The sequence below is a fragment of the Streptomyces sp. NPDC001351 genome (genome assembly GCF_042896045.1).
In the GTDB taxonomy this organism is placed as follows: Bacteria; Actinomycetota; Actinomycetes; order Streptomycetales; family Streptomycetaceae; genus Streptomyces.
Genome location: NZ_JBIAWS010000005.1, coordinates 285,380 through 341,260 on the forward strand (window position 1 = coordinate 285,380; position 55,881 = coordinate 341,260).

Consider the following 55,881-nt stretch of genomic DNA (forward strand, 5'->3'; position numbering starts at 1 on the left):
AGAATGCCGTGGAACAGATCCGGCCATGGCAGTCCAAGGACGGATCGATCGACCTCGAGGCCGAGGGCGCACCCGAGCGTGCGGACGCCGAGGCGGCCGTACGGCGTGTCGTGGCGGCGGTCGAGGAGCTCTCCCCGCTGCTCCCGCATGACGCCGACTACCACGAGGCGCTGGCCAAGGATCTGCTCCGGTGGGCCGAGGGCGGCTTCGACGTGCCCGACTTCCTCGACTCGCTGCTGGCCTTCCAGCCCGCCGCGAACCGCGTGGACGGCCTGCAGCACCTGGTCGTCTTCCCCATGTACACGCAGAACGGCAACCCGGACCGCAACCTCGAGGCGGTCGTGCTGCGCATGGTCTGGCCCGACTGGCTGGCCGAGCTGGAGCGCACCCGCTACGACAACCCGCTGTTCTGCGGCATCAAGTTCGAGGACTTCACGGCCGGCTACGACACCAACTCCGCCGTCCTCTTCCCGGAGACCATCGCCGTGCGCGAGGCGCCGGAACGTTTCTCCTGGGGTGGCATCTTCTGCGACCGCGAGGCCGCGCGCTTCCGCCGCGTGACCGACGCCGCCGTCGACATCCTGGGCCTCGAGCTGCCCGAGGACATCGCCGCGATGGTCCACGACCAGAAGCGCTGCGAGGAGGCCTTCGTGCTGTGGGACATGGTCCACGACCGCACCCACAGCCACGGCGACCTGCCCTTCGACCCGTTCATGATCAAGCAGCGGCAGCCTTTCTGGATGTACGGCCTCGAAGAGCTGCGCTGCGACCTCACCGCCTTCAAGGAGGCCGTGAAGCTGCAGGCCGATGGCGTTCCGCAGGCCCGTGACGTGCAGTACGCGGTGCTGTTCGACCGCATGTTCCGCTTCCCGGTCACCGGCGAGCGCGTGCGCAACTACGACGGCCTCGGCGGCCAGCTCCTCTTCGCCTACCTGCACAAGCACGACGTGATCCGCTGGACCGACAACAAGCTGCACATCGACTGGCAGCGCGCCCCGCAGGTCACCAACGAGCTGTGCGCCGAGATCGAGGACCTCTACCGGGCCGGCATCGACCGCCCGAAGCTGGTCCACTGGTTCGCCGCCTACGACCTGGTGTCGCAGTACCTCGCCCCGCACCCCGGCTCCCGCTGGGCCAAGGGCCCCGACGCCCTCGACCTGAGCCGCCCGCCGCGGAAGCTCGTCGATGACGTGCTTCCGGACGAGTTTCCCCTGAGCATGTTCTATGAGGCCCTCTCCAAGAAGCTGAAGAACGTGATCGCCTCCACCAAGGGCATCACGGCGGAGAGCCCCGAGCGGGTCGCCGCGTGAGCGACCGCAACACCACAACCACTGCTCAGGAGGCGAAGACCATGGCGGGGAACGGAGCTCTCAGCGGTGCGGTGATCGCGGTGGCCGGCGCGGGCGGACCCGCCGGGCGCGCGGCACTGATCCGGCTCGCGGAGGCGGGCGCGACCGTCGTCGCCGCGGACAATGATCCCGAGCGGCTCGCGGAGGCCGTGGACGCGGCCCGTTACGCGTCCGGCGGCGCCACCGTCACCGGCGAGCCCGTGGACCTGCTGGACCTGGAGTCCACCCGCGAGTGGGCCATGCACATCGACAAGGAGTTCGGCCGTGTCGACGGCCTGGTCCATCTCGTCGGCGGCTGGCGCGGCAGCGAGACCTTCATCAAGACCAGCCTCGACGACTGGGACTTCCTGGAACTGCTGCTCATCCGCACCGTGCAGCACACCTCCCTCGCCTTCTCCGAGGCGCTGCAGCGCAGCGAGCGCGGCCGCTATGTCCTGATCAGCGCCGCGGGCGCGACGAAGCCCACCGCGGGCAACGCCGCGTACGCCGCCGCCAAGGCCGCCGCCGAGGCATGGACCCTGGCCATGGCCGACTTCTTCCGCAAGGCGGGAGGCGCCGAGGGGCCGACATCGGCGGCTGCGATCCTGGTGGTGAAGGCGTTGGTGCACGACGCGATGCGCGCCGAGCGACCCAATGCGAAGTTCGCGGGCTTCACGGATGTCAAGGAGCTGGCCGAGGCCATCACCGACGTCTGGAGCAAGCCCGCCGCCGAAGTGAACGGAAAGCGTCTGTGGCTGACCGAGAAGCCGTGAACCCCCCGAGGACCGACGCACGTCGCCATCACGACCCGCAGGTCCGCGGCTTCGCCAGCGACAACTACGCCGGGGCCCACCCGGAGGTGCTCGCCGCCCTGGCCCTGGCCAACGGCGGGCACCAGGTCGCGTACGGCGAGGACGACTACACCGACAACCTCCAGAGCATCATCCGCAGCCACTTCGGGGCCACGGCCGAGGCGTTTCCCGTCTTCAACGGCACCGGCGCGAACGTCGTCGCGCTCCAGGCGGTCACCGACCGCTGGGGCGCGGTGATCTGCGCCGAGAGCGCGCACATCAACGTCGACGAGGGCGGGGCGCCGGAGCGCATGGGCGGCCTCAAGCTGCTGACGGTCCCGACACCGGACGGCAAGCTCACCCCCGAACTGATCGACCGGCAGGCGTACGGCTGGGACGACGAGCACCGCGCGATGCCGCAGGTCGTCTCGATCACCCAGAGCACGGAGCTCGGCACGCTCTACACGCCGGACGAGATCCGCGCGATCTGCGAGCACGCCCACGCGCACGGCATGAAGGTGCACCTGGACGGCTCCCGCATAGCCAACGCGGCCGCGTCCCTGGATGTCCCGATGCGGACGTTCACCAACGCGGTCGGCGTCGACATCCTCTCCCTGGGCGGGACGAAGAACGGCGCGCTGTTCGGCGAGGCGGTCGTCGTCATCAACCAGGACGCCGTCAGCCACATGAAGCACCTGCGCAAGCTGTCCATGCAGCTCGCCTCCAAGATGCGCTTCGTCTCGGTGCAGTTGGAGGCCCTCCTCGCCAAGGACCTCTGGCTGCGCAACGCCCGCCACGCCAACGAGATGGCCCAGCGCCTGGCCGAGGGCGTGCGCGCCGTGCACGGCGTGGAGATCCTCTACCCGGTGCAGGCCAACGGGGTGTTCGCCAAGCTCCCGCACGACGTGAGCGAGCGGCTGCAGAAGCGGTTCCGCTTCTACTTCTGGGACGAGGCCGCGGGCGTGGTGCGCTGGATGTGCGCCTTCGACACCACCGAGGAGGACGTGGACGCATTCGTGGCGGCGCTCAAGGAAGAGATGGCGCGCTAGGTCTGCGTCCGCCTCGTGCGCCGGGATCCTGATGCTCGGCGCAGTGGTCCCCGGCCTCGGCTGCGGATGTCCCCCGACGGCATCCGCAGCCGTGGACTGTGGCGGACCCGGTTCGTGGCGTGGGACTCCCTGATGATGGTCAATGCATGAATATGCATTGACCTGTAAATTCATTGACTGAATGTTGATCGTCTTTCTATGCTCTGCAGGCATGGAGCTGATCCAGAACACCCCCGACCTGTCCGCCTATTTGGCTGCTGGCGAGGTCGTCGACCATGGCCATCCGGTGGTACGGGAGACGGCTGCCCGCCTCACCCGGGACGTACCGGACTCGTATGCCTATGCGCGGGCTGCTTTCGAGTTCGTGCGCGACACCATTCCCCACTCCCAGGACTCGGGCGACCCGCGCGTCACCTGGCGGGCCTCCGACGTACTGCGGCAGGGCACCGGCATCTGCTACGCCAAGGCCCACGCCCTCGCCGCCCTGCTGCGGGCCGAGGACATCCCCACGGCGCTCTGCTACCAGAGGCTGGCGCACGACGACGGCGACGGCCATGCCGTGCACGGGCTGATCGCCGTCCGCTTCAACGGCGCCTGGCACCGGCAGGATCCCCGCGGCAACAAACCGGGCGTCGATGCCCAGTTCTCCCTCGACGGCGAGCGGCTGGCCTGGATCCCCGATCCGGAGTCCAATGAGGTGGACTATTCGGTCCTGTACGCTGAACCGCATCCGGCGGTCATCGAGGCCCTCAAGGCCGCCCCCGACCGGCCCCATCTCTGGAAGACGCTCCCCACCGCACTCTGAGGCAGACCATGACGCTCTCCCTGACCGTGTCCGACGAGGTACGCGCACTCGCCCCCGGATTCACCCACGTCGCCATCGAGGCGCACGACCTGGTCAACGGGCCCAGCACCGGGGAGAGTTCGACCCTCCTGGACGAGGCGGCCGCCCGCCTCGCCGCCCGCCTGGACGGGCGCGCTCCGCACGAGGATCCGCACATGGTGGCCTGGCGCGAGATCTACACGGCGTTCGGCTCCAAGCCCTCACGCACTCGCAACTCGGCCGAGGCGCTGGCGAAACGGGCTCTGTCGGACGCCGGACTGCCTCGTATCAATCTGCTCGTCGACCTCTACAACGCCATCAGCGTCGCCCACCTGATCCCCGTCGGAGGCGAGGACATCGACCGCATCCAGGGCGGCATGCGGCTCGTACGGGCCATCGGCGACGAGGACTTCGTGACCGTGGCCGGCGGCGCGGAGGTCGTCGAACACCCCGAGGCGGGCGAGGTCGTCTGGCGCGACGACGCCGGCGTGACCTGCCGCCGCTGGAACTGGCGCCAGGGCCCGCGCACCCGCCTCACCGAGGACACCGTCACGGGCATCTTCCTGCTGGAGAGCCTGGCTCCGATGCCGGTCGAGGAAGTCGAGAGGGCGGGAGCGGAACTCGCCGGACTTCTGGAGAAGTTCAGCCCCGGGGCACGCATCACCGTCCACGCCCCGGCGTGACGATTCAGCGGGCCTCGGCCGCCTTGACCTCTTCGGGAGTCGGCGCCGTGCCGCCGAGATGGGCGGGCATCCACCAGGTGTCGTCCGGACCCTTGGGCCGTACGGGATAGGCGCGCTGCGCCGCCTCCAGCAGCTCCTGGACACGCTCGCGCAGCCGCCGGGTGATGGCGCCCGCGTACTGGTCCTGGGGGGCCTCCACCGGCTCGCCCACCCGAATGGTGATCGGCGTGTGGCTGCGCCTGAAGTTGCGCGGGTGGCCCTTGGTCCACAGCCGCTGGGTGCCCCACAGTGCCATCGGGACGAGCGGCACGCCGGCCTCCTGGGCCATGCGCGCGGCACCCGACTTGAAGCTCTTCAGGGTGAAGGACTGCGAGATGGTCGCCTCCGGGAAGACGCCGACGATCTCGCCGGACCGCAGCGACTGCAGCGCGTGCTGGTACGCCGTCTCGCCCTGCTTGCGGTCCACCGGGATGTGCTTCATGCCGCGCATCAGCGGGCCGGAGATCCGGTGCCGGAACACCGACTCCTTCGCCATGAAGCGCACCAGACGCTTCTGCGGCAGGGCAGCCAGACCGTCGAAGATGAAGTCCAGATAGCTGATGTGATTGCTCACCAGGACGGCGCCGCCCGAGCGCGGAATGTTCTCCGATCCCTTCAAGTCGATCTTGAGGTCCCAGACCTTGAACAACGTTTGGGCGAGACCGACGACGGGACGGTAGACAAGCTCAGCCATGGACGGGGTGGACCCTTCTCTCTGCCTGGACGGGTTCTCCCGGCGGGAAGTTACGCAGCCGTAGGTTTACGGCATTGCGCAGATCGTGCCCCAAGAACGAACGGGGGGCCAGTCCTGGCGCCGCAGAACGGCGAGATCCTCGTCACGTCCGACAACTGATCCACCTCGGATTTTTAAGCCGCCTTTACTCCGTACGGACCGTCACCCGCCGTACGAGCAGGTACATCTCGCAGCCCAGGCAGTACCCGAACGCCGCATTGAGGAACGCGGCGGCGAGTGCGGCGGCGGTCGCCGCGAGCCCCAGCCAGGTCGGCCCGAGCCCGAAACCGACCAGCCCCACGCCGGCGAAGACCAGCCCCACCGCCTGCGCGAACCGCGGCGGCTCCGGCGACTCGAACTCGGTCGGCGGCCCGAGCCTGGGACGCACCACCTTGCGGAACAGCCAGCCGTACGGCGATCGGCCCACCCCGCCCGCCGCGCCCAGCGCGAACGCCAGCGTCTGCCAGGCCAGCAGCCAGGCGCTCCCGGTGATCAGCACGACCGCCAGGACGACGGTCGTCACGGCCGCCCCGAAGCGCGGCCCCCTCACATCAATGTCCATGAAGCAAGCATTCCGCATGGAAAAAGATCCTGGGAGTCGGGAATCTTTGCAGTCTCGTGAATGCTTGTGCAGGTGATGACCGGACTTGTGGTGTGCGCGGTGGTGCTCGTGGCAGCGAGCGCCTACGGAGTGATTCATCGACGGCGAAACGGGAGGGTGCGCGTGCGCGGGCGCGACGGCGGGAAGCGGCTCGGGGTGGCCGAGTTGGGCGAGGAACTCGGTGAGCGCGCCACGCTCGTGCAGTTCTCCAGCGCCTTCTGCGTGCCCTGCCGGGCCACCCGGCGCGTCCTCGGCGAGGTGGCCGGGATGGTCCCGGGCGTGACCCATGTCGAGATCGACGCCGAGGACCACCTGGACCTGGTGCGCGAACTCGACATCCTCAAGACCCCGACCGTGCTGGTGCTGGACGCCGACGGCCGGATCGTACGGCGTGCCACCGGTCAGCCGCGCAAGGCCGACGTCATCGCCGCACTGGGGGAGGCGGTTTGACGGCTGTGCTGTGGACGGTGAGGCATCTCCCATATGCCGGAACGTACTTGACTGTGCGCACCACCTATCGTCAGCCTGACTGTATGCCTACGGAACTCCTTCTCTACGGGCGGGTCCACGTCGACCTCGCCCGCACTGCGAGCGCGCGCTGTCCGAGCTGTTGAGCAGCCACGACGCCCGCCCCTCCGCGTAGAAGGACAACTCCATGACGGCCACGCCCGACCTCGGCACCCGTACCCCTCAGCTCGCCTCCCCCGACCTGCTGCGCTCCGTCTTCCGGCGGCATGCGGCGGGAGTCGCCGTGATCACCGCGCGAGGTGACGCCGGCCCGGTCGGCTTCACCGCCACCTCGCTCAGCTCCGTCTCCGCCGAACCGCCGCTGCTGTCCTTCGGCATCAGCACCGGAGCCTCCAGCTGGCCGGCGATATCGGCGACCGACCACATCGGCGTCCACATACTCGGCGAGCATCAGCAGGACCTGGCGGCCACCTTCGCCAAGAGCGGCGCCGACCGCTTCGGCGCGCCCACCGCCTGGCGTACCGGACCCGAAGGTGTTCCCGTCCTCGGCGGCGTCCTTGCCTGGCTGGTGTGCCGGATCGTCGGCCGTGTCCCCGCGGGGGACCACCGCATCGTGCTGGCCGAGGTCGTGCTCGGCGACCCCACGGGCCCCGGCCGCCCGCTTCTCTACCACCAGGGTCATTTCAACGGCCTGCGCGACTGACCGCCGGCCGGCTCCGCCTGCGAAGCGGTCGAGTTCCGATTACGCTGCGTTGCAAAGGTCACAGTTCAAAGCGCTTGCTTAGCGGGAACGAACTGGGTGTACTGACGAGTAATATTTCGCTCGGAGCGCGGGTCGCCCCGATCGGGATCGGCCGCTTGAGGCGCCTATGCTGCCTGAAAGTAGGCAGCACCGAAATGACGATGCAGTAGGAGAGCCGGCGTGAGCTTGAGGATCGTTGTCACTGTGAAGTACGTGCCCGACGCCACTGGCGACCGGCACTTCGCCGATGACCTGACCGTCGACCGGGACGACGTGGACGGTCTGCTCTCCGAGCTGGACGAGTACGCGGTCGAGCAGGCGCTGCAGATCTCCGAGAACTCCGACGACGACGTGGAGATCACTGTCCTGACGGTGGGTCCGGAGGACGCCAAGGACGCGCTGCGCAAGGCGCTGTCCATGGGCGCGGACAAGGCCATCCACGTCGAGGACGACGACCTGCACGGCACGGACGCGATCGGCACCTCGCTGGTGCTGGCCAAGGCCATCGAGAAGGCCGGCTTCGACCTGGTGGTCTCCGGCATGGCGTCCACCGACGGCACCGCCGGCATCGTCCCCGCGCTGGTGGCCGAGCGTCTTGGGGTGCCGCAGGTGACCCTGCTCTCCGAGGTGAGCGTCGAGGACGGCACGGTCAAGGGCCGCCGCGACGGGGACGCCGCGTCCGAGCAGCTGGAGGCGCAGCTTCCGGCGGTGGTGTCGGTCACCGACCAGTCGGGTGAGGCGCGCTACCCGTCCTTCAAGGGCATCATGGCGGCGAAGAAGAAGCCGGTCGAGTCGTGGGACCTGTCCGACCTGGAGATCGACGCCGAAGAGGTGGGTCTCGAGGGTGCCTGGACGAAGGTCGAGTCGGCGACCGAGCGTCCCGCGCGCACCGCGGGCACGATCGTCAAGGACGAGGGCGAGGGCGGCAAGCAGCTCGCCGAGTTCCTCGCGAGCCAGAAGTTCATCTAAGGGACCTGTAGTCCCTCGAAGGCTCAACTCCCTTACCGCCCCCCTCAGACTTCGCAATCCGCAGGAGAGCAATCCCATGGCTGAAGTTCTCGTCTACGTCGACCACGTGGACGGTGCCGTCCGCAAGCCCACCCTGGAGCTGCTGACCCTGGCCCGCCGCATCGGCGAGCCGGTCGCCGTCGCGCTGGGCAACGGCGCCGCAGGCACCGCCGCCGCCCTGGCCGAGCACGGCGCCGTCAAGGTCCTCACGCACGAGGCCGCCGAGTACGCCGACTACCTGGTCGTCCCGAAGGTCGACGCGCTGCAGGCCGCCGTCGCCGCCGTCTCCCCGGCCGCCGTGCTGGTCCCGTCCTCCGCCGAGGGCAAGGAGATCGCCGCGCGTCTGGCGCTGCGGATCGGCTCCGGCATCATCACCGACGCCGTCGACCTGGAAGCCTCGGACGAGGGCCCGGTGGCCACCCAGTCGGTGTTCGCCGCCTCCTTCACCACCAAGTCCCGTATCAGCAAGGGCACCCCGGTCATCACCGTCAAGCCCAACTCCGCCGCGGTGGAGGCCGCCCCGGCCGCAGGCAGCGTCGAGGCGCTCGCCGTCACCTTCTCCGCGGCGGCGACCGGCACCAAGGTCACCGCCCGCACCCCGCGCGAGTCGACCGGGCGTCCGGAGCTGACCGAGGCCGCGATCGTGGTCTCCGGCGGCCGCGGCGTCAACGGCGCCGAGAACTTCCCGCTCATCGAGGCCCTCGCCGACTCCCTGGGTGCGGCCGTCGGCGCCTCCCGGGCGGCGGTGGACGCCGGCTGGTACCCGCACACCAACCAGGTCGGCCAGACCGGCAAGTCCGTCTCGCCGCAGCTGTACATCGCCAACGGCATCTCCGGCGCCATCCAGCACCGGGCCGGCATGCAGACCTCGAAGACCATCGTCGCGGTCAACAAGGACCCCGAGGCCCCGATCTTCGACCTGGTCGACTACGGCGTGGTCGGCGACCTCTTCGACGTCGTCCCCCAGCTCACCGAGGAGATCAACGCCCGCAAGGGCTGATCACCCGAAGGCCGGTCGAGGCCCCCGCGACTGCACGAACAGTCGCGGGGGCCTCGGCTCATTCCAGACTGAGCGAGGCCTGCACGGGCAGATGGTCGCTCGGGAACCGGCCGCCGGCGGAGAAGGTGTCGACCGACGCCCGGTGCGTCGTCACCCATGGTGTGGTGAGGATCCAGTCGATGCGGTCGCCGTTCGGGGTGAGCCCCTTGTAGCCGTGGAAGGTCCCGTACGGGGCGCTGCGGTGCGCCGCCGCGTCCCAGGTGTCGAGGAGCCCCGAGCCCACCAACGTGTCGTAGACCGGGTTCCGGTGCGCGGCGGCGTTGAAGTCGCCGGTCACCACGGCCGGAAGCGAGCGGTCGAGCTGGGCGATCCGCTGGACCAGCAGGGAGGCGCTGCGCTCGCGCGCGTACTGGCTCGCGTGGTCGAAGTGGGTGTTGAGGACATAGAACTCCCGTCCGCCGTCGGCGAGATCGCGGAAGCGGACCCAGGTGACGATGCGGGGGAAGGCGGCCCCCCAGGTGTTCGAGCGGATGACCTCCGGGGTGTCGGAGAGCCAGAAGGTGTAGTGCTCGACGGGGGCCAGGCGCCGGTTGTCGTAGAAGACCGCCGTGGACTCGTCGCGACTGCCGCCCTCGCGGCCGGTGCCGATCCAGTCGTAGGACGGGCCGAGGTCGGACTCGATGTCGCGCAGCTGCTGGTAGAGGCCCTCCTGTGTGCCGATGACGTGGGGGTGCGCGCGACGCAGCAGCTCACCCATCACCGGTCTGCGGTCGCTCCAGCTGTTGGGCTCCTTCGTGCTCGCGAAACGTAAGTTGAAGGTCATGACCTCGAGACGGGGCGCGCGGCGCGCCTTCGTCGAGGAGGACGGCGCGGGCGAGGCGGACGAGACGGAGACGGCGGCGCTGGAGAGCGGCACGGTGACCGCCGCGGCCAAGGCGGCCTTCAGGCCCAGACGGCGGGTGACTCGGCGGTGGTTCGGCACGGAGGCTCCTTCGGTGGCGGCAGCCGGACGAGTCGTGCGAGAGCGAGTCGTGCGTAGAGAAGTGTCATACCCGGGTGTGAGATGGGCGTGAACATGCCGAGATCACGGCGTTGCTCCCCGTGGACATGGTGTTGACCACCGGAAGGTGCCCAGATAACTTCATTCTACGGATTGTTGATTCCGTACAGTGGAAAACAGGAGGGTATGGGATGGGTCAGGGCCAGCAGGAGAAGGTGGCGACGAGCCTCGCAGGCGCGATCAGCGAGGAGATCAGCGCCTCCCTCGCCCCGGTCGACGCCGAACTGGAGCGCCGCTACCCGGGGGACCCCGGCACCCGCCAGCCCGTCCACACCGTCTACGTCCCCGGTGACGTCTTCGCCGCCGACACCATCCGCTCCTGGGGCGACCAGGCCCTCGCGGCCCTCGACGAACACGCCCCGGACGCCGCCTCCTTCGCAGCCGTCCTCGGCCTGTCCGACGAACTCGCCGAGCCCGTCCACGCGCGCGTGCGCGCCAAGCTGGAGCGCGAGCCCATCGAGGACCTGCGCGTCGACTTCGAGGACGGCTACGGCCCCCGCCCGGACGCCGAGGAGGACGAGGCGGCGGCTCGCGCGGCCCGGCTGATCGCCGAGGCGTATGCGAAGGGGACGGCGGCCCCGTACATGGGCATCCGCATGAAGTGCATGGAGGCACCGGTACGCGACCGGGGCATCCGCACCCTCGACATCTTCCTCAGCGGCCTGATGGAGGCCGGCGGCCTGCCCGACGGACTGGTGCTCACGCTGCCCAAGGTGACGTACGCCGAGCAGGTCACCGCGATGGTGCGATTGCTGGAGGCCTTTGAGAAGGCGCGCGGTCTCGAGCCCGGCAGGATCGGCTTCGAGATCCAGATCGAGACCAGCCAGTCCATCCTCGCCACCGACGGCACCGCCACCGTGGCACGCATGATCCAGGCCGCCGAGGGCCGCGCCACCGGACTGCACTACGGCACCTTCGACTACAGCGCCTGCCTCGGCGTCTCCGCCGCCTATCAGGCCAGCGACCACCCGGCCGCCGACCACGCCAAGGCGGTCATGCAGGTCGCGGCGGCCGGGACGGGTGTCCGGGTGTCGGACGGTTCGACCAACGTGCTGCCCGTGGGCCCGACCGAGAAGGTCCACGACGCCTGGCGCCTGCACTACGGCCTCACCCGCCGCGCGCTCTCGCGCGCCTACTACCAGGGCTGGGACATGCACCCCGGCCACATCCCCACCCGGTACGCGGCCGTCTTCGCCTTCTACCGCGAGGGCTTCGAGCAGGCCGCCGCCCGCCTCGCGCGGTACGCCAACCGGGTCGGCGGCGACGTCATGGACGAACCGGCCACCGCCAAGGCCCTCAGCGGCTATCTGCTGCGCGGACTGGACTGCGGCGCGCTGGACATCGCCGAGGTCGCCCGCCTGACCGGGCTGACCCGGGCCGATCTGGAGGGCTTCGCGTCGCCCCGGCGCGGCGACCTGACCGCGTCCGCCAAGTAGCAGGCCCGTCACAGGAGTCACCACCGGCTGGCGTTGTCACCCCCGCCCCGTAGTCTGTACCGCACGCATTGACGTGTCACAGGAACGGGGCGTGCGGTGTCTTCGGGGGAGACCTCAGGCGGGAACAACCAGGCCGACGGGACGGGGCGGCTGCTGGCGGGGCGCTATCGCGTCGTGTCGCAGCTCGGCCGTGGCGGCATGGGCGTCGTCTGGAGAGCCGTCGACGAGGTGCTGGGCCGTGAGGTCGCCGTCAAGGAACTGCGTACCTACAGCGACGCCGACGGGCCCGAACTCGCCGACCTGCGGCTGCGGATGCAGCGCGAGGCGCGCGCGGCGGCCCGGGTACGTCACCCCGGAGTCGTCGCCGTTCACGACGTCACCGAGGTCGACGGCCGTCCGCTCATCGTCATGGAGCTGGTCGACGGGCCGTCCCTGGAACAGGTGTTGCGCGAGCGCGGCTCCCTCGACCCGGTCGAGGCCGCCGGCATCGGCGCCAAGGTGATGGACGCGCTGGCGGCCGCCCACCGGGCCGGCGTCCTGCACCGCGACGTAAAGCCCGGGAACATCCTCCTCGAAGGGTCCGGCCGGGTCGTCCTGACGGACTTCGGCATCGCGGCCATGGACGACCCGGGCGACGGCGCGACCGCCCACCTGACCCGCAGCGGTGCGCTCGTCGGCTCCCTGGACTACCTGGCGCCCGAGCGGGCCCAGGGCGCCGAGGCGAGCCCGGCCTCCGACGTCTGGGCCCTGGGAGCCACGCTGTACGCGGCCGTCGAGGGCTCCTCGCCCTTCCGCCGCACCTCGACGTACTCCACGCTCACCGCGATCGTCACCGAGCCCCTCCCGGAGCCGGAGCGTGCCGGTCCGCTCACCCCCGTCCTCCAGCAGCTGCTGGACAAGCGGCCCGAGACCCGTCCGGAGGCCGAGCAGGGGCGCGCTCTGCTGCAGGCGGTGGCGGACGCGGGCGGCACGGACACGCCGACGACGCCCCTGCGCGACCACGCGGCGCCGAGGGCGCAGACGGAGCCCGACGTCGCGCCGCTGCCTCCCGGGTTCCTCATGCCGGGTGCCGTACGGGGTTCCGCTCCCACCGAGCAGCGCGGGCCGGTGGCGCCCGGCTCCGAACCGGCCGCACGGCAGGACCAGGCGGCGCCCGGCTCCCACCCCGCGCCGTTCGCCGCACCCGCGACGCCGGGCTTCGGCCCGCCCGCGCCGCAGTACCCGGCTCCGGACCTGGCGACGGCCCCCACCGGACCCATATCCCCCTCGGCCTCCCCGCGCCGCAAGGGCCGCGCCCTGCTCGCCGCCGCGGCCGTCACCGTCGTCCTCGCGGCGGCCGGCGGCACCGTCGCCCTGCTGAACGCGCGGACCACGGAAGCGAACACGCGCCCCTCCGCGTCCTCATCGGATGCCGGGGCGTCCGCGTCCGTCTCCGACCGCACCGACGCCGACCACTCGGACGGCCCCAGGCCGACGGAACAGGGCGACAAGAAGACCCCCTCGCCCACGAAGACCGCCGGACAGAAAGGCGGGGCCGCGCCCACGAGCCGGGCCTCTTCCCCGTCAACGGCGAAGTCCCCGGGCGGCACCACCACCGGAGGCGGTACCACGGGCGGCACGACCTCAGGCGGCACCACCGGCGGCGGCAGCGGCGGTACGACGGGCGGAGGGGGCGCGACCACCCCGGCACCGGCCTGCACCTCCATAGGCGGCGGCAAGTACAACTGCACGGTCTGGCGCACCGCCAAGTCCTACACCGCCTCCGGCACCGAGGTCGGCGTCCTCGGAGCGGGCACCAACTACTTCTACTGCCAGCAGAACCTGGGCCGGCGCGAGACCTACGGCCAGTGGACCAACGTCTGGTGGGCGAAGACGGACGACGACAGCGGAAACACGAACGTCTACGTCAGCGACGTCTACATCAAGGGCGGCGACAACGACCAGCCGATCCCCGGACTCCCCGTCTGCTGACGCCCGTCACGCTCACCCGTCCGCCACGTACCGTTCCAGCCCCGACTCCGTCACCAGCTTCTCCTCGGCGAACACCCGGGTGCCCCGCTCGCACAGCCCGGCGTCGGCACGCGCTCGGGTGCAGAACTCCTCGGGTGTGACACCGAACAGCTCCCTCAACCGGGCCGAACCGACGAGGAGTTCGGTGAGCAGCGCCGACTGAGCGACCGGCCTGCGCGGCGTCCCCGAGCCGTTGCGCAGGACCCCGCGGCGGTTGACGTAGATGTACGCGCCGGGCAGCCGCGTCCCGTCCTCCAACTCGATCCGCACCTGCGGCTGTGGCAGCCAGGCGCGCCGGAAGTTGCCGTACCGCAGCGGCACGCCCTCGCTGGCGTCGATCATCGCGAGTTGTCCGGCGTCCAGCCAGGTCACGAACAACTCCCGTACGGTGCCGGGCGCCTCGACCGGTGACGCGGACACATAGCCCAGGCGGCTGATGTGCGCGGAGACGCCCACGTCGATGCCGGTGACCCGGGCGCGCACCATCGGGACCGGCGAGGTGATCCCGGACTCGACCATCTTGTGGCGCAGTTGGCCCGGGCAGGCGTTGGAGCCGACCGCCACCACGGGGACACGGTCCTCGTGCACCAGGCGGTCGAGTGGCAGGAACCGGTCGCCGTCGAGGAGCCCGGACCGCGCGGGCCAGGCCCCCGGGTAGAGGAGCGGGTGGTCGCGCGGGGCCGCCGCGAGGCCCAGCGTTTCGAGGCTGTGGTCCGCCGCACCGTCCACGGGCGGCTCAGTCCGCCGGCGGCAGTTCGCCCGAACCGCGGGTGATCAGCCGGGTCGGCAGCTCGATGCGCTCAGGGGTCAGCAGCGCACCGTCCAGCTGGCGGAAGAGGCGGTCGGCGGCCGTGCGGCCGAGGGCCGCCGCGTCCTGGGCGACGACGGTGACACCCGGCTGCAGCAGATCGGCGAGCTCGAAGTCGTCGAACCCGACCAGGGCGACCGGGCGGGGCTGCTCGGCGAGGACCCGGACCACGGTGACCGTCACGCGGTTGTTGCCCGCGAAGACTGCGGTGACCGGCGCGGACCCGGAGAGCATCTCCTCGGCGGCCCGGCGCACCCGCTGCGGGTCCGTGACACCCAGGGACATCCAGGAGTCCTCGACCGGGATGCCCGCGTCCTCCATGGCGGCCCGATAGCCCCGCAGCCGCTCGGCGGCCGTGTGGATGCGGGGCATGTCGCCGATGAAGCCGATCCGGCGGTGGCCGTGGGCGATCAGGTGGGCGACGCCGTCACGGGCGCCGCCGTAGCTGTCGGACAGGACGACGTCGGCGTCGATCTTCCCGGCGGGCCGGTCGACGAACACCGTGGCGACGCCCGCCCTGATCTCGGGCTCGAGATAGCGGTGGTCGTCACCGGCCGGAATGATCACCAGACCGTCCACCCGTCGCGCGCACAGGGCCAGCGCCAGCTCCTGCTCCCGATCGGGGTCCTCGGCGCTGGAGCCGTTGATCAGCAGGGCGCCGTGCGCGCGGGCCACCTCCTCGACCGCGCGGCTGAGGGGGCCGTAGAACGGGTCGGCGAGATCCTCCAGGACCAGGCCGATGCTGGCGGTGCGGCCCTTGCGCAGCACCCGCGCGCTGTCGTTGCGACGGAAGCCGAGCGCGTCGATGGCCTCCTGGACGCGGCGCTCGGTCTCCGGGGTGACGCCGGGCTCGCCGTTGACCACGCGGGAGACGGTCTTCAGGCCCACTCCGGCGCGCGCCGCCACGTCCTTCATGGTGGGACGGTTGCCGTAACGCGTTGCGGAGAGCGGGGCTGTTCGGCGAGCGGTCTCGGGCACGATGCGCTGTCCTGTCCTGTCTCGTCCACGGGTCTCGTCCACGGGGATGCGTCAGACCATGAGTTTGTATGAGGATGTGGCGTCGAGCATAGAGCCTGGACAACGTTGTCATATGCACGAGAGACTGTCCACCGCAATCTCCGGCCTGCGCCCCCACCGTCAGACCGGCCGCCCATCTCCGTAGGTGAAGGGGGAAGCTTCCCCTGACCGGCGGGGATCCGATGGTTTTCGGGGAGATCCGACACTGATGCACACCGACCTCGTGGCAGCGCTCGACATCGGCGGTACCAAGATCGCCGGGGCGCTGGTGGACGGCCACGGCCAGATCGTGGTGCGCGCTCAGCGTGCGACGCCCGCGCAGCAGGACGGCGAGACCGTGATGGGTGCCGTGCGGGAGGTCCTCGGCGAGCTGACCGCCGCACCCCTGTGGGGCCGCGCCACGGCGCTCGGTATCGGCAGCGCCGGCCCGGTGGACGCCTCCGCGGGCACGGTGAGTCCGGTGAACGTGCCGGGCTGGCGCGGCTTCCCGCTCGTAGGACGCGTCCAGGAAGCGGTCGGCGGCCTGCCGGTCGAACTGATCGGCGACGGCGTGGCGATCACGGCGGCCGAGCACTGGCAGGGCGCCGCCCGCGGCCACGACAACGCGCTGTGCATGGTGGTCTCCACCGGCGTCGGCGGCGGCCTGGTCCTGAACGGTCAGCTGCACCCCGGCCCGACCGGCAACGCGGGCCATATCGGCCACATCAGCGTCGATCTCGACGGCGACCCCTGCCCGTGCGGCTCGCGCGGCTGCGTCGAACGCATCGCGAGCGGCCCCAACATCGCCCGCCGCGCCCTGGAGAACGGCTGGCGGCCCGGCCTCGACGGCGACACCTCCGCGGCCGCGGTGGCCGCCGCCGCCCGCGCCGGGGACCCGGTCGCCCTCGCTTCCTTCGAGCGCGCCGCCCAGGCGCTGGCCGCCGGCATCGCGGCCACCGCCACGCTCGTCGAGATCGACATCGCGGTGATCGGCGGGGGAGTGGGCAAGGCGGGCGACGTGCTGTTCACCCCGCTGCGCAAGGCCCTCGGCGACTACGCGACCCTGTCCTTCGTGCAGCGCCTGGAGATCACACCGGCCCAGATGGGCACGGACGCCGGGCTGGTCGGGGCGGCCGCGGCCGCGCTCGCCAAGCGGGCGGACGCGGCCCCGGTCTGAGGGGCGTGCGCGGCAGGAACGTTCACCTGGGCTGCCGGGCCCACCGCTGCGGGCTCAGCAGGTCAGCTGCGCGTTCGCCCAGTCCGCATGGTCCGAGTCGATGCCGTCGCCGCCGTCGGTGACGACCAGGCGGACCACCTGGGCACCGGTCACATCGGCGGTGAGCGGCTGTGCGGGCATCGCATTGGTCAGGACGCCGGTCGAGGCGACCTTGGTGCCGTCGGCCCAGACCTCGAAGGCGACGGTGCCGTTCGCGCCCTTCTCGTCGTCGACGCCGACATCGGCGGTGACCGTACGGCACGCCTTGCCGGTGTAGTACTCGACGGCGCTCTCCGCGTGGACGCCGAGTCCCTTGCCGTACACCACCCCGCCGATGGTGAGGGGGTGGCCGTCTCCCGCGGCGCTCTCCCCGTTGCTGGTGTTGCGCTCGACCGGCCCATAGCCGTTCATGGCCGACAGCCACGGCAGATCGCCGAGTCCGGACGTCCCCGAGGGCGGTGGCACGACGACGGACGCGGTCAGCGGGACCGTGCTGTCGACGCGGTCGCCGCTCGCCGAGCGATAACTCGCCTTGAGCGTCAGGGCGTACGACCCTGTCGGCGTTCCCTCCGGGGCGGTGAGCGACCACTTGGTGCGCAGGGAGCGGCCCGTCGGCAGCGAGGCGGCCGTGGTCCGTGAGGCCGGCTCGACCGACCAGCCCTGGGGCCCGGTCAGCGAGACGGACACGCGCCGGGCGGGCGTACGGCCCAGGTCGGTGACGGTGGACGTCAGCCCGGCCGCCTTGCCCGCCTCGACCAACGGGCTCCCGTCCAGGCCGAGTTCGACGGCGGGTGGGTGTGCGGCCCACTTGGGGTCGGCGACGACCCGTACCAGGACCGTGCCGTGCGCCGGTACGGTCCCCGCGATGGTGCCGGCGGTGTTGTAGCTCTTGTGCTGCCACAGGTCGCGCAGGGTGTAGGCGTCGGCTGCGGGCAGCCCCACGGCCTTGGCCGTCGTGCTGATGTGCTGGGCGGTTCCGGACTCGTTGAAGAGGGCCACCGCGCGGCTGCCGTCCGTCATCTCCTTGGCGACGACCCAGCGTCCGCCCTGGGAGGAGACGACCGTGCCCTGCTTGCCCAGCGGGTCCTGGTCGACGGCGACGACCTCCTTGTTGTCGAGGATGTCGAAGGTCGTCTGGGAGGCCTTGCGCAGGTCGGAGCCGATGAGGAGCGGCGCGGCCATGATCGACCACATCGAGAAGTGCGAGCGGTACTCGGTGTCCGTCATGCCGCCGTTGCCGACCTCCAGCATGTCGGGGTCGTTCCAGTGCCCCGGGCCCGCGTACGGGGCGAGCGGCAGGTTCTGCTTCAGAATGGACAGCATCGAACCCCAGTTGTCGCTGATGTCGCCCGTCGTACGCCACAAGTGGCCCACGTCGGCCGCCCATTCCCAGGGCTTGTTCTCGCCCCATTCGCAGATGCTGTAGACGATCGGCCGGCCGGTCGCCTCGAGGGCGTCGCGCATGGTCGTGTAACGCACCTTGGCGTCCACACCTTGGTTATTGCAGTTGTCGTACTTGACGTAGTCCACGCCCCAGTCCGCGAACTGCCGGGCGTCGCTGTACTCGTGACCGAGCGCGCCCGGGAATCCGGCGCTGTCGCAGGTCTTCGTGCCCGCGCTGGTGTAGATGCCGAGCTTGAGCCCCTTGGCGTGAACGTAGTCGGCGACCGCCTTGATCCCGTTCGGGAAGCGGCCCGGATCAGGTACGAGTTTGCCGTCCGCGTCCCGGGCCGGCAGAGCCCAGCAGTCGTCGAGGTTGACGTACAGGTATCCGGCGTCCTTGAGGCCTTTCTCGACGAAGATGTCCGCGATTCCCTTGACCATGGACTCGTTGAACTCGGCACGGCAGTGCGTGGAGTTCCAGTTGTTGAAGCCCATGGGTGGGGTGAGGGCGAGGCCGCCGGCCAGGGCGGGGGCGGCGGGCGCGGTGGTGGGCGTCGCCATGGCGGGCACGGCGAGCCCCGCGGCACCCAGCAGCCCTGCGGTGAGCGCTCCGACCACTCTTCGACGGGTTGTGCGGTGGGGAAGGTGACGCATCGTTACGTTCCTCCGAGCACGCGAAAGGTGGGATGACGTCATGTCCGCGTCATCGCTGCGCGCTTACGGTAAGACCTGTCGGACCGTGTTGGAAGGGAGTAGGTAAGGCCTGTTCGATATCCCGTCAGAACCCTTGACCTCACGGCCACGCGGAGGTGGGATCCAAGCCACGTGTTCGGTTGTGTTGGGTGGCACTCATGGGAGGGGTGCGGGGCACAGTCCTCGTTCGATCCGTTGGTTCCAGCCCAAGGCTGGGGCAGGTCATTGGATGTCCCGGCGGAACGGCGCCCTCGGTCAGGCCTGGGAGGAGACCGGGCGGAGCCTGTGGCGGCGCAGGACGGGCATGGCCGTCCTGCGGAGAAGGGGCAGGGGGTAGTCGGTCAGATCTTTTGAACGTGTTCAAGTTTCTGGGTTAGGCTTCCGTCCAACGAAGGGGGAAGCCCGATGAAGATCGTCATTCCCGGGGGGACGGGGCAGGTCGGCACCATCCTGAGGCGTGCGTTGACGGCCGCCGGTCACGAGGTCGTGATCCTCACCCGGCGGCCGATGAGCGAGGGCGAGGTCCGCTGGGACGGCGAGCACCTCGGCCCCTGGGCCGAGGAGATCACCGGCAGCGACGTCGTGATCAACCTGGCGGGGCGCAGCGTCAGCTGCCGGTACACCCCGGCCAACCTCAAGGCCATGATGGACTCCCGGGTGGACTCGGCCCGGGTTGTCGGCGAGGCGATCGCGTCCGCCGCGCAGCCGCCCCGCGTCTGGCTCCAGATGAGTACGGCCACGGTGTACGCCCACCGCTTCGACGCGCCCAACGATGAGAGGGCCGGCGTGATCGGCGGCGGCGAGCCCGGCGTCCCCGGCTACTGGGCCTACAGCGTGGAGATCGCCAAGAACTGGGAAAAGGCGCAGGAGGACACCGACACACCCCGCACCCGCAAGGTCGCCCTGCGCTCCGCCATGGTGATGAGCCCCGACCGCGGCGGGGTCTTCGACGTCCTGCTGCGGCTGGCGCGGCTCGGCCTCGGCGGCCCGGTGGCGGGCGGCGCGCAGTACGTGTCCTGGATCCACGAGCGCGACTTCGTCCGCGCGGTGGAGTTCCTCGTCGACCGGGACGACCTCGCCGGACCGGTGAACCTCGCCGCTCCCGGGCCGCTGCCGCACCGCGCCTTCATGCGGGCCCTGCGCACCGCCTGGGGCATGCCGGTCGGGCTGCCCGCCATGCGCTGGATGGCGGAACTCGGCGCCTTCGCCCTGCGCTCGGACACCGAACTCCTGCTGAAGAGCCGCCGGGTCGTCCCCGGCCGTCTGCTCGAAGCGGGGTTCGCCTTCGAGTACTCCCGCTGGCCCGAGGCCGCCGCCGACCTGGTGCGCCAGGTACGCGGCGGACTAGGGCGTGACCCGCGGGCGGTTTCACAGTTGAACCGGGCATGAAGAAGCGCAGCATGCTCGCCATCGCCTCCCTCGCGACCGGGTTCGTCGTCGCGGCCGTCACCCCCTCGCAACACGCCGACCACCAGGTGGTCGGCGATCACCAGACGCTCGGTGACCTGGGCGTCGAGGACACCGTCGGCACGGTCACCCACACGACCGGGGCCGAGGGCCTCGCCGGACCCGGCAAGGCCCTCGGCCAGTAGCACCGACGCGGACAAGGGCCGGATCGCGGCGCCGGTACCCCTGCGGGCAGGGGCACCGGCGCCGCCTTTTGTGTGCCCTCAACTGGGGCTGGTTTCCGTGGCAGGGTGGAGCGGGCAAGCCTCAGGGGGCCAAGAGAAGAGGGGGACCTGTGACCGTCGTCTGGATCAACGGCGCGTTCGGTGCGGGGAAGACCACCACCGCACGGGAACTGATCGAGCTGATCCCGAACAGCACGCTCTTCGACCCCGAGGTGATCGGCGCAGCGCTCACGCACCTGCTGCCGCCCAAACACCTCGCCGAGGTCGGCGACTACCAGGACCTGCCGATCTGGCGACGTCTCGTGATCGACACGGCGGCCGCGATGCTCGCCGAACTGGGCGGGACCCTGGTGGTTCCGATGACCCTGCTGCGCCAGGAGTACCGCGACGAGATCTTCGGCGGCCTCGCAGCACGCCGTATCTCCGTCCGACATGTCCTCCTCGCCCCGGCGGAAACGATCCTGCGGGAGCGAATAGCCGGCCGGGAGGTGCCGCCCGACCTGCCGGACGGCGAGATACGAGTACGGCAGTGGTCGTACGATCACATCGAGCCGTACCGCGCCGCGCTCGCCTCCTGGCTCACCGCCGATGCCTATCCCGTCGACACGGGGGCCCTCACCCCGTATGAGAGCGCGCTCCGTATCGCCGAGGCCGTGAGCACGGGGGAGGCGGTGGTATGTGACATAGTGCAAACCCCCGAACCCACCGCCGAGACGCTCGCCGCCGGCGTCCTCCTCTTCGACGAGCAGGACCGCGTCCTTCTCGTGGACCCCACCTACAAGGCCGGCTGGGAGTTCCCCGGCGGTGTCGTCGAACCCGGCGAAGCCCCAGCCCGCGCCGGCATGCGTGAGGTCGTCGAGGAGACCGGCATCCACCTCGACAAGGTCCCCCGCCTTCTGGTCGTCGACTGGGAGGCCCCCGCACCGCCCGGCTACGGCGGACTGCGCCTCCTCTTCGACGGCGGCCGCCTCGACTCCACCGAGGCCGCACGGCTCCTGCTGCCCGGACCCGAGCTGCGTGACTGGCGGTTCGCCACCGAGGAAGAGGCCGCGGACCTGCTGCCGCCGGTGCGCTACGAGCGGTTGCGCTGGGCCTTGCGGGCGCGCGAGCGCGGGGCGGCGCTGTATCTGGAGGCGGGCGTTCCGGTCGGCTGATCTGCGCCGAACTCCCGGGATGCACAAGGGACTTCTGTGGTTCCTGAGTGCTGGTCAGGTGACTTTGCCCGGCGTGGGTGGTTCCTGGGGCAAAGCGAGACGCCTCACCCCGGTCACCGGCTCCCCGCCCTCCCCCTGAACCTGCCACCCGGCTGCCCCTTCGCCCCACGCTGCCCCCTGCGCCGGGAGGCCTGCGACGCCACAGAGCCCGCGCTGCGCAAGGCCGGGCACGAACTCCAAACCAGCGCCTGCCAGTTCGCCGACACGAGATCGCCTTCGACCAGTTCGACGAACGCCGAGGAGGACTCCGTTTGAGCGCCCCCGCCCAGGCCGCCGCGCCGCTGCCCCCACTGCCCGGGCACGGCGGCAGCGGCGAACCGGTCCTCCAGAACGACGCCGGCGGCAAGGACGAGGTGCGCCAACTGCTGCGCCTGGTCGGCCTGAACCCCGAGCACGGCAACCGCTACGCCCACGAGTTCTCCGGCGGCCGGCGCCAGCGCATCGGCATCGCGCGGGCGTTGGCCCTGCACCCCAAGGCGATCGTGCTGGACGAACCGGTCTCGGCGCTCGACGTGTCGATCCGGGCGGGCGTCCTCAACCTCCTGATGGACCTGTAGAGCGGGCTGGGCCTGTCCTTCCTGTTCGTCGCCCACGACCTGTCGGTGATGCGCCATGTGGCAGGCCGGGTGGCGGTCATGTACCTGGGCCGCATGGTCGAGATCGCCCCCGCCCGCCACCTGTTCACCGGACCCGCTGCCCCAAGTTCGCGAACCAGTTGACGGAGAGCGAGCGCGAGACCTGTGCCGAGGAGGTGCCGGCGCTGATCGACCGGGGCGGCGGGAACCCGGTCGCCTGCCACTACGCGGAGAGCGTGGAGCTGTTGTAGGCGAGCCGCAGTTCCTCGTACGGGTAGGGGGTCTGCCTGCTTTCCTGCCGCAACCGGCCGAGGAAGTGGTTCAGCACGGCGGTCAGGGGAGCGTCCCGCGAGATGATCGCCGCGGCGGTCCCGGGGACGCCGTCCGCGTGCGCGCCGATCGCGCAGGCGCGTACGAAGGCCTCGCGCTCCTGGCGGTCGTAGCCGTACAGGGCGCTGACGAGCCAGTTCACCAGGTGCGCGCGCGTGTAGACGAGGTCGTAGTCGCGATGCCGGTCGAAGTAGGCCTGTTCCTGCCGGGTGAGTCGGAAGCGCGGGCTGAGCGCGAGGCCGAAGTCGGCGAGGCAGAAGTCCTCGCCGTCGGTGAGCACGTTCTGGAAGTGGGCGTCGCAGTGCAGAAGCCGGCGCTCGCGGAGGAAGGAGGTCAGCGCGCCCAGCCACTCCGCCACCCGCGCGCAGGTCCGGTCCGGGTCTCCGGTACGGAGCTGGATGTCGAACCAGTCGTGCAGGGTGTGCGGAAAGTACTCCAGGAAAAGGGTGAGGCTCGCCGAGGCGGTGCGCAGGGCCTCGATACGCTCGCGCACCTGCGAGCCGCCGCCCCAGTACGCCACCACTGTCTCCACGTCGGCCAGTTCGTCGGGGAGCGGCTGCACGGCATCCGGCAGGATCCGCCAGTGATGCATCAGCGGGAAGCCCGGGAAGCGGTCGGCCAGCACCCAGTTCGTGGTCATCGTGTGCGCGGCCAGCTCGCGCCAGGCCCCGAAACCCGGGCCCCCGATGCCGTAGTGGCAGAACGACGGCAGCTCGAAGACGTTCGCCGTGGAGCCCGTGTTCTCGGGCAGCCGCTCGACGTCCGTGAGCGGTACCCGTTTCACGAAGACCTTGTGCCTGTCCACGTCGATCAGCATCGAGCGCCCCCCGATCCCGACCCCGGCAGGGGTTCCCTTCGCAAGGAGGCCCGCCAGCTCGTGGTCGCTGAGCAGGCCCAGCGAGATGGCGATGTCGGTGTGGGCGGCGCGGCGCGCGGCGGAAGACATGACCTCAATGGTCAGGGTGACGGCGGGGGGCTGTCCGCCGATCGGCGAACTGCCGTCCTCGCGTATGCGATCAGTGGGTCGTGACCGCCGCCCGGCGGACGGGCCTTGAGCGAGTGTCAGGTCCATCATGCCTGGTCGGAGACGCTTTCGGTAGGACGTAGCGCACGCCCGTTCGACCTTGTGCCGGATGGTGCCGCACCCGCAGACTCGTCGTCATCCACTCTCCGGCCCGCGTGCCGGCAACCGTCATCGGCTGCCGGTGCGTTCGCCGTGCTGTCTCGCCGTGTGACACGCACCGGTCGGGGAGGGACGGGACGAAGGGGATCGATGGACCGGGACATGGTTGTGCTGGCAAAAGTCCGGCTGCTCAGTGCCAACCGGCGGGTGGTACGGGGTGCCGAGGGACTGTGGATCTACCGACTGCTGACGCAGGTCGAGCCGGAGGTGTACGGATCGAAGCTGGCGTACGTCCTGGTGGAGGAGAGCGGCTCACCCCTGGTACGGGAGTTGCCCGAGCGACGGCTGGCCCTGCTGGACGAGGCTGTGGACGTGGCGAAGGCCCTCAGCACGGCGAACCCCTACCGGGCGAAGATGCTGGCGAGGGCACTGGCCGCCAGACAGCACGAACTCGATGCCGGTACGGCGAAGCCACGAGAACTCGAATGACCCGGTGGGCGACCGGCGCCGCCTTGAGCACGTAGCCCAAGTGGCGCTGACGGGCTTGCCTATCCTGGTGCCGGGCCAGGTGATCGGAGCGGACATGCCCGCCGACGCGGCTCTGGGACGAGGAGGAGTGCGAGATGGCGGTGCGCGTTCTGAGAGCCGACGAGCGCCCGGCCGTGCCATGGAAGAACGGAGGCGGACTGACCCGCGAGGTCGCCTCTTTCCCCAGCCAGGCAGGGATCGCGGACTTCGTGTGGCGGGTGAGTCTCGCCGACGTGGCCGAGCCGGGACCGTTCTCCCGCTTCGAAGGTGTCGACCGGATCATCACCCTGGTCGACGGCCCCGGCATGGTGCTGACCGTCGACGGCACCGCACACACAGTGGCCGAGCAGTACGTCCCCTTCCGCTTCCCCGGGGAGGCCGCCACGGACTGCCGGCTGATGGGCGGTCCGCTCGTCGATTTCAACGTGATGGTCCGACGCGGACGGGCCACCGCCCAGGTCGAGATCGTACGGGACAGGGTGGCGCTCTCCGCTCCCGCTGCGACGACGCTGCTCGCGGTCGTACTGGACGGCTCCGCGGTTTTCGAGAAGTCCGGCCTGGCCCTCGACCGCTTCGACGCGGCCCTGATCACCGACGCTCCCGACGAGGCCCTCAAGGTGACCGGCACGACAGCACTCGTCACCCTCACCGGTACAGGCGCAGAGGGGTAGTTCAGGGGGTGCGAGCCGACGGCCCGCGTCGCCCGCCCGGCAGGGCGGCGGACGCGGAAAGGGCCCCCGCCCGTGAGCGAGGGCCCTTTCCCTGTTTGTTTGCGGAGCCGTCAGTTAGCGGCGTAGTTCTGCAGGAACAGCGCCTCCGCCACCGACAGCCGTTCGAGTTCCTCGGGGGAGACGCTCTCGTTCACCGCGTGGATCTGGGCCTCCGGCTCGCTCAGGCCGATCAGGAGGATCTCTGCCTGCGGGTAGAGGGCGGCGAGGGTGTTGCACAGCGGGATCGAGCCGCCCTGGCCGGCGTACTGCATCTCCTGGCCGGGGTAGGCCACCGCCATCGCCTCGGCCATCGCCGTGTACGCCGGGCTGCTGGTGTCGGCGCTGAACGGCTGGCCCTGGCCGACCTGTTCGGTGCGCACCCGGGCGCCCCACGGGGTGTGCGCCTCCAGGTGGGCCTGCAGCAGCTTGGTGGCCTCGGCCGCGTCGACGCCCGGCGGCACCCGCAGGCTGACCAGGGCACGGGCGCCCGCCTGCACCGACGGGGTGGCGCCGACGACCGGCGGGCAGTCGATGCCGAGGACCGTGACCGCCGGGCGCGCCCAGATGCGGTCGGCGACCGAGCCGGAGCCGATCAGCTGCACGCCCTCCAGCACCTTGGCGTCCTGGCGGAACTGCTCCTCGTCGTACTGCAGGCCCTCCCAGCCGGTTTCGGGGGCGAGCCCGTCGACGGTGGTCGAACCGTCCTCCGCACGCAGCGAGTCCAGTACGCGGATCAGCGCGGCCAGGGCGTCGGGTGCGGCGCCGCCGAACTGGCCGGAGTGGAGGTTGCCGCGGAGGGTGTCGATCTGGATGCGGACCAGCGTCATGCCGCGCAGCGTGGAGGTGACCGTCGGCAGGCCCGCCCGGAAGTTGCCCGCGTCGCCGATGACGATGGTGTCGGCGGCCAGCAGATCGGGGTGTGCCTCGGCGTACCGCTCCAGACCGCCCGTGCCCATTTCCTCCGAGCCCTCGGCGATCACCTTGATGTGCACGGGCACGCCGCCGTTGGCCTTCAGGGCGCGCAGCGCGAGCAGGTGCATGATCACGCCGCCCTTGCAGTCGGCGGCGCCGCGCCCGTACCAGCGGCCGTCGCGCTCGGTCAGCTCGAAGGGCGGGGTGGTCCAGGCGGCCTCGTCCAGCGGCGGCTGGACGTCGTAGTGGGCGTAGAGCAGAACGGTCCTGGCGCCCTCCGGGCCGGGCAGGTAGCCGTACACGGACTGAGTGCCGTCGGGGGTGTCGAGGAGGGCGACGTCCTGGAACCCCTCGGCGGTCAGCGCGTCGGCGATCCAGTTCGCGGCGCCCTCGCTCTCGCTCCTGGGGAACTGGTCGAAGTCCGCCACCGACTTGAACGCCACCAGTTCGGCGAGCTCCGCCTGCGCCCTCGGTATCAGCGAGGCGACGGTCTCGGCGACCGGATTCGACGACATGGGCACGCTCCTTGTGGGTGCGACGTTGTACGTGTGGATACCGGGATCCTCCCACAGCGGCCTGCGGCGATGTCCGCCGTAGGATGCGGGGGACAGGTGCGGCAGCGGCTTGATCGGGAGCAGTAGACCATCGTGAGCAGCGAGAACTCTTCGGCGGACGACGTGCAGCGGGTGTGGGACGTCGTCGTGGTGGGCGCGGGACCCGCGGGGGCCTCGGCCGCCTACGCGGCGGCGGTCGCGGGACGCAGCGTCCTGCTGCTGGAGAAGGCGGAGCTGCCGCGCTACAAGACGTGCGGCGGCGGGATCATCGGCCCCTCGCGCGACGCCCTGCCGCCCGGCTTCGAGCTGCCCTTCCGGGACCGCGTGCACGCGGTGACCTTCTCCAACAACGGGCGCTTCACCCGCACCCGGCGCTCCAAGCAGATGCTGTTCGGGCTGATCAACCGTCCCGAGTTCGACCAGCAGCTCGTCGAGCACGCACAGAAGGCCGGCGCCGAGCTGCGCACCGGCGTCACCGTGCAGCGCGTCGAGCAGCACGGCTCGGCGGTGCCGGACCGGCGTACGGTCGCCGTGTTCCTGCAGGGTGGCGAGATCCTGCTCGCGCGGGCCGTGGTCGGCGCGGACGGCAGCGCCAGCCGGATAGGGGCGCACGTCGGGGTGAAGCTCGACCAGGTGGATCTCGGCCTGGAGGCGGAGATCCCGGTGCCGGAGACCGTCGCGGAGGACTGGAAGGGGCGGGTGCTCATCGACTGGGGCCCGATCCCCGGCAGTTACGGATGGGTGTTCCCCAAGGGGGACTCGCTCACCGTCGGGGTGATCTCGGCGCGCGGTGAAGGCGCGGCCACCAAGCGGTACTTGGAGGAGTTCGTCGGGCGGCTGGGTCTTGCCGGGTTCGAGCCGAGCGTCTCCTCCGGCCACTTGACCCGGTGCCGGGCCGACGACTCGCCGCTGTCCCGCGGGCGGGTGCTGGTGTGCGGGGACGCGGCGGGGCTGCTGGAGCCGTGGACCCGCGAGGGCATCTCGTTCGCATTGCGCTCGGGGCGGCTCGCGGGGGAGTGGGCGGTGCGGATCGCCGAGGCGCACGACGCGGTGGACACCCGGCGCCAGGCTCTGAACTACGCGTTCGCGATCAAGGCGGGACTCGGCGTCGAGATGAGCGTCGGCAAGCGTCTGATGACGGCGTTCGAGCGCAGGCCCGGCCTGTTCCACGCGGCGCTGACCGGGTTTCGGCCCGCGTGGAACGCGTTCCGGGACATCACGCGCGGCTCGACCTCCCTCGCGGAGATCGTGCGCACCCATCCGATGGCCCAGCGGGCGCTGACCGCGCTCGACCGGCGTCCGGTGGCCGGCGGCGAGGTCAGCTCCTGACCGTGATCAGGAAGACCGGGTGGTCCGGGGCGATACGGCGCAGATCGGCATCGGGGGAGTCGGGGCCCACGCCGTTGAAGAAGACCCCGACCTCGGCCTTCCAGCGCTTGAGGTAGGCGCGCAGCAGCGGGACCTTGTCGTCGTCGGCGACCTCGGTCGCGGTGAACACGTCCACGTTCTTGCCGAGGCGCAGCTCGCCGCCGCCCGCCGCCCGCATGTTGTGCGTCCACTGGACGTGACCGCGCGGGGCGAGCAGATACTGCTGCCCGTCCACCGTCAGCAGGTTGACGGGGGTGGTGCGCCACTCGCCGCTCTTGCGGCCACGGACCGCCAGGACCCGCGAGCCCCAGACGCTGATGCCGCGGCGGGTCATCCACGCCACGGCGCGGTTGAAGACGTTGACGGTGAACCAGCCGGGCTTCTTGACGTGCGTGGACATGAGGACCCCCATCGGTGTCGGAGAGATCGCCGCTCACTTTTGCGAGCACTGCTCTCGCTTGATGAACAGTCTGCACCGGATCAGTGATCGAAAGCAAGAGCAGTGCTCTCTTTTCTGTTCGCTGCTCTCGGTTGTGTGCACTGCTCTCGTTTCATGGGAGACTGCTTCCCATGAGCACCGCACATGGCGCCCGCGCCCGAGCCAGGATCGAGGTCACCGCGGCCATCAAGGAGGAGGCGCGCAGACAGCTCGCGGCCGAGGGCGCCGCCAAGCTCTCGCTGCGCGCCGTGGCGCGCGAGCTCGGCATGGCCTCCTCCGCGCTCTACCGCTACTTCCCGAGCCGCGACGACCTGCTGACCGCCCTCATCATCGACGCGTACGACTCCGTGGGCGGGGCGGCCGAGGCGGCGGACACCGCCGCGGCCGACGCCGGACCCGTGCAGCGCTGGACCACCGTGTGCGAGGCCGTACGCGAGTGGGCCCTCGCGCATCCCCACGAGTACGCGCTGATCTACGGCTCGCCGGTCCCCGGCTACACGGCCCCCGACACCACCATCCCGGCCGCCGCCCGTGTCGGTCTCGTCCTGATCGGCATCGTCCGCGACGCCCGGCTGGGCCCCGGCGTGGCCCTGCCCGCTCTTCCCGCCGAACTGCATCCCGAGGCCGAGCGGATGGCAGCCGACTTCGCCCCCGATCTGCCGCCCGCCGTCGCTCCGGCCCTCGTCGCGGCCTGGGCCCAGCTCTTCGGGTTGATCGGGTTCGAGCTGTTCGGCCAGTTCCACCGGGTCGTGGAGGACCGGGCGGCGTTCTTCCGGCATGCCGCGGGGCAGCTCGCCCTCGGGGTCGGACTGAGGTGAGCGCAGGCGCGGCGTCGTACTTCCCGGGGAGTACCGGTGATCACCACGCCCGGCGGACGCCCCGCGCGCCCGGTCACGTCTAGCGTGGCCGTCATGGACGAGCAGCGTGGGCACGGAGACGGGCCGCCCCACTGGTGGCGGCACGGCCCACCGTGGCTGAACCGCTGGGGCGACGAGCACCAGCAGACCCGGTGGCCGTGGCGTTCCACGGTGCTGCTCACCGTCTTCGTGCTCGCGGGCTCCCACTACGCGGCGCATCAGCAGGAGGGAAAGCGGGCCGCCCTCGACATGTTCGCCCGCTTGCTGCTGCTGGTGGGCTCGGGACTGCTGCTGTGGCGGCGGCGATATCCGGTGCTCGTCGTGTACGGCACGGCGGCCGCCGCGATGGTCTATCTGGGGGCCGGGTACGCGTACGGGCCGGTCTTCTTCACCGTGGTGGTGGCCTGCTTCAGCGCGATCGTCTCGGGGCATCGGCGGGCCGCCTGGGGCGCGGTGGCGATGCTGTGGGCCGGGCACATGCTGGTGGCCCACTGGCTCTACCGCTGGCTGCCGCCGTCGCACGACTCGGCGGCCCCCTGGGCGCAGGAGGCCGTGATCGCCGCATGGGTGGCGGCGATCGTGGCGGTGGCGGAGCTGGCCCGGATCCGGCGCGAGCAGTGGGCCAGAGAGCGGGCCGAGCGGGCGCAGGCGGCGCGGCGGCGGGCCGACGAGGAGCGGCTGCGGATCGCCCGGGAACTCCATGACGTCCTCGCCCACAGCATCTCGGTGATCAATGTGCAGGCGGGCGTCGGCCTCGCCCTCCTCGACACCGACCCCGAACAGGCCCGCACCGCGCTCACCACCATCAAGGCCGCCAGCAAGGAGGCGCTCGGCGAGGTCCGCCAGGTCCTCGACACGCTCCGCACACCGGGAGACGCCCCGCGCGCTCCGGCACCCGGCCTCGACCGGCTGCCCGAGCTGGTGGACCAGGCGGCGAGCGCAGGGCTCACGGTCGGCGTCCAGGGCGAACCTCCCCTCCTGCCGCCCGGCACCGACCTCGCCGCCTTCCGCATCGTCCAGGAGGCCCTCACCAACGTCGTACGGCACTCGGGCTCACGCCACGCGCGCGTGCACCTCGGCCACGACGAGCAGACGCTACGGCTGCGCATCGACGACGACGGGCCCGCGACCGGCGCCGACGCGGGCGGCAGCGGCAACGGTCTGGCCGGAATGCGGGAGCGTGCCGCAGCGCTGGGTGGCACGATCGAGGCGGGCCCGCGCCCGGACGGCGGCTTCCGGGTGCTTGCCGTACTGCCCCTCAAGGTCAAGGCTGAGGAGGACGACAGGTGATCCGCGTACTGCTCGCCGACGACCAGTCACTGGTGCGGGCCGGCTTCAAGGCGCTGCTCGACGCGCAGCCGGACATCGAGGTGGCCGGGGAGGCCGCCGACGGCGAGGAGGCGCTGCGCAAGGTGCGCGAACTGCGTCCGGACGTCGTTCTGATGGACATCCGCATGCCGTTGCTGGACGGCCTGGCGGCGACCCGCCGGATCACCGGCGAGGAGGCCCTGCAAGGTGTCAGGGTGGTCATGCTGACCACCTTCGAGCTCGACGAGTACGTCTTCGAGGCGATCCGCTCCGGCGCCTCCGGCTTCCTGGTCAAGGACACCGAACCGGAGGAACTCCTGCGCGCCGTAAGGGCGGTGGTCGGGGGCGACGCACTGCTCTCACCCGGCGTGACCCGCCGGCTGATCGCCGAGTTCGCGGCCCGCTCCAAGGAACCCGCGGCTGCCGGCGCCCTCGCTGAACTCACCGAGCGGGAACGGGAGGTGATGGCCCTGGTCGGCATCGGACTGTCCAACGAGGAGATCGCCCGCCGTCTGGTCGTCAGCCCCCTCACCGCGAAGACCCACGTCAGCCGCACCATGGTCAAGCTGGGCGCCCGGGACCGGGCCCAACTGGTGGTCCTGGCCTACGAGTCGGGGCTGGTGCGGCCCGGCTGGCTGGGCTGAGCGCCCCGCCGGAAGCGCACCACGACGGTCACGACCCGGACGACGAACACGATGGGTGCGAGCGTCGTCCCCAGCAGCAGTAGCAGCCTGGACAGCAGGTCCGGCAGACCGAAGAGCAACGCCGGTCCGGCGACGGCCCCGAAGACCACTGCCGCCGCGAACACCGCACTCACCAGCGCATAACCGATCTCAACGGTCATCGCGTCCTGCTCGGCCTTGTGACGCCGGCCCCCGTATCCGTCCATGCACCCAGTCTCCCGACGATGCGCCCGGCGGGGCAAGCAGGCCCCGCCGGGCGCACACGGGGGAGGCGTTCCCCTAGTCGCGTACGGGTACGCGCTCCGCCTCCAGGGATGTGGACTTGGCGACCACGACTGACCGCTGCGTACGGCGCGTCCGCAGGCCCGGGAGCGTGATCAGCAGCCCGGCGACGGCGATGCCCGTCACCACCACCAGTCCCGGCCGGTAGCTGTCCAGCACGGCCTGCGGGGTGGCGTGTGCGGGGGCTCCCGCGGTCACCACCGCGGTCACGACCGCCAGGAAGATCGCGCCGCCCACCTGCACCGAGGTGTTCAGCAGCCCGGAGACCATGCCCTGCTCGTGGTCCTCGACGCCGTTGGTGGCCTGGATGTTGAGCGAGGGGAAGACCAGCGCGCAGGCCGCGCCGATCAGCAGCATCGACGGCAGGATGACGGCGGCGTACACGGGATCGAGGTTCACGCGCAGGAACAGCGCGTATCCGACGACCATCAGCGCGAACCCCGCCGCGATCAGCCGTTGGGTGCCGAACCGGTCGACGATCGAGCCGACCTTCGTCGAGGACACCGCCACCAGCGCGCCGGCCGGCAGGAAGGCGAGCGCCGTGTGCAGCGCCGACCAGCCGAGCAGCGACTGCATGTACAGGGTGACCAGGAACTGGAAGCCGACGTAGGACCCGAAGAAGGCCATCGCGCCGAGCTGGGCGCGGATCTGGCTGCCGGAGCGCAGCACACCGAGCCGGATCAGCGGACCGGCCGAGCGCCGCTCGACGAGCACGAACACGGTCAGCAGTGCGGCGACGGCCAGGAAGGACAGCAGCGTGCGGGCCGAGGCCCAGCCCACCTGCGGTGCCTGTACGACGGTGAAGACGAGTAGCAGCATCGACGCGGTGCCGATGACGGCGCCGGGGATGTCGTAGCCGTTGTGGTCCTTCTCGCGTTCGCTGCGCGGCAGCAGCTTCAGGCCCGCCACCAGGGCGATCAGGGCGATGGGTGCGGGCAGCAGCATGGTCAGCCGCCAACTGGCCTCGGTGAGCAGGCCGGAGAGCACCAGCCCCATCGAGAAGCCGGTGGCCGCGCAGGTGGTGTAGATGGACAGAGCCCGGTTGCGCAGCGGGCCCTCTGCGAAGGTCGTGGTGATGATGGACAGGCCGGCGGGCGCGGTGAAGGCCGCGCTCAGGCCCTTGATGAAGCGGCTGGCGATCAGCAGCGGACCCGAGTCGACGAGCCCGCCGAGCAGGGAGGCGAGCGCGAACACGCCCAGGGCGATCAGGAAGACCTGGCGCCTGCCGAGCAGGTCGGCAGTGCGTCCGCCGAGCAGCAGCAGACCGCCGTAGCCCAGGATGTAGCCGCTGACGATCCATTGCAGGGCCGAGGTGGACAGATCGAGGTCGGAGCCGATGGACGGCAGTGCGACGCCGACCATCGACACATCGAGCGCGTCCAGGAACATCGCGGCGCAGAGCACCAGCAGGGTGCCCCACAGCCGGGGGGTCCAGCGAGCCGCCGAGGACGGGGCCGCAGGGGTGGAGAGCGGAGAGGTCATGGACACAGACACTACATGCGTATGCATCGAATGCAAATGCATTTAATTCCGGTGCAATAATTCTGCTTCTCTGCTACGGTGCGCGAATGGTGGCGAAGAAGGCCGAGCAGGCGATCGTGGACCAGTGGCGGGACATCCTCGCGCTGCATGCCCGCACCCAGTGCGAACTCGACCGCGCACTGCATCAGCACGGCCTGTGCGCCAGTGACTTCGAGGTGCTGGACGTGCTGTCCGGCGGCTCGTGCAACTACCGCGTGCAGGAGATCTCCGAGCGCGTCCATCTCAGCCAGAGCGCGCTGTCGCGGCTGATCGCCCGGCTGGAGAAGGACGGCCTCGTCGAGCGCGCCATGTGCGCGGAGGACCGGCGGGGCGTCCACGTCGCCCTCACCGCGAAAGGGCGCACGCTGCACGGCGAGGTGCTGCCGGTGCAGCGCGCGGTGCTGACACGGATGCTGGCGGGCGACCTCAGCTCCAGGTGACGGCCGACTTCTCGCGCCACAGCGCGGCGACCGCGCTGTCCCCGCTCACGGCCGGGAACGGCAGCCGGTTCCACAGCGCCAGGTACAACTGTGCGGCGGGCCCGGCCACTTCGCAGTCCGCGTCTCCTGCCGCCTCCCGCACGGCCACCGGCGGCTCCTGAGACAGCCGTACGGTCCACACCGCGCCTTCCGCGTCCGTCGCCCGTACCCGCAGCACTCGGGGCTCGTCGCTGCGGACCTTGCTCTTGGGGCGGCCGTGGAAGCCGCGCAGCAGCTCCTCGATGCCGTCCGCCGCGAAGCCGGGGTCGATGCCGCTCGGCGCTCCGCCCCTCGCCGACTCCGCATCGATCCGGTGCACGGTGGTCTCGTGCGCCTGCCGCCGGGCCCAGAACGCGAGCGGCGACGGCGCGGGCAGGAAGTGCCAGCACTGCACGTCGGGCGCGGCGGAAGCCAGGGTGTCGACGAGATACCGGTGCCCCTCGCGGAACCAGGCCGGCAGTGCGTCGCCGTCGAGGTCGGGCAGCCCGCGGACGGGGTGGTAGGACGTGTGGCCCTCGGCGACGAACGCGGCCGCCCACCGGTGCACCATCCCGATGTGCTGCAGCAGGTCCTTCACCTGCCACTCCGGGCAGGTCGGCACCTTGGCGTCGGTGCCGGCCTCCTCGGCGGCCGCGGCCAGCAACCGGCCCTCCCGGTCCAGGATCTCCACGAACTCGGCTGTCTCCATGGGGCGAGTGTGCCGGATGGAGCGCGGTCGAGGGCAAGAGCGCGCGGCTACGGCCGCCAGCTGTAACGGCGTTCCGGACGGCCGGCGGTGCCGTAACGCAGGCTGACGTCGGCGTTGCCCGTGGTGTGGAAGTGCTCCAGGTAGCGGCGGGCGCTGACGCGGGAGATGCCGGTGGCGGCCGCGCACTCGGCCGCGGACAGGGTGCCGTCGCTCTCGCGCAGGGCGCGCTCGATCAGCTCGGCGGTCTCCACGCTCAGGCCCTTGGGCAGGAGGCCGCCAGGGGCGCCGGCGAACGCTCCGGCCAGCACCCGGTCGACGTCGGCCTGACCGCGGACGACCGTGCTGAGCAGGCGCCCGCGCTGGGTGGCGTACCGCTCGAGACGGGGCTTGAGGTCCTCGTAGTCGAAGGGCTTGAGCAGGTAGTCGACCACCCCCTGGCGCACGGCCCCGCGCACCGCCTCGGCCTCGCGGGCGGCGCTGATGACCATGACGTCGCAGTCGTGCCCGCCGCTGCGCAGCCGGGGGATGACGTCCAGGCCGAAGATGTCCGGCAGATACAGATCGAGCAGGACCAGGTCGGGCCGCAGCTCGTCGACCGCTCTGATCGCCTGCTCGCCGGAGTGGGCGGTGCCCACGACGTGGAAGGGCTCGATGCGTTCGACGAACGTCCGGTGCACCCGGGCCACCATGAAGTCGTCGTCGACGACCAGCACGTCGACGGTGCCGGTACCGGCCGGCTGGGTCATCTGGGGGCTCCTTCCGCCACCGCTTCGGCGGGGTGGTTCACGGACATGCGGGCGGTGAACATCGCGCCCTCGGACGTGTTGGTGACCGCGATCTCTCCGCCGCGACGCTCGCACACGAGCCGGGTCAGGGCGAGGCCGATGCCGCGTTCGCCCTCCTTCGCCGCCTTGGTGGTGAAGCCGTGGGCGAAGACCTCCTGGGCGAGCTCGGGGGCGACGCCGGGACCGGAGTCGCGCACGACGATCTCCACGCTGGCGGCGTCCTGCCGCAGCCCGACCTCCACCCACGCCTCGCCGTCGGCGCTCCCGCCCGCGGTGGCGGCGTCGATGGCGTTGTCGACGAGGTTGCCGATCACGGTCGCCACGTCGGCGGCGTCCTCGTGGGCGAGCCGGCCCAGCGACGTGCCGTCCGAGACATGCAGCGTCACCTTCCGCTCGGACGCCTGGGAGGCCTTCGCCATCAGCAGCGCCGCGACGGCCGAGTCCTGGACGCGGCGGCCGACGGTCATGTCGAGGGAGTTCCGGCGCCGGTTCAACGCCCTTATGTAGCCCACCACTTCCTTCTGCTCGCCGATCTGGATCAGCCCCGATATGGTGTGCAGCTGGTTGGCGAACTCGTGCGCCTGCGCGCGCAGCAGCTCGGAGGTGCTGCGGAAGGAGCCGATCTCCCGCTCCAGACGGGCCAGTTCGGTGCGGTCGCGCAGAGTGGTGACGGAGCCGAGCAGACGGCCCTCCTTGGTGACGGTCATACGGTTCATGACCAGCACCACGCCGTGGCGGATGACGACCTCGTCGTGCGGCGCCACCCCCTCCTCCCGCGCACCGGTCAGGACGTCGAGCAGCCGCCCCTCGATGCCCAGTTCGGCCAGGTCGCGCCCGACACAGTCCTCGGGCAGGTCCAGCAGACGCCGGCCCACGTCGTTGACGAGGGTGACGCGGTGCTGCGGATCCAGGGCGACGACGCCCTCGGCGATGCCGTACAGCATCGCCTCGCGGTGTTCGGCGAGACCGGTGATCTCGCGGGGCTCCAGGCCGAGGGTCTGCCGTTTGACGCGCCGGGCGAGCAGCCAGGAACCCGCGACGCCGAGCGCGCTGGCGATGCCGAGGTAGGCGAGCAGATACGAGGACGCACCCGAGAGCCGCTGCCACACGGTCGGGGACGCCTCGCCGATCATGACCGTGCCCAGGATCCGTCCGAGGGTGCTGCCCGTCGCCCCGAGCACCGGCACCTGAGCCACCAGTTCATGGCTGCCGTCCCAGGTCAGCGAGCCGGACCAGCCCCGCTCCCCGGCGACGCCCCGGCCCAGCGGCAGCCGGTCGCCGACCACGGTCGGGTTCGTCGAGCTGACGACACGGCCGTGGGCGTCGGCCACCGTGACCGAGGTGACCGAGGACTGCACCAAGGTGGAGTGCACCAGCGGGGCCAGGGTCTCCTCGGGAGCGGGCCGCACCAGTTGGCTGCGCACCAGGGGATGGGCGGCCAGCTGCTCGGCGAGGGCGCTCACCCGGCGGCCCTCGACCCGGTTGAAGGTGGCCTCCGACTGCGCAAGCGACACCGCGGCGACCGCCAGCAGCACCACTACGACGATGGCGAGCTGGAGCACCAGCATCTGGCCCGCGAGGGTGTGGCGGCGGAACGTGGTGACCACAACGAACTCAATCTCTACTGCTGACACAACCTGGGCGACCGGTCCGGCCGCGTCGCACAATCATGGCGTCCGCCGCACGGGAAACGAAAGGGAGGTGCCATGAGCGGTCGAGCCCGCCCTCTGTACGGCACCCTCTGCGTACTGCTGACGCTCACCGTCAGTGCCTGCGGCGCCTGGCCCGGTGCCGGGGACGACCCCGTCGACGGGTTGCGCATCATGGTGCCCAACACACCCGGTGGCGGTTACGACACCACAGCACGCACCGTGGCCCGCGTCCTCGAGGAGACCGGGTCCGCCTCCGACGTGCAGGTCTTCAACCTGCCCGGCGCCGGCGGCACCGTCGGACTGCAGCGCATCGTCGACGAACGCGGCAACCAGGAACTCGCGCTGCAGATGGGCCTCGGCGTCGTCGGCGCGAGCCACGTCACCCCCGGCCCGGCCACGGTCGCTCAGACCACCCCCATCGCCCGCCTGATCGACGAGCCCGGGGCGGTCGTGGTCCGCAAGGACTCCCCGTACCGCACCATCGGCGACCTGATCAGCGCGTGGCGGAAGGCTCCGGCACGGCTGCGGGTCGGCGGCGGCTCCTCGCTCGGCGGACCGGACCACCTGCTGCCCATGGAGCTGGCGCGGACCATCGGCATCGACCCCAAGAAGGTCGAGTACGTCGCCTATGGCGGCGGTGGCGGCGATCTGCTGCCCGCCCTGCTGGACGGCAAGGTCGACTTCGCCACCAGCGGTTTCGGCGAGTTCCTCGACCAGATCGACGCCGGGCAACTGCGGGTGCTGGCGGTCACCAGCGACCAGCCGGTCCCGGCACTGGACGGAGTGCCCACCCTCAAGGCGTCCGGCATCCCGCTGGTCTTCGACAACTGGCGGGGGATCGTCGCCCCACCCGGCATCGGCGCCGCCGCCCGGCAGCGCTGGATCCGCGTGCTCACCGAACTGCACGCCTCCCGGCAGTGGAAGGCCGAACTCGCCCGGCACGGCTGGACCGACGCGTTCGCCACCGGCGACACCTTCAAGGCCTACCTCGCCCGCCAGGACAAGGCCGTCGCCGAACTGGTCGCCGAGCTCGGCCTGAACGCGTGACCGCCTGAACCGACTGCATCCCGCTCCTCGGGACCGCCGACACCGCCGGTCCCGTGCTCCCCCCTGCCCGTCCGCCTGTCCACAAGGCGCCGATTCACCCGAAAGGCACCCGCATGACCGCACACACCTGGTGGCTGCTGCTCATCCTCACGGTGGCGATCACGGCACTCATCTACCTGATCAACTCCCGGCTGCGCGTCCATCCGTTCGTCGCGCTGATCGTCGTCACCGTCGGCACCGGGCTGGCGGCCGGTGAACCCGTCGCCAAACTGACCGAGTCGATCGAGGAGGGCGCCGGCGGCACCCTCGGCGACGTCGGCCTCACCCTCGCCCTGGGCGCCATGCTGGGCCGGCTGCTGTCCGACTCGGGAGCCACCGACGCCATCGCCCGCGCACTCGTCGACCGCTCCGGCATCCGGCGGCTGCCATGGCTGGTCACAGCAGCCGCCTTTGTCATCGGCATCCCGATGTTCTTCGAGGTGGGCCTGATCGTCCTGCTGCCGTTGATCTTCGGTGTGGCCCGCAGACTGGAGCAGCAGGGCGGCACCAAGGGATCCCCGTACGTGCTGCTCGGCGTGCCCGCGATCGCCGCGCTGTCCACGCTGCACGGCATGCTGCCGCCCCACCCGGGGCCGCTGACCGCCATGACCGGCCTCCACGCCGACCTCGGCCTCACCCTCGCCGTCGGCCTCGTCTGCGCCCTGCCGACCGTCGTCGTGGCCGGCCCGCTCTACGCCCGCTGGATCGCGCCCCGGCTGCCCGAGGTGCGACCGGACGCCGCCCTGATGGCCCAGTTCACGGGCGCCGACCGGGCCGCGACGGCCCGGCCCGACGGACCGGGAGCCCAGGTCCGCACCGACGCCCCGGCTCGGACCGGTATCTCCGTCGGCCTGGCTGTCGCGTCCGTGCTCATCCCGGTCGCGCTGATGCTGCTGCGGACGCTGGGCGAGACGTTGCTCGACGAGTCCAGCGGGCTGCGGGCGGGCCTCACCTTCGTCGGCGAACCCCTGGTGGCGATGCTCGCGGGCTTCCTCTTCGCGCTCGGTGTGACCCTCGTCGGCGCGTCCCGCTCCGGCGAGGAGACCCGTACCTCGCTGACGGACAGCCTCAAGTCCGTCGCCGCGATCCTCCTCATCATCGGGGGCGGTGGAGCCTTCAAGCAGGTCCTGCAGGACTCCGGCATCGGCGACGCCATCGCCTCGGCCGCCAAGGGGGCACACCTCAACGTGATCCTGCTGGGCTGGCTGATCGCCCTGCTGCTGTCCCTGACCACGGGTTCGGCCACCGTCGGCATCGTCTCCGCCACCGGGATCGTCGCCCCGCTGATCGGAGACGGCGGAGGTCTCGAGGCCTCGCTGCTGGTGGTCGCCATCGGCGCCGGATCCCTCGGCCTCAACTACGTCAACCACGCCGGGTTCTGGCTGGTGAAGGAGTCCTTCGGAATGGACCTCGCGCAGGCCACGAAGACCCAGACGGTGGTGCAGACCCTCGTCAGCGTGCTGGGGCTGGCGATGGCGCTGTTGTTGTCGGTGTTCGCCTGAGGGGCCCCTTTCTGCCGGTCGAACAGTGACCCGAGGCAGACTCGGGGACGCTCCTGCTCAGGGGCGGCCGACATGCAGCCGCCCCTGAGTGTTCGTCAACTTCCTTACCGCTGGGTGTAGATGAAGCCGACCTTGTCGACCTCGTCGCCGGAGCGTCCGTGGAAGCCCGCGATCTGCCAGCCCGCGGGCGCGGTGCGGGTCACGCAGTCGGAGGTCGTGGTGCCGCCGGCGAGGGTGCGGCCCAGGTTGGTCGTGAACTTGGCGTAGAAGATCCGCGTGTGGTCGTCCTTCGCGCCCTGGCAGAGCTGAGCGGTGGTGACGTACTCGCCGCTGCCGAGGGTGAGGGAGGACGCGGTGCCGCCCGTGCCGCCGTGTGTGAGCGTGGTGCCGTTCGCGAGGGTGAGGCTCAGCTGGTCGACCCGGGACCCGGAGCGCAGCGCGATGGTGGTGGCGTGGGCGCCGGCGGGCACGCTGTCGATGTCGTTGTAGTAGTCGCCGTGCGGGCCGCCGAACTGGTCGCTGAGCTGGTAGGCCGAGTTGCGCGACCAGGTGAAGCCGACCGTGATCGGGTCGTGGTCGGAGAGCATCAGCCCGGCGTCGGTGAGGAACTTGGCGTGCTCGTTGTTGTACGACGTCGCGTTGAGCGAGACGAGCCTGCTGCTGCGGTAGAGGACCTTGTCGACGACCTCACAGGTGTTGGGCACGGTCGCCCCGGACTGGTCGCACACCAGGGCGTCGCTGCCCTTGGCCGGCGGGGTGCCGCCCCGTATCAGCTGCACCCAGGCGTCGGTGAGGCCGTTGGCCGCGGCGAACTCGGCGATGGTGTCGGCCGAGCGGGTGTAGCGGGTGTTGGTGTCACCCATGACCACGACGGCGTTGCCCGCCGAGTGGGTGTTGATGAATGCGGTGAGCTGGTTGAGATTGTCGGCGCGGGAGGCCTCGTCGCCGTCGTTGGTGCCGGCGTTGGTGTGCAGGTTGTAGAAGTCGACGTAGACGCCCTCGGCGAGGCGCTCGCGCATGAAGGTGAAGCCCTTGGGGGTCAGGCAGTCGCCCGAGTCGACCTGGCAGGAGTTCCAGTGGACGCGCTCGAAGTCGTCCGTGTCGTAGGGGATTTTCGACAGCGTGTTGAGCCCGCTGCCGATGCCCGCGCCGCCGCTGGTGGGGGTGCGGTAGGCGTGCGCGGTGTCGGCGGCGTAGAGGTAGGAGTGGTAGTTGAAGTCCTCCTCGACATGGACGATGTCGTACGGCGCGATCCGCTGACCGATGGCGGTGGTGCTCGACTCGCGCGGTGTCGGCGCGCTGTTGATGGCCGCGGGCAGGCCGGCCACGTTGTAGCTGAGGACGCTGAAGCTGCCCGAGTCGGCCGCCGCCGCGGAGGGCGCGGCGGCGGTGAGCCCACCGAGGACGGCGGTGGCCGCCGCCAGGCAGGCGAAGAGTCTGCGCATGGGGTGTGTCTCCTGTGGAGGGAAAGCGGTTTCGGCGTGAGCCTGACAGAAGTTACCGCCGGTTACCCCAGGCCTGTCGAGTGTTTGGGCGCTCTTTCACAGGAGTTGTCGCTGAGGACTCATCCCTGCGTCGGGTACGGCACCACGCTCACGTGCAGCGTGAAGGCGGCGCGCGCCGCGCCCGCCACGTCCGGGGCCTTCGCCAGCGCGGTGACCACGGCCTCGCCGCCGCGGGTGCCGGCGCACCGCAGTGCGGCGTGGGCCGTTCCGTCGGCGTCCAGCCGCCATCCGGAAGTCACAACCAGGGCCGGTGCGGAAGTGTTCACGGTCTTCCACTGCTTGTCGTCCGCCCGGGGCCGCAGGACCAGGGACACCACGGTTCCCGGCCGCACGCACAGCCGCTGCTCGACCGCGTCACCGGGGGCGACGCTGATCTCCGTATGCCCGGCGGCGCAGCGGTCCGCCGGAGTCGAGGACGCCGTGGCCGACGTGCCCGGGCCCGGCCCGGAAGGCGACGCGGGCACGCCCGTCGGTGCCGTGGAGGACGGCCGTGCCGAGGCGCTGCCGGACGCCGACGCCGGTCCAGTGGATCCGCCGCCCGCCGACGTGCCGCACGCAGCCAGGGCGACCATCCCGGCGATCATCCATGCCCCGGACCACCACCGCATCCCAGCACCTCCCGACCCGCTCGTACCGAGGACAGCATCCCGCGGAATCCGGCCTGCAGCAGCGGGCCGCCGCCAAGTTTCACGGTGGGGTGTTAATGGAGAGCGCTGCCCTTCTTCCAGGTGGCCCAGGGGACGTTCCAGTCGCCGTAGCCGTTGTTGACCGCGACGGTTTCGACGGAGTGGACGACCGTGACCGGGTCGCCGACGTTGACCCGGCCGTAGAACCACTGTGCGTCGCCGGTGCTCATGCCGATGCAGCCGTGGCTGCCGTTGACCACGCCGAACTTGCCCTCGTTCCAGGGCGCCGCGTGCACATAGGTGCCGGACGGGGTGAGCTGGACGTCCCACTTGACCGCGCCCAGGTCGTACGCCTCGGGGCCGAAGATCCGCACGGTCGAGGAGTCCATGCGGATGGTCGGCACCTTGCCCAGGACGACCATGGTGCCGTTCCAGGTCTCGTAGCCCTTCTTGCCGCTGGAGACCTTCAGGGTCCGGAGTGTCCTCCCGTTCTTCCTCACCGTCATCGTTTTCGTCGTGACGTTCACCGTGCTCGTGACGGCGTCCCCGATGCGGAAGTCCACGACGCGCTGCTGGGTGCCGTAGAGCCCGTTGCCCGCGTCCACGCCTGCCAGGTCCATGCGCAGTGTGACCCGGGTGCCCGGCTGCCAGTAGTTCACCGGGCGGTAGTCGATACGGTCCTTGCCGTCGCGGTCCTTCATCCAGCTCCAGGCGCCCTGGACCGCGGGGGAGGCGGTGACATGGAGCTTCCGCTCGATCGCCGCCTTGTCGCGGATCGGCTTGTTGAAGGTGATCGAGACCGGCATGGCGATGCCGACCGTCATGCCCCCGTCGGGGTGGTACTCGCCGACGAAGGCGTTCTTCGGCGTCTCGGTGGTGAAGGAGGCGGTCTTGTCGAGAGCCGACCCGCCGTCCGCCTTGCCGTGCGCCGTCACGGTGTAGGTGGCGCCCGGGGCGAGCGGCGTGGTCGAGGTCCACACGGACCTGTCCTCCGACCAGGTGCCGGAGATCCGGCCCGGGCCCGGGGCGCCCACCTCGACGGAGATCAGGGATCCGCCCCGCGCGTGCACCGTCACCTTCCGCCCGACCGGCACCTTCGCACTGCCGGCGTCGGGCTGCACGACTATCGCGGGCGGTCCCCCCTTGTCCCCGCCGTCCGCATCGCCGCCGGAGCCGCACGCGGCGAGCAGGACGGCGGCGGCCGACGCGAACGCGAGCGGAGGTGCGGTCCGGCGGCCCCACGGTGCCGGCATGCGCTGTCGCATGGGACTCTCCCCTTCCCCAAGGGCTGACTGGCGTTGATCGGTGTGTTGCTTTGTCGCTTTCCTGGTACCCCGGGAAGGCATCCGGCCGACCGGCCCATCGGGTGACTGCTCTCGCCTCGGCCGGTGAGCCGAGGGTGCGGTGCAGTGGCCGCGCGTCGGCCGTCGAGTCAGCCGTCGGCGCTGCGGCGCGTCAACAGCCCGATGAGCGCGGCCACCGCTGCCAGCGCCGCGACGCTGGTGAGGGCGGTGGGCAGGGAGGACCAGTCGGCCATGAAGCCGATCGCGGGCGGGCCGAGGAGCATGCCGCCGTAGCCGAGGGTGGAGGCGGTCGCGACGCCGCTGGGGCCGGCGAGCATCCCGGCGCGTTCGACGGCGACCGGGAAGAGGTTGGCGAGACCGAGTCCCGTGACGGCGAAGCCGATCAGCGCCGCCCAGAGGGAGGGGGCCAGGGAGCCTGCCAGTATGCCGAGCGCGGCGGTTGCGCCGCCCGCGACCACAGTGCGGGTACGGCCGAGACGTTCGAGCAGCGTCGTCCCCGTCAGCCGCCCGACGGTCATGGCGAGCGCGAAACAGGAGTATCCCAGGGCCGCGGCTCCCGCGGAGGCGCCCAGGTCCTGTTCGAGGTGCAGTGCGCCCCAGTCGGCCATGGCCCCCTCGCCGTACGCGGTGCACAGGGCGATGAGGCCGAAGACGGCGACCAGCCCGCGGCGACGGCCGTCGAGGCGGCGTGGTGCGTGCCGGCCAGGGTCGCCTGCGGGCTCGGGCGGCTTCGGTGGCTGCTGACGCAGCAGAGAGCGTCCCGCCACGGCCGTCACGACAAGCCCGACGAAGGTCAGGCCGAGGAGGTGCCGGGTGGGGGAGAGGTGCCCGGCGACCAGCCCGCCCAGCCCGGCGCCGAGCATGCCGCCCAGGCTGAAAGCGGCGTGGAAGCTCGGCATGATCGGCCGCCGCAGGGCGGTGACGAGATCGACGGCCGCGCTGTTGAAGGCGACGTTGATCCCGCCGTAGGCGGCGCCGAAGACGAGGAGAACGGCGCCGAGTGCGACGGCCGAGTGGGTCAGCGGTGGCAGGGCGACGCTCAGGGAGAGCAGGATGCCGCAGACCACGGTGACGGCGTGGCTGCCGTAGCGGCGGCACAGGCGGCCGGTGAGCATCATCGTGATCACGGCGCCGGCGGACACACCGAGCAGGGCCAGCCCGAGGGCGCCGGCGGAGGCGCCGGTCTGTTCCTTGATCGCGGGGATGCGGACGACCCAGCCCGCGAAGATGAAGCCGTCGAGGGCGAAGAAGACGGTGAGGACGATGCGGAGCCGGGTGAGGTCGGTGTGGTTGCTGCCCGGCACGACGTTGTGCGTTCGGGGTTTGTTTATTTGCGGCACAAAGTAACGCTAGGGGGATGCAGGGAGCAGGGCAAGGGATTTGCTCCGCCTGGAGAGGTGGTCCACCGACGAGGGCGTTCCTGGCGCCTTGCATGGGTTTGAGTCGTGCTGAGGTGTCTACGCGATGGGTATGACCCAGTCGAAGCGTGAGACAGAGCGAAAGTACGATGCTCCGTCGGCCGAGGACACCTCGTGGCTCCCGGAGCTCACCGGCGTCGGCGGCGTCGCCGCGGTCGTGGAAGGGGGCACCGACGAGCTGGACGCGGTGTACCACGACACCGAGGACCTGCGGCTGGCTCGCGCGTCGGCCGCGCTACGACGCAGGACGGGCGGGCCCGACGCCGGCTGGCACCTGAAACTGCCCCTGTCGCAGGACAGCCGGGAGGAGGTGCAGGCCCCGCTGTCCGAGACGGTTCCGGACACCTTGGGTGAGCTGACACTTTCCCGTACCCGCGGGGCAGAACTGATGCCGGTCGTGCGCATCCGGTCCACCCGCCGCACACGGCACCTCGTCGACTCCGAGGGCGCGGTACTCGCCGAGCTGACCGTCGACCAGGTCCGCGCGGAATCCCTGCGCGGCATGACCACCCTGGCCGCCTGGACCGAGATGGAGGTCGAGCTCGCCGAGGACACCGAAGTCTCGCTGCTGGACCTCGTGGACAAGGCACTGCACAAGAACGGCATCGACCGTGCGGCCAGGCCCTCCAAGCTCGCCCGGGCCCTGGAGGAGACCGGAGTGGGCGGGGTGCGACTGCCGGACACCGGTGCCGAGACGGTCGAACCCGGCTCGGCCGGGGACGACGTCCTCAGGTACCTGGGCGAGCAGGTGCGCACCCTGGTGCGCCTCGATCCCGCGGTACGCCGTGACGTACCCGACTCGGTACACCGGATGCGCGTCACCTGCCGCCGGCTGCGCAGCACGCTGCGCTCCTACCGCTCGGTGCTGGATCGTGAGGTGACGGACCCGATCCGCGACGACCTCAAGTGGCTGGGCGGCGAGCTGGGCGCGGAGCGAGACCAGGAGGTCCTCTTCGAACGGCTCGGTTCGCGCATCGAGGCCCTGCCCCCGGAGCTGGTCCTCGGACCTGTCGCCGCCCGGCTGAAGGCATGGAACGTCGCCGGCACCGACGAGGCGCACCGGCGCTCCCTCGCTGCCCTGCGCACGCCTCGCTACCTGGGCCTGCTGAACTCCCTGGCCGCACTCACCGAGCAGCCGCCGCTGCGCCGCAAGGCCACTCGCACACCGGAGAAGGTGACGGCCGAGGCGATCTTCAAGGAGTACGACCGGCTGGCCGGCCGGGTGGCACACGCGCTGGAGCTCTCCCCCGGAGCGGACCGCGACGTGGCCCTCCACGAGGCCCGCAAGTCGGCCAAGAAGACGCGCTACGCCACCGAACCGGCGCGTGCCTCGCTGGGCAAGCGGGCGAAGCGGCTCGGCAAGCGTGTGAAGGCCGTGCAGAAAGTGCTCGGTGACCATCAGGACAGCGTCGTGGCCCGGGACGCCCTGCGGAAGCTGGCTGTCGCGGCGCACGCCGCAGGCGAACCGGGTTTCACCTGGGGCCTTCTGTACGGCCAGGAGCAGTCCGTGGCCGCGGACCGCGAACGCGAACTGCCGACCGCATGGGCCGATGCGTCGAAGCCCGGCCTGCGCAAGGCGCTCGCCCCCTGACGCGCGCCCTGCGCAGGGGCCCGGTCGGTTGCGGGGACGCCCGCCCGGGTGAAACCCCCTGGGCCTGTGGGCCTGTGCACCGAGCCCGGTCCGACCGAGGCGGCATCGTGGCGGAGTCTCGACACCGGACCTCGTAGGAGGAAACGCATGCTCGGCACGGACTTCCGCACCGGATCACCCAACTGGATCGACCTCGGCAGCCCCGACACGGACGCGGCCGCCGCCTTCTATGGCGCCGTCTTCGGATGGCAGTTCGTCTCCGCAGGGCCCGAGGCCGGCGGATACGGGTTCTTCCAGAAGGACGGGAAGACGGTCGGCGCCCTCGGACCGCTGAGCGAGGAGGGCGCCGGGCCGGCCTGGACGACGTACTTCCAGAGCGACGACATCCAGGCCACCGCCCGCGACGTGGTGGCCGGCGGGGGCGCCGTGCGCGTCGAACCCATGGACGTCATGGGTGAGGGCTGGATGGGCCAGTTCACCGATCCCCAGGGTGCACAGTTCGCCGTATGGCAGCCCGGCAGGACGAAGGGGCTGGAGAAGGCCTCGGAGGACAACACGCTGGTGTGGGTGGAACTGCACGTCGGGGACCCGGAGGCGGCGATCCGCTTCTACGCCGGTCTGTTCGGCTGGCGTTCCCAGGAGATGCAGGCACCCGGGATGACGTACCGGGTGCTCAGCATCCAGGACGGCGACCAGCAGGAGGGCTCCTTCGGCGGTGTTGCCCCACTCCAAGGCGAAAGCGAGGAGACGCGCTGGGTGCCGTACTTCGCCGTGGCCGACGCCGATGTCATCACGACGAAGGTGCAGGAGAACGGCGGGTCGGTGCTCATGCCTGCCTCGGATGTACCGGACGTCGGCCGGATCGCCTGGCTGGCCGACCCGGCCCAGGCGGTGTTCGCCGTGCTGAAGCCGAACCCGCGCCAGGAGTGACACCGCCTCAGGTGCGTCCCGGAGGTGTGCGCTGTTCCGCCTCCTCGGGGGAGGCGGTGCACCGAGCCCCGGGCCACAAGAGGGACGAGGTGTCAGGCCCGCCCGTGCGCCTCCTGCGAGCGTCGTGACAGTGCGTCGATGACCACCGCGGCGAAGAGCACCCCGCCCGTGATGACGAACTGGATGGCCGTGGGCGTGTCCGTGATCGCCATGCCGGACGCGATCGACTGGATGACCAGCATGCCGAGCACCGCCGACCAGGTCGTACCGCGTCCTCCGAACAGACTGGTGCCGCCGATGACGGCTGCCGCGATGGCGTTGAGCAGCAGGACGCCCGATCCCGAGCTCTGGCTGACCGAGGTGATGCGCGAGGCGAGGAACAGGCCGCCGACCGCGGCCATCGTCCCGGAGACCGCGAGCACCGCGGTCTGGATGCCGATCACATTGAGACTGGCGCGACGGGCCGCCTCGACGCCGCCTCCCAGTGCGTAGACCTGCCGGCCGTAGTGCGTGTGGCGCAGGATGACGTCGAGGCCGGCGACCACCACGAGGAAGATCAGAAGGGCGAGCGGCAGCCCCTGGAACCGGTTGAGCAGATACGCCGTGGTGAACGCGACCACCGCGAGTCCTCCCGCGCGCACCACGATGTTCCGCATGGAGCGGTGCGGCATGCCGGCGGCCATGCGGCGGCGCCGGTCCAGGTACGAGATCAGGAAGACGACGCCGACGCAGAGCGCCGCCAGGCCGTAGGCGACGGCGTCATTGGTGAAGTAGTAGCTGGTCAACTGGGCGACCAGCCCGTTCTCGTCGAGGTTGACCGTGCCGCTGGTGCCGAGGACGTAGAGCATCAGACCGTTCCAGGTGAGCAGCCCCGCCAGCGTGACGACGAAGGCCGGTACCCGGGTCTTGGCGCAGGAGAAGCCCTGGAGGGCACCCGCCGCGGTGCCCGCGAGGACCGCGAGGATCAGGGCGATCCACTCGGGCACGCCGTTGTTCACGTTCAGCACGGCGAAGATGGCCGCGGCGAAGCCGCTGATCGAGCCCACCGACAGGTCGAGTTCACCGAGCAGCAGCACGAAGACGATGCCGACCGCGATCAGGCCGGTGCCCACGATGTCCACGCTGAGATTCGACAGGTTCCGGGGCGAGAGGAAGTTGTTGTTGAGGGACTGGAAGATGATCCAGACCGTGGCCAGAACGAGGACCACGGGCAGCGAGCCCAGTTCACCGGCGCGGAACCGGCGCCGCAGGAAGTAGGCCCCGTCCTTCACGGCGAGTGCGAGGGCCTCCCGGCCGTGCGGCCCGCGGACCTCGGCGGCTGTGGCCTCTTCGGCCCGCGTGTTGTCCGTCATGCGGCGCATCCCTTTCACCACGCCTCGTGGGTGGCCGGCCGGCGGGGCACGTTCTCCGTGGCACCGGTGATGGAGGAGATGATCTGTTCCTGGGAGGCGGTGTTCACGTTGAAGAAGCCGTTGTTGCGGCCGAGCCGCAGCACGGCGGCCCGGTCCGCAAGCGCTTTGACGTCCCCCATGTTGTGGCTGATGAGCAGCACTCCCATGCCGCGGTCGCGCAGCGCGTCGACGAGGTCCAGGACTTCGGTGGTCTGCTCGAAGCCCAGCGCCGCGGTCGGTTCGTCCAGGAGGAGCACCCGGGGCTCGCCGAGGAGCGACCGTGCGATGGCGACCGTCTGGCGCTGGCCGCTGGACAGGGAGACCACCGGGGCGCGCAGTGCGGGCACGGTCCTGGTGAGGCGTTCGAGCAGCTCGATGGTGCGGCTCTCCATCTCCATCTCGTCCAGGAACCCGAACCTGCGGATCTCCCGGCCGAGGAAGAGATTGCCGACGACGTCGAGGTTCCCGCACAGCGAGAGGTCCTGGTAGACGGTGGCGATGCCGAGGTCCCGGGCGTCGTGCGGGCGCCTGATGTGGACCGTGCGGCCCTCCCACTCGATGATTCCCTTGTCCGCGGGGGCGACGCCGGAGATCACTTTGACGAGGGTGGACTTGCCGGCCCCGTTGTCGCCGAGCAGGGCGACGACCTGGCCGGCATGGATCTCCAGCTCGACGTCCTTGAGGACCTCGACGGCACCGAAGCGTTTGCACACGCCGTGCAGCGCCAGCAAGGGGGAATCCGGCACTCGGACCATCTCCTTCCCGGGGCTCGGACTCGTTCGAAGCCGGTTCGTCAGGTCAGTCCGGACCTGCTGCAGGCGTCCTGGAGTCGGGGGACGCAGATCTGCCGGACGGTGTAGAAGCCGTCCTTGACCAAGGTGTCCTTGATGTTGGCGGCGGTCACGGACACGGGGGTGAGCAGGACCGCGGGAACGGTCTTCCCGCCGCTGGTCGTGACCTTGTCCTTGGCGACCTGCTCGAGGCGGGTCCGGCGCGCCGCGGCCACGGCCATGGCGGCGCCGGCGGAGGCCTCGGGGGCGAAGGGCTTGTAGACGGTCATGTACTGATCGCCGGCGACGATGCGCTGCACGGCTCCGAGTTCGGCGTCCTGTCCGGTGACCGGGGGCAGCGGGTCGACCTTGTTCGCCTTGAGGGCGGAGATGCTGCCCCCGGCGAGACCGTCGTTGGCGGAGTACACCCCCTGGATATGGGCCGCGCCCAGGGCGGCGATGGCGCCGGACATGTGCGTGTTCGCGATCTCCGGCCGCCACTGCAGCGTGTCGTACGCCTTGCCGATCTTCACTCTCCCCGTGAGCACGGACAGCGCGCCCTTCTTGAACGACACCGCATTGGGGTCGCTGGGGTCGCCGTTCATCATGACGATCTGGGGCAGGCGGCCGTGGTTGCCCATGGCCTTCAGCAGCGCCCTGCCCTGGAGCCTGCCGACCTCCTCGCCGTTGAAGGAGACGTAACCCGAGACCGGGCCCTGCGCGAGCCGGTCGTAGGCGATCACCGGGATGCCCGCCCGAGCCGCCTGCTGCACGGAAGTACCGAGCGATCTGGCGTCCACCGCCACGAGCACGATCGCGTCGACGCCCTTGGTGATCATCGAGTCCATCTGCTCCTGCTGGAACGCCACGTCCCCCTTGGCATTGGCGTACTCGATCGTGCAACGCCGGCACAGCTCCATGATCTTCTTCTCGAGCAAGGGCCTGTCCTGTGTCTCCCAGCGGGCCGTGGTCGCATCCGGCAGCAGCAGCGCGATCTTCGGTGCGGTCCCCGTGTCGGGGTGGTTGCCTCCACTGCCCGACCCGCAGGCCGACACCGCGACGGCCGTCGAGACCGCGGTCATGACGACGGCCGCACGCCGTATGCAGGCCTTCATGCGCGAGACCTCCCTCCGAGCGCGGGTCGGGTGGTCACGCCGGCATGGAGATCCAGAAAAGCACTGGTCGCTGCCCGCACGCGGCGACACCTGGCCCTCTCACGTGAGCGGCAAGACGACCATGCCGCCAGTGTGGCACCGGCCAGGGCGATCTGCGAATGCAGTGGCGGTTTGCTCTGATATGCGATTCTGTGGAGGGGACGCCCGATCTCAGCCGCATCCGCGGCACGGACGGGAGGTAGGTTGCGGACATGCCTGAAGACGGCGGTGCCCGGGCCGGAGTCTCTCAGCTGCGGGCATCCGGAGCCGATGCCGCGGACGCGGGCGGGCTCCCGGCGGTGCCGGAGACAGCCGAGGGCGAGCGCGCTCTGACCTTCGCCGGAGTGGCCATGGGAGCCGTCTATGTGCCCGCCGGTGACACGGACGAACTGCGCCTGGCGGAGACCGCCCGCTGGGCCGTTTCCGACTACCGGCTGCCCGACTGTCTGCCCCTGTCGGGGGGCTCACCCGCCGCGCACGCCTTCCGCACCGACCGGCCGCTGTGGCTCACCCCCGCGGAACTGGCCGCCTACTCCGAGGGCGCGCCCACCCCGCCGCACACGGAGGCCTCACTCGGTGCCCTGCCGCTCGAGGCTGACGGCAGCCGGCTCGGCTGCCTCGTCGTCGTGGGCGCCGGTGCGGACGACTTCGAGGACGAGCAGCGCCGCTTCCTGGAGCGGTACGCCGATGCCGTCGCCGGTCTTCTGCTGGCCGTCGCCGGCCGGTCCCCGCCGTCGCCGGTGCTGGGTCCCGCGCTGCGGAGCCTGCGCGTCGGCTCGTTCGTGCTGGTGCCCGACACCGGCCTGATCGACGCGGACGACGCCCTGCTCGAACTTCTCGGTATCACGCCGGCCGACTTCGACGGCAAGGCGGACAGCCTGCTCGCGCACGCCCTGCCCGAGGACATGCACGCCCTGGTGTCGGTCCTGGAACCGGCTCCCCAGGCGTTCGGCCGGCGTGAGCTGGAGTTCCGGGTGCGCGGCCCGACGGGGGAGATGCGCTGGCTGAGCCTGAGCTGCCGGGTAGTGGCGGGCACCGACGACCGCCCCGAGCAGGTGCTGGGCGTGGTGACGGCGACCTCCGTGCTGCGCCGCGGCCCCGACGACGTCTCCAGGATCCAGTGGCTGACCGCCGCACTCGACGACGCCACCACGGTCCGTGACGTCAGCCACGTCGTGGTCACCGCGCTGCGGGAGCCGCTGGGCGCCGACCGGGTGGCCCTTGCGGAGCTGCAGGGCGACCGGTTCGCGGTCACCGTGCTCGATCCGCCGCAGCCCGCCGCCTGGCCGGAGGCCTGGCGCGCCGAGTGGCGCACCGAGTGGCCCGACGCACCGGTCAGCGCTCTGCCCACCCTCCAACTCGCCCTGCGGGACGGGCGGCTGGACCTGTGGCCGGCTGGCACGGCCTTCGAACCGAACCTCGCGGGCATCGGCGACGGAGGCCTCGCCGTCCTGCCGCTGCCCGCCAAGGGCCGGGTCGCCGGCCTCTGCCTGGTCGGCTGGGACCAGCCGCACGAGTTCGCCCCCGACGAACGGTCCCTGCTGACCGCCACCGCGGCACTGGTCGGACAGGCCCTCAAACGGGCGCACGAGCACGACGCCGAGCAGGAACTCGCGACGATGCTGCAGCGCAGCCTGCTGCCGCGGCGCCTGCCCACGCTGCCGGGCGGGACGGCCGTGGCCCGGTATCTGCCCGCCAGACGGGGCCTGCAGGTGGGCGGCGACTGGTACGACGTCATCGCCCTGTCCGAGGACCGGGTGGCCCTGGTCATCGGCGACGTGCAGGGGCACAGCGCGGGAGCCGCGACCATCATGGGCCAGATGCGTACGGCCGTCAGGGCCTACGCGGTGGAGGGCCACCCGCCCGACGTGGTCGTCTCCCATGCCAACCGCCTGCTCGTCGGTATGGAGACCGACCTCTTCGCCACCTGCTGCTACGCCGAACTGGACCTGGAGCAGGGCAACACGCTCTTCGTCCGGGCCGGGCACCTCGCCCCCCTGGTGCGCCACCCCGACGGCAGCACCGAGGAGATCGAGGTCGAGGGCGGACTCCCGCTGGGCATCCTCGACGAGGCGGAATTCCCCATGACCGCGGTGGAGTTGTCTCCCGGCACGGTTCTCGCCCTGGTCACCGACGGCCTGGTCGAGGCCGCCGGCCTGCCCCTCGACGAGGGCATGCGCCAGACCCGCACGGCGCTCGCCGCGGCCGATCCGGCGGATCTGGGGCGCATGGCCGACCAACTGCTCGGCGACGTCGGCCGCCGCGAGGACGACGTCGCGGTGCTGCTGCTGCGCTACGACGGCATGGGCACCCGGCCGATCAGGGCCGGCTGGGTGGTGTGGCGGCTGCCCGACGCCGTCATGCACGCCCGCCGCTTCACCGCCCGCACCCTGCGCAGCTGGCACGCCGAGGACGTGGCGGACGCGGTCCTGCTGGTCGTGTCCGAACTCGTCACCAACGCCCTGGTGCACACCCAGGGCCCGGTCCGCCTCGACCTCATGCTCCGTGGTGACCGGGTACGGGTCGGCGTGGGCGACTCCTCGCCCCGTTCCCCCGCCAAGCCGGTGATCGTGGACTGGGAGTCGACCGGCGGCCGGGGCCTGCTCCTGGTCGAGGCGATGTCGGAGTCGTTCGGTTCGATGCCGGTGGCCGGCGGCAAACAGGTCTGGAGCGAGATCGTCCTGCCGGGACGAGCACCGGCGCCCACCGCCTCGGGCCCGGGAACGGAACGAGGAGGCCGACGGTGAGAGCCCGCCTGTGGCACGTGGTCGCCGCGCTCGTGGCGGGACTCATGACGATGTCCCAGGCCGCCTGCGGTGGAGGCGGCCAGGCGGGGTCGGACAGCTTCAGCGTCGGCCTGCTGCTTCCGAGCCGATCGGTCCCCCGCTGGGAGCACTCCGACCGACCGCTGATCGAGAAGCGGCTGAAGGAGCTGTGTCCGCGCTGCAGCATGGAGTACGCCAACGCCGAGAACGACGCGGACCGGCAGCGGCAACAGGTGACCTCCATGATCACCAAGGGGGTCAGGGTCCTGATCCTCGACGCAGCCGACGCGAAGGCGCTGCGCTCCTCCATCGTCGAGGCCCACCAGGCGCACGTACCGGTCGTCGCCTACGACCGGCTCGCGGAGGGCCCCATCTCCGGCTACGTCACCTTCGACGGAGATCAGGTCGGCAGGCTCCAGGGCGAGGCGCTCCTGAAGGCGATGGACGGACGGGCGAAGAGCAGGCAGGTGGTCATGCTGAACGGCGATCCCACCAGCCCCAACGCAGGCTGGTACAGAAAGGCCACCCTGTCCGTGCTGGCGGGCAAGGTCAGTATCGGCAGGTCGTACGACATCCAGGGCTGGAGTGCGGACGACGCCCACGCCCAGATGTCCGCCGCCCTCGCGGCCCTGGGCCCGAACCGGATCGGCGGGGTCCTGGCGGCCAACGACGCGATTGCCGCGGGTGCCATCTCCGCGCTCAAGGGCGCAGGCGTCAGGCCACTTCCCCCGGTCACCGGTCAGGACGCCGACCTCGACGCCGTACGGCGCATCGTGGTGGGCGAGCAGTACATGACGGTGTACAAACCGTTCCGGGCGGAGGCGGATGCGGCCGCCGCCATGGCCGTGGCGCTGGGGCGTGGCGACGATCTGAGGAACATCGCCACCACGACGACCGACAGCCCCACCACCAGCCGTATCCCGTCCGTGCTGCTCACCCCGAGGGCTGTCACGGCCCGCACCATCGAGCGGACGCTGGTCAAGGACGGCGTGTACACGGCCGACAAGATCTGCACCCGCGCGCTCCGGCCCGCCTGCCAGCAGGCCGGACTCGCGCGGTAGACACCGTCAAGGGGTGCTGAACGGGTCTCGGCGATGAGCACGTCCTTGCCGTAACTGCTTGCCCGATCGAGCATGCCGAGCGAGCCCGCGGCGGAGGCGCGCGTCGGCGTGGTGAGCATGGCCGCAGGCAGCGCGGCGGCCATGGCGAGCAGAGTGGCGACCTTCGTGACCGCTCACTGTGTGCTGCAGACCGTCTTCGGTGCCGCACTTGTGCCGGGCTGCGCGCTCTGCACTGCCTGTAGGTCCTTGAGGAGTAGCGAGATATGGGGGTCCTGGTCGGCGGCGGCCCTGGCCAGGGTCAGCAGGACGGCCTCGTAGAAGGCGTCCCGGACGGCCGGGGCCATGACGTCGGAGGCGTCCAGGCAGCGCGGACCGTCACCGGTGAGCCGTTCGGCGATCTCGTCCTCGACCTGCCCTTCGTGGGGACGCACCTGGCGATTGGCCGAGAAGACGTGCGCCACCTTCGCCCACTGCTGCTGGCCCTCCTTGGAGGCCAGTCGCTCGATCAGGTCCCTGGCCGGGCGGCGGTCGCTGAACAGCGCGGCGAAGTCTCCGGTCACCTCGTGGGCCCGGACCTGGTCCGGGCCTCCGGGCAGCAGCGGGGCGGAGTCCATCAGCTCCGCCTGCTTCGCGTCGGCCTCTCCGTAGAAGGAGCGGGCGAAGGAGCCTTGGTGCTCCAGGGCGCATCCGCCCCACCCACCGAACAGCAGCCCGTGGCTGTCCGGGTCGCCGCGGTGATCGGTGAGCAGGGCGTGCGCGGCCGCGGCCCTGTTCTGCCGGAACGGGCGGGCCCATGCCTCCCAGGCGTCGCGCAGCGGGGCACTGGTCCACCACTTCTCCTTCTTGTTCCTGCCGAGCGCCCACTTGCCGTAGACGTCCGGACCCGAGTGCTGCAGCACCAGGTCCTCGATCCAGTCGGTGCCGGGCCAGCCGGAGGCGCCGTCGTCCCCCATGCCGATGCACCAACTCTGCAGGCGGGCCGGTGAGTTGGTGGGCCTGTGGCCCTTTCGGTACCAGACGATGCTCTTCAGATCCGCCTTGACGGGGACCCAGTACACGTCCTGGGAGGTCCCGCTCGCCGCGCTCCACGGCGAGCCGTACTGCTGAGGGTCGTAGAGGCCGTTGAGGCGCTTGAGCCGCTTCTGGTCCGCGTACTCGGCGAGTTCACCGATACCGGGCATGATCACGATGTCCGGGGGCTCGCCCGACTGCACCTTGGAGAGCAGCACCTCGCGCTGGGCCGCGGTGCCCTGGTAGCGGAAGGGGATGCCGAAGCCCCGCAGCACCTCCTTGAACTGCTTCTCCTGGGTGCCGGTCCACGTCCCGAGGATGGTCACCGGCTGCTGGTCGTCCTGCTCCGCCCACACCACCACGATGCCGGTGGCAGCTGTCAGCAGCAGTACCACGACGAACACCAGCACCTTGAACCGCCGGGTCACCGTCGCCTCCAGTAGTCGCTGTCGAGCCGGAGCACGAGCCCTGTCGCGGGCATGAGGACGACCAGCAGTCCGCCGATCAAGGTGCCCCGGTACACCCTGTCCGTCCAGGCGTCGTCGCCCAGTTCCCCCCGGATCTCCTCGGATGTCTCCGTGACCCTTTGCTGTGCGCCGGCCAATGCGTGGCTGCAGCAGTCCTGACGGGAGACCTCGGTGATCGTCTGCAGGTCGCTCAACGCGTGGTCGAGGTCGTCCTCGGTGGAGGACGTTGTCAGCAGCGGGACGACCGCGAGCAGCACCGTGAGGACGAAGCCTGCGAGCAGATACGGATTCCAGTCGCGGCCGCAGCGGTCACGCAGCACGAACAGCGCCGACATCAGGGTCAACGCCAGTGCTGTCAGGGCGAGTTCGGCGACCCACCAGCCGCCGCGCCGCACCCACCCCATGGCGGCGGTGGCTTCGGCGTGCTTCATCTGGACCTGCTGCAGTCGGTCCAGCCGGGGCACGAGTCCCACGCCCGGGCGGGTGAGCAGCGAGTTCGCCTCCTTGAGCTTCTGCTCCTGCATGTAGTCCTGGTCCTGGTACAGAGAGGTACCGAGGTTGAGCGAGTTGCCGTAGGTGGCGAGCAGACCGTTGACGGTGCCGAGGTCCTGGTCCGTCCGGTCCGCGATCCGCGACAGGCTCTGGCCGGCGGCGGAGAGCTGGGACCGGTAGGTCTCGCCGGAGCCCGCGACGTGGATGAGGTCCCTTTTCAACAGGACCTCGGTCTCCCACTCGGCACGCAACACCGCGAGCCGGGCGGCGGCCAGCCCCTGGACGGCCGGTGCCTCCCGGGA

Annotated in this window: 52 protein-coding genes and 1 pseudogene (2 of these 53 only partly in view); 30 read left to right on the forward strand and 23 right to left on the reverse strand. The window is 70.9% G+C overall.

Going from position 1 to position 55,881, the window contains the following annotated elements:
• The 6 genes from ACFY1U_RS20135 to ACFY1U_RS20160 all read left to right on the forward strand — a co-directional run.
• Positions 1-1,310, forward strand: the 3' portion of a protein-coding gene (locus ACFY1U_RS20135) for a DUF6421 family protein (RefSeq protein WP_390695465.1). 88 nt of this gene lie to the left of the window's left edge; only the last 1,310 of its 1,398 coding nucleotides appear in the window; its start codon lies off the left edge, out of view; its stop codon occupies positions 1,308-1,310.
• 41 nt (positions 1,311-1,351) lie between these two features.
• Entirely contained in the window at positions 1,352-2,101 is a 750-nt protein-coding gene (locus ACFY1U_RS20140; protein WP_390695466.1) for an SDR family NAD(P)-dependent oxidoreductase, read from the forward strand.
• Positions 2,098-3,168, forward strand: coding sequence for a threonine aldolase family protein (locus ACFY1U_RS20145; protein ID WP_390695467.1), 1,071 nt, complete (start codon positions 2,098-2,100; stop codon positions 3,166-3,168). Before ACFY1U_RS20140 ends, ACFY1U_RS20145 begins: the two co-directional genes overlap by 4 nt.
• A gap of 15 nt (positions 3,169-3,183) precedes the next feature.
• A complete protein-coding gene (locus ACFY1U_RS20150; protein ID WP_390695468.1) occupies positions 3,184-3,318 on the forward strand; it encodes a PH domain-containing protein in 135 nt (44 codons plus the stop codon).
• 61 nt (positions 3,319-3,379) lie between these two features.
• Entirely contained in the window at positions 3,380-3,973 is a 594-nt protein-coding gene (locus tag ACFY1U_RS20155) for a transglutaminase domain-containing protein (RefSeq protein WP_390695469.1), read from the forward strand.
• An 8-nt stretch (positions 3,974-3,981) separates the two neighbouring features.
• On the forward strand, positions 3,982-4,674 hold the full coding sequence (locus ACFY1U_RS20160; RefSeq protein ID WP_390695470.1) for a B3/4 domain-containing protein: 693 nt from the start codon (positions 3,982-3,984) through the stop codon (positions 4,672-4,674).
• Positions 4,675-4,678: 4 nt separating this feature from the next.
• Here ACFY1U_RS20160 and ACFY1U_RS20165 read toward each other — a convergent pair whose 3' ends face one another.
• Both ACFY1U_RS20165 and ACFY1U_RS20170 read right to left on the reverse strand, forming a co-directional pair.
• Complete coding sequence (locus ACFY1U_RS20165) at positions 4,679-5,407, reverse strand: lysophospholipid acyltransferase family protein (RefSeq protein WP_390695471.1); 729 nt, start codon at positions 5,405-5,407, stop codon at positions 4,679-4,681.
• A 184-nt stretch (positions 5,408-5,591) separates the two neighbouring features.
• Complete coding sequence (locus tag ACFY1U_RS20170; RefSeq protein ID WP_266963553.1) at positions 5,592-6,008, reverse strand: DUF4395 domain-containing protein; 417 nt, start codon at positions 6,006-6,008, stop codon at positions 5,592-5,594.
• 75 nt (positions 6,009-6,083) lie between these two features.
• Here ACFY1U_RS20170 and ACFY1U_RS20175 point away from each other — a divergent pair, with 75 nt between their 5' ends.
• From ACFY1U_RS20175 to ACFY1U_RS20190, 4 genes are all read left to right on the forward strand, one after another.
• The gene (locus ACFY1U_RS20175; protein ID WP_390695863.1) at positions 6,084-6,497 is read left to right on the forward strand and encodes a TlpA family protein disulfide reductase; all 414 of its coding nucleotides are present in this window, start codon (positions 6,084-6,086) and stop codon (positions 6,495-6,497) included.
• A gap of 205 nt (positions 6,498-6,702) precedes the next feature.
• Positions 6,703-7,218: a flavin reductase family protein gene (locus ACFY1U_RS20180; protein ID WP_390695472.1), complete on the forward strand. Its 516-nt coding sequence runs from the start codon at positions 6,703-6,705 to the stop codon at positions 7,216-7,218.
• Between the two features lie 219 nt (positions 7,219-7,437).
• A complete protein-coding gene (locus ACFY1U_RS20185) occupies positions 7,438-8,226 on the forward strand; it encodes an electron transfer flavoprotein subunit beta/FixA family protein (RefSeq protein WP_390695473.1) in 789 nt (262 codons plus the stop codon).
• Between the two features lie 76 nt (positions 8,227-8,302).
• The gene (locus ACFY1U_RS20190; RefSeq protein ID WP_390695474.1) at positions 8,303-9,265 is read left to right on the forward strand and encodes an electron transfer flavoprotein subunit alpha/FixB family protein; all 963 of its coding nucleotides are present in this window, start codon (positions 8,303-8,305) and stop codon (positions 9,263-9,265) included.
• 58 nt (positions 9,266-9,323) lie between these two features.
• Here ACFY1U_RS20190 and ACFY1U_RS20195 read toward each other — a convergent pair whose 3' ends face one another.
• Positions 9,324-10,247 (reverse strand): endonuclease/exonuclease/phosphatase family protein, encoded by a 924-nt coding sequence (locus tag ACFY1U_RS20195; protein WP_390695475.1) that lies wholly within the window; start codon positions 10,245-10,247, stop codon positions 9,324-9,326.
• A 209-nt stretch (positions 10,248-10,456) separates the two neighbouring features.
• Between ACFY1U_RS20195 and ACFY1U_RS20200 the strand changes: the two genes are divergently transcribed.
• Together ACFY1U_RS20200 and ACFY1U_RS20205 are read left to right on the forward strand one after the other, a co-directional pair.
• A complete protein-coding gene (locus ACFY1U_RS20200; protein WP_390695476.1) occupies positions 10,457-11,761 on the forward strand; it encodes a DUF6986 family protein in 1,305 nt (434 codons plus the stop codon).
• Between the two features lie 96 nt (positions 11,762-11,857).
• Complete coding sequence (locus ACFY1U_RS20205; RefSeq protein ID WP_390695477.1) at positions 11,858-13,732, forward strand: protein kinase; 1,875 nt, start codon at positions 11,858-11,860, stop codon at positions 13,730-13,732.
• A gap of 12 nt (positions 13,733-13,744) precedes the next feature.
• Here the strand turns inward: ACFY1U_RS20205 and ACFY1U_RS20210 are convergent, their stop codons facing one another.
• A complete protein-coding gene (locus ACFY1U_RS20210) occupies positions 13,745-14,500 on the reverse strand; it encodes a hypothetical protein (RefSeq protein ID WP_390695478.1) in 756 nt (251 codons plus the stop codon).
• Between the two features lie 7 nt (positions 14,501-14,507).
• Positions 14,508-15,557 carry a LacI family DNA-binding transcriptional regulator gene (locus ACFY1U_RS20215; protein WP_390695479.1) on the reverse strand — a complete coding sequence of 350 codons (1,050 nt, stop codon included), beginning with the start codon at positions 15,555-15,557 and terminating at the stop codon, positions 14,508-14,510.
• 247 nt (positions 15,558-15,804) lie between these two features.
• Between ACFY1U_RS20215 and ACFY1U_RS20220 the strand changes: the two genes are divergently transcribed.
• Positions 15,805-16,752, forward strand: coding sequence for an ROK family protein (locus ACFY1U_RS20220; protein ID WP_390695480.1), 948 nt, complete (start codon positions 15,805-15,807; stop codon positions 16,750-16,752).
• Between the two features lie 54 nt (positions 16,753-16,806).
• On the opposite strand, the gene ACFY1U_RS20225 is transcribed toward ACFY1U_RS20220, so the two are convergent.
• A complete protein-coding gene (locus tag ACFY1U_RS20225) occupies positions 16,807-18,828 on the reverse strand; it encodes an NPCBM/NEW2 domain-containing protein (protein ID WP_390695481.1) in 2,022 nt (673 codons plus the stop codon).
• Positions 18,829-19,272: 444 nt separating this feature from the next.
• Here ACFY1U_RS20225 and ACFY1U_RS20230 point away from each other — a divergent pair, with 444 nt between their 5' ends.
• The 4 genes and pseudogenes from ACFY1U_RS20230 to ACFY1U_RS20245 form a co-directional block, all read left to right on the forward strand.
• Entirely contained in the window at positions 19,273-20,256 is a 984-nt protein-coding gene (locus ACFY1U_RS20230) for a TIGR01777 family oxidoreductase (protein WP_390695482.1), read from the forward strand.
• Entirely contained in the window at positions 20,253-20,459 is a 207-nt protein-coding gene (locus ACFY1U_RS20235; protein WP_390695483.1) for a hypothetical protein, read from the forward strand. Before ACFY1U_RS20230 ends, ACFY1U_RS20235 begins: the two co-directional genes overlap by 4 nt.
• Positions 20,460-20,608: 149 nt before the next feature.
• On the forward strand, positions 20,609-21,652 hold the full coding sequence (locus ACFY1U_RS20240) for an NUDIX domain-containing protein (protein WP_390695484.1): 1,044 nt from the start codon (positions 20,609-20,611) through the stop codon (positions 21,650-21,652).
• Between the two features lie 392 nt (positions 21,653-22,044).
• Positions 22,045-22,422: pseudogene (locus ACFY1U_RS20245) on the forward strand (ATP-binding cassette domain-containing protein); the annotation flags it as partial.
• 88 nt (positions 22,423-22,510) lie between these two features.
• Here the strand turns inward: ACFY1U_RS20245 and ACFY1U_RS20250 are convergent.
• Positions 22,511-23,563: a protein kinase family protein gene (locus ACFY1U_RS20250; protein ID WP_390695485.1), complete on the reverse strand. Its 1,053-nt coding sequence runs from the start codon at positions 23,561-23,563 to the stop codon at positions 22,511-22,513.
• A gap of 339 nt (positions 23,564-23,902) precedes the next feature.
• Here ACFY1U_RS20250 and ACFY1U_RS20255 point away from each other — a divergent pair, with 339 nt between their 5' ends.
• Both ACFY1U_RS20255 and ACFY1U_RS20260 read left to right on the forward strand, forming a co-directional pair.
• Entirely contained in the window at positions 23,903-24,229 is a 327-nt protein-coding gene (locus ACFY1U_RS20255) for a hypothetical protein (protein ID WP_390695486.1), read from the forward strand.
• A gap of 134 nt (positions 24,230-24,363) precedes the next feature.
• Positions 24,364-24,939, forward strand: coding sequence for a HutD family protein (locus tag ACFY1U_RS20260; RefSeq protein ID WP_390695487.1), 576 nt, complete (start codon positions 24,364-24,366; stop codon positions 24,937-24,939).
• Between the two features lie 110 nt (positions 24,940-25,049).
• Here the strand turns inward: ACFY1U_RS20260 and ACFY1U_RS20265 are convergent, their stop codons facing one another.
• The gene (locus ACFY1U_RS20265) at positions 25,050-26,405 is read right to left on the reverse strand and encodes a dipeptidase (protein ID WP_390695488.1); all 1,356 of its coding nucleotides are present in this window, start codon (positions 26,403-26,405) and stop codon (positions 25,050-25,052) included.
• A gap of 132 nt (positions 26,406-26,537) precedes the next feature.
• Between ACFY1U_RS20265 and ACFY1U_RS20270 the strand changes: the two genes are divergently transcribed.
• Complete coding sequence (locus ACFY1U_RS20270) at positions 26,538-27,773, forward strand: geranylgeranyl reductase family protein (RefSeq protein WP_390695489.1); 1,236 nt, start codon at positions 26,538-26,540, stop codon at positions 27,771-27,773.
• On the opposite strand, the gene ACFY1U_RS20275 is transcribed toward ACFY1U_RS20270, so the two are convergent.
• A complete protein-coding gene (locus ACFY1U_RS20275; RefSeq protein WP_390695490.1) occupies positions 27,763-28,212 on the reverse strand; it encodes a nitroreductase family deazaflavin-dependent oxidoreductase in 450 nt (149 codons plus the stop codon). The two genes, ACFY1U_RS20270 and ACFY1U_RS20275, sit on opposite strands and share 11 nt — an antisense overlap.
• Before the next feature lie 170 nt (positions 28,213-28,382).
• Between ACFY1U_RS20275 and ACFY1U_RS20280 the strand changes: the two genes are divergently transcribed.
• From ACFY1U_RS20280 to ACFY1U_RS20290, 3 genes are all read left to right on the forward strand, one after another.
• The gene (locus tag ACFY1U_RS20280; RefSeq protein WP_390695491.1) at positions 28,383-29,069 is read left to right on the forward strand and encodes a TetR/AcrR family transcriptional regulator; all 687 of its coding nucleotides are present in this window, start codon (positions 28,383-28,385) and stop codon (positions 29,067-29,069) included.
• A gap of 93 nt (positions 29,070-29,162) precedes the next feature.
• Positions 29,163-30,398: a sensor histidine kinase gene (locus ACFY1U_RS20285; protein WP_390695492.1), complete on the forward strand. Its 1,236-nt coding sequence runs from the start codon at positions 29,163-29,165 to the stop codon at positions 30,396-30,398.
• Positions 30,395-31,060, forward strand: a complete 666-nt coding sequence (locus tag ACFY1U_RS20290; protein WP_390695493.1) for a response regulator — start codon at positions 30,395-30,397, stop codon at positions 31,058-31,060. Before ACFY1U_RS20285 ends, ACFY1U_RS20290 begins: the two co-directional genes overlap by 4 nt.
• Here the strand turns inward: ACFY1U_RS20290 and ACFY1U_RS20295 are convergent.
• Positions 31,021-31,305 carry a DUF6332 family protein gene (locus ACFY1U_RS20295; protein ID WP_390695494.1) on the reverse strand — a complete coding sequence of 95 codons (285 nt, stop codon included), beginning with the start codon at positions 31,303-31,305 and terminating at the stop codon, positions 31,021-31,023. The genes ACFY1U_RS20290 and ACFY1U_RS20295 overlap by 40 nt on opposite strands.
• Positions 31,306-31,378: 73 nt before the next feature.
• Positions 31,379-32,863 (reverse strand): MFS transporter, encoded by a 1,485-nt coding sequence (locus tag ACFY1U_RS20300; RefSeq protein ID WP_390695495.1) that lies wholly within the window; start codon positions 32,861-32,863, stop codon positions 31,379-31,381.
• 86 nt (positions 32,864-32,949) lie between these two features.
• Here ACFY1U_RS20300 and ACFY1U_RS20305 point away from each other — a divergent pair, with 86 nt between their 5' ends.
• Positions 32,950-33,342, forward strand: coding sequence for a MarR family winged helix-turn-helix transcriptional regulator (locus ACFY1U_RS20305; RefSeq protein ID WP_390695496.1), 393 nt, complete (start codon positions 32,950-32,952; stop codon positions 33,340-33,342).
• Here ACFY1U_RS20305 and ACFY1U_RS20310 read toward each other — a convergent pair.
• The 3 genes from ACFY1U_RS20310 to ACFY1U_RS20320 are packed head-to-tail and all read right to left on the reverse strand — an operon-like array spanning position 33,329 to position 36,461.
• Entirely contained in the window at positions 33,329-34,069 is a 741-nt protein-coding gene (locus ACFY1U_RS20310; protein ID WP_390695497.1) for a maleylpyruvate isomerase family mycothiol-dependent enzyme, read from the reverse strand. The genes ACFY1U_RS20305 and ACFY1U_RS20310 overlap by 14 nt on opposite strands.
• Positions 34,070-34,116: 47 nt before the next feature.
• Positions 34,117-34,815, reverse strand: coding sequence for a response regulator (locus tag ACFY1U_RS20315; protein WP_390695498.1), 699 nt, complete (start codon positions 34,813-34,815; stop codon positions 34,117-34,119).
• Positions 34,812-36,461 (reverse strand): ATP-binding protein, encoded by a 1,650-nt coding sequence (locus ACFY1U_RS20320; RefSeq protein WP_390695499.1) that lies wholly within the window; start codon positions 36,459-36,461, stop codon positions 34,812-34,814. Before ACFY1U_RS20320 ends, ACFY1U_RS20315 begins: the two co-directional genes overlap by 4 nt.
• Positions 36,462-36,560: 99 nt before the next feature.
• Between ACFY1U_RS20320 and ACFY1U_RS20325 the strand changes: the two genes are divergently transcribed.
• Together ACFY1U_RS20325 and ACFY1U_RS20330 are read left to right on the forward strand one after the other, a co-directional pair.
• Complete coding sequence (locus ACFY1U_RS20325) at positions 36,561-37,553, forward strand: Bug family tripartite tricarboxylate transporter substrate binding protein (protein WP_390695500.1); 993 nt, start codon at positions 36,561-36,563, stop codon at positions 37,551-37,553.
• Between the two features lie 113 nt (positions 37,554-37,666).
• Positions 37,667-39,094, forward strand: a complete 1,428-nt coding sequence (locus ACFY1U_RS20330) for a GntP family permease (protein ID WP_390695501.1) — start codon at positions 37,667-37,669, stop codon at positions 39,092-39,094.
• Positions 39,095-39,198: 104 nt separating this feature from the next.
• Here the strand turns inward: ACFY1U_RS20330 and ACFY1U_RS20335 are convergent, their stop codons facing one another.
• The 4 genes from ACFY1U_RS20335 to ACFY1U_RS20350 all read right to left on the reverse strand — a co-directional run bounded on the left by ACFY1U_RS20335 (position 39,199) and on the right by ACFY1U_RS20350 (position 43,833).
• The gene (locus ACFY1U_RS20335; protein ID WP_390695502.1) at positions 39,199-40,539 is read right to left on the reverse strand and encodes a jacalin-like lectin; all 1,341 of its coding nucleotides are present in this window, start codon (positions 40,537-40,539) and stop codon (positions 39,199-39,201) included.
• Between the two features lie 119 nt (positions 40,540-40,658).
• Positions 40,659-41,207, reverse strand: a complete 549-nt coding sequence (locus ACFY1U_RS20340; protein WP_390695503.1) for a hypothetical protein — start codon at positions 41,205-41,207, stop codon at positions 40,659-40,661.
• 92 nt (positions 41,208-41,299) lie between these two features.
• On the reverse strand, positions 41,300-42,490 hold the full coding sequence (locus ACFY1U_RS20345; RefSeq protein WP_390695504.1) for an Ig-like domain-containing protein: 1,191 nt from the start codon (positions 42,488-42,490) through the stop codon (positions 41,300-41,302).
• A 167-nt stretch (positions 42,491-42,657) separates the two neighbouring features.
• Positions 42,658-43,833, reverse strand: coding sequence for an MFS transporter (locus ACFY1U_RS20350; RefSeq protein ID WP_390695505.1), 1,176 nt, complete (start codon positions 43,831-43,833; stop codon positions 42,658-42,660).
• 166 nt (positions 43,834-43,999) lie between these two features.
• On the opposite strand from ACFY1U_RS20350, the gene ACFY1U_RS20355 reads away from it, so the two are divergent.
• Together ACFY1U_RS20355 and ACFY1U_RS20360 are read left to right on the forward strand one after the other, a co-directional pair.
• Positions 44,000-45,538 (forward strand): CHAD domain-containing protein, encoded by a 1,539-nt coding sequence (locus tag ACFY1U_RS20355; RefSeq protein ID WP_390695506.1) that lies wholly within the window; start codon positions 44,000-44,002, stop codon positions 45,536-45,538.
• Between the two features lie 147 nt (positions 45,539-45,685).
• Positions 45,686-46,468, forward strand: a complete 783-nt coding sequence (locus ACFY1U_RS20360) for a VOC family protein (protein WP_390695507.1) — start codon at positions 45,686-45,688, stop codon at positions 46,466-46,468.
• 92 nt (positions 46,469-46,560) lie between these two features.
• On the opposite strand, the gene ACFY1U_RS20365 is transcribed toward ACFY1U_RS20360, so the two are convergent.
• Genes ACFY1U_RS20365 through ACFY1U_RS20375 form a run of 3 tightly spaced genes read right to left on the reverse strand, consistent with a single transcriptional unit; the run spans position 46,561 to position 49,744 of the window.
• Positions 46,561-47,829, reverse strand: coding sequence for a sugar ABC transporter permease (locus ACFY1U_RS20365; RefSeq protein ID WP_390695508.1), 1,269 nt, complete (start codon positions 47,827-47,829; stop codon positions 46,561-46,563).
• Between the two features lie 5 nt (positions 47,830-47,834).
• Positions 47,835-48,614 (reverse strand): ATP-binding cassette domain-containing protein, encoded by a 780-nt coding sequence (locus tag ACFY1U_RS20370; RefSeq protein ID WP_390695509.1) that lies wholly within the window; start codon positions 48,612-48,614, stop codon positions 47,835-47,837.
• Positions 48,615-48,652: 38 nt separating this feature from the next.
• Entirely contained in the window at positions 48,653-49,744 is a 1,092-nt protein-coding gene (locus ACFY1U_RS20375; RefSeq protein WP_390695510.1) for a sugar ABC transporter substrate-binding protein, read from the reverse strand.
• 251 nt (positions 49,745-49,995) lie between these two features.
• Here ACFY1U_RS20375 and ACFY1U_RS20380 point away from each other — a divergent pair, with 251 nt between their 5' ends.
• Positions 49,996-52,530 (forward strand): SpoIIE family protein phosphatase, encoded by a 2,535-nt coding sequence (locus ACFY1U_RS20380; RefSeq protein ID WP_390695511.1) that lies wholly within the window; start codon positions 49,996-49,998, stop codon positions 52,528-52,530.
• Positions 52,527-53,609: a substrate-binding domain-containing protein gene (locus ACFY1U_RS20385; protein ID WP_390695512.1), complete on the forward strand. Its 1,083-nt coding sequence runs from the start codon at positions 52,527-52,529 to the stop codon at positions 53,607-53,609. Before ACFY1U_RS20380 ends, ACFY1U_RS20385 begins: the two co-directional genes overlap by 4 nt.
• A gap of 173 nt (positions 53,610-53,782) precedes the next feature.
• Here ACFY1U_RS20385 and ACFY1U_RS20390 read toward each other — a convergent pair whose 3' ends face one another.
• Both ACFY1U_RS20390 and ACFY1U_RS20395 read right to left on the reverse strand, forming a co-directional pair.
• Positions 53,783-55,048, reverse strand: coding sequence for a carbohydrate ABC transporter substrate-binding protein (locus tag ACFY1U_RS20390; RefSeq protein ID WP_390695513.1), 1,266 nt, complete (start codon positions 55,046-55,048; stop codon positions 53,783-53,785).
• On the reverse strand, positions 55,045-55,881 hold the 3' portion of the coding sequence (locus ACFY1U_RS20395) for a hypothetical protein (protein ID WP_390695514.1). Its footprint extends 192 nt past the window's final position; the window shows 837 of its 1,029 coding nt (coding positions 193-1,029); its start codon lies beyond the right edge, outside the window — the gene reads right to left on this strand; it ends in the stop codon at positions 55,045-55,047. Before ACFY1U_RS20395 ends, ACFY1U_RS20390 begins: the two co-directional genes overlap by 4 nt.

Excerpts from the sequence above, each read along its gene's own strand:
- ACFY1U_RS20140 (WP_390695466.1), top strand. The coding sequence starts at position 1,352 with ATGGCGGGGAACGGAGCTCTCAGCGGTGCGGTGATCGCGGTGGCCGGC.
- ACFY1U_RS20155 (WP_390695469.1), top strand. The coding sequence starts at position 3,380 with ATGGAGCTGATCCAGAACACCCCCGACCTGTCCGCCTATTTGGCTGCT.
- ACFY1U_RS20160 (WP_390695470.1), top strand. The coding sequence starts at position 3,982 with ATGACGCTCTCCCTGACCGTGTCCGACGAGGTACGCGCACTCGCCCCC.
- ACFY1U_RS20165 (WP_390695471.1), bottom strand. The coding sequence starts at position 5,407 with ATGGCTGAGCTTGTCTACCGTCCCGTCGTCGGTCTCGCCCAAACGTTG.
- ACFY1U_RS20170 (WP_266963553.1), bottom strand. The coding sequence starts at position 6,008 with ATGGACATTGATGTGAGGGGGCCGCGCTTCGGGGCGGCCGTGACGACC.
- ACFY1U_RS20175 (WP_390695863.1), top strand. The coding sequence starts at position 6,084 with ATGACCGGACTTGTGGTGTGCGCGGTGGTGCTCGTGGCAGCGAGCGCC.
- ACFY1U_RS20180 (WP_390695472.1), top strand. The coding sequence starts at position 6,703 with ATGACGGCCACGCCCGACCTCGGCACCCGTACCCCTCAGCTCGCCTCC.
- ACFY1U_RS20190 (WP_390695474.1), top strand. The coding sequence starts at position 8,303 with ATGGCTGAAGTTCTCGTCTACGTCGACCACGTGGACGGTGCCGTCCGC.
- ACFY1U_RS20200 (WP_390695476.1), top strand. The coding sequence starts at position 10,457 with ATGGGTCAGGGCCAGCAGGAGAAGGTGGCGACGAGCCTCGCAGGCGCG.
- ACFY1U_RS20220 (WP_390695480.1), top strand. The coding sequence starts at position 15,805 with ATGCACACCGACCTCGTGGCAGCGCTCGACATCGGCGGTACCAAGATC.
- ACFY1U_RS20225 (WP_390695481.1), bottom strand. The coding sequence starts at position 18,828 with ATGCGTCACCTTCCCCACCGCACAACCCGTCGAAGAGTGGTCGGAGCG.
- ACFY1U_RS20230 (WP_390695482.1), top strand. The coding sequence starts at position 19,273 with ATGAAGATCGTCATTCCCGGGGGGACGGGGCAGGTCGGCACCATCCTG.
- ACFY1U_RS20235 (WP_390695483.1), top strand. The coding sequence starts at position 20,253 with ATGAAGAAGCGCAGCATGCTCGCCATCGCCTCCCTCGCGACCGGGTTC.
- ACFY1U_RS20250 (WP_390695485.1), bottom strand. The coding sequence starts at position 23,563 with ATGTCTTCCGCCGCGCGCCGCGCCGCCCACACCGACATCGCCATCTCG.
- ACFY1U_RS20255 (WP_390695486.1), top strand. The coding sequence starts at position 23,903 with ATGGTTGTGCTGGCAAAAGTCCGGCTGCTCAGTGCCAACCGGCGGGTG.
- ACFY1U_RS20260 (WP_390695487.1), top strand. The coding sequence starts at position 24,364 with ATGGCGGTGCGCGTTCTGAGAGCCGACGAGCGCCCGGCCGTGCCATGG.
- ACFY1U_RS20265 (WP_390695488.1), bottom strand. The coding sequence starts at position 26,405 with ATGTCGTCGAATCCGGTCGCCGAGACCGTCGCCTCGCTGATACCGAGG.
- ACFY1U_RS20275 (WP_390695490.1), bottom strand. The coding sequence starts at position 28,212 with ATGTCCACGCACGTCAAGAAGCCCGGCTGGTTCACCGTCAACGTCTTC.
- ACFY1U_RS20280 (WP_390695491.1), top strand. The coding sequence starts at position 28,383 with ATGAGCACCGCACATGGCGCCCGCGCCCGAGCCAGGATCGAGGTCACC.
- ACFY1U_RS20285 (WP_390695492.1), top strand. The coding sequence starts at position 29,163 with ATGGACGAGCAGCGTGGGCACGGAGACGGGCCGCCCCACTGGTGGCGG.
- ACFY1U_RS20295 (WP_390695494.1), bottom strand. The coding sequence starts at position 31,305 with ATGGACGGATACGGGGGCCGGCGTCACAAGGCCGAGCAGGACGCGATG.
- ACFY1U_RS20300 (WP_390695495.1), bottom strand. The coding sequence starts at position 32,863 with ATGACCTCTCCGCTCTCCACCCCTGCGGCCCCGTCCTCGGCGGCTCGC.
- ACFY1U_RS20305 (WP_390695496.1), top strand. The coding sequence starts at position 32,950 with ATGGTGGCGAAGAAGGCCGAGCAGGCGATCGTGGACCAGTGGCGGGAC.
- ACFY1U_RS20310 (WP_390695497.1), bottom strand. The coding sequence starts at position 34,069 with ATGGAGACAGCCGAGTTCGTGGAGATCCTGGACCGGGAGGGCCGGTTG.
- ACFY1U_RS20315 (WP_390695498.1), bottom strand. The coding sequence starts at position 34,815 with ATGACCCAGCCGGCCGGTACCGGCACCGTCGACGTGCTGGTCGTCGAC.
- ACFY1U_RS20325 (WP_390695500.1), top strand. The coding sequence starts at position 36,561 with ATGAGCGGTCGAGCCCGCCCTCTGTACGGCACCCTCTGCGTACTGCTG.
- ACFY1U_RS20330 (WP_390695501.1), top strand. The coding sequence starts at position 37,667 with ATGACCGCACACACCTGGTGGCTGCTGCTCATCCTCACGGTGGCGATC.
- ACFY1U_RS20335 (WP_390695502.1), bottom strand. The coding sequence starts at position 40,539 with ATGCGCAGACTCTTCGCCTGCCTGGCGGCGGCCACCGCCGTCCTCGGT.
- ACFY1U_RS20340 (WP_390695503.1), bottom strand. The coding sequence starts at position 41,207 with ATGCGGTGGTGGTCCGGGGCATGGATGATCGCCGGGATGGTCGCCCTG.
- ACFY1U_RS20345 (WP_390695504.1), bottom strand. The coding sequence starts at position 42,490 with ATGCGACAGCGCATGCCGGCACCGTGGGGCCGCCGGACCGCACCTCCG.
- ACFY1U_RS20355 (WP_390695506.1), top strand. The coding sequence starts at position 44,000 with ATGACCCAGTCGAAGCGTGAGACAGAGCGAAAGTACGATGCTCCGTCG.
- ACFY1U_RS20360 (WP_390695507.1), top strand. The coding sequence starts at position 45,686 with ATGCTCGGCACGGACTTCCGCACCGGATCACCCAACTGGATCGACCTC.
- ACFY1U_RS20365 (WP_390695508.1), bottom strand. The coding sequence starts at position 47,829 with ATGCGCCGCATGACGGACAACACGCGGGCCGAAGAGGCCACAGCCGCC.
- ACFY1U_RS20370 (WP_390695509.1), bottom strand. The coding sequence starts at position 48,614 with ATGGTCCGAGTGCCGGATTCCCCCTTGCTGGCGCTGCACGGCGTGTGC.
- ACFY1U_RS20375 (WP_390695510.1), bottom strand. The coding sequence starts at position 49,744 with ATGAAGGCCTGCATACGGCGTGCGGCCGTCGTCATGACCGCGGTCTCG.
- ACFY1U_RS20380 (WP_390695511.1), top strand. The coding sequence starts at position 49,996 with ATGCCTGAAGACGGCGGTGCCCGGGCCGGAGTCTCTCAGCTGCGGGCA.